The following is a 57671-nucleotide window of genomic DNA, read 5'->3' as shown; positions in this document are numbered from 1 at the left end:
GCCATATCAGCCAAAACACTTTGCATAATTAAGACCTCAAATAAGGTCTTAATTCTGGTCAATTACTGTGATCAGAGCAACCTAGGTTGAGCACCGCCTATCAGTTTTCTAGATCCCCCGCCCCTTCCTCAACAGCACATCCAGCTGATCCACCACCTCCGCCCAATCCGCGTCATCGAGTATCTCTTCACGCAGAAGATCCGCCTGGCTCGGGCTCCAGAAAAATGCATCCGCAAGGTGCAACTCCGGTTTGAGTGGTGAATGGGTGGCGATGAATTTATCGATGCTTTCGGCATCGTCTGGCAGGCCGAGTTGCTTGAACAGGGAGGGAAGGTTGTGGGTTGGGCTTTCCATGTCTAGCTCCTGTGAACTGATTAAGGGACCGCTGCGCGGTCATCGCGAGCAAGCTCGCTCCCACACGGTTCTGAGTCGATCACAAAACCTGTGGGAGCGGGCTTGCCCGCGAAGATGGCAGCATTGACGAAACAAAACTCAATGACTCAACTCCCGCACCTCGGCATGCGGCACCATTTTCAGAAACTCGGGCATGTCCATGCGCACCAGGTTGACGTGGTTGCCGGCCTCCAGATAGATGTCTTTCTGCCGGGTCAGTAGCGGATCGATCACCACCTCCAACCCATAGGACTCACCCAGCGCCGGTACGGCACCGCGTTCGCAATCATCGAACAGGTGCGCCAGGTTGCTTTCGCGGGAAACCTGCCACTCACCGCTGTTGCGGACTTTGCTCAGGTCAAGGTGACGGCTGGCGGGCAGCACGGCCATCAGGTAATGCCCATGGTGATCGTCGAGGATCACCGATTTGGCCACCCGTTCGGCAGGAATACCTGCGACCCGCGCCGTTTCAAGGCTGCTGGCCGAGTGTGGGTGGCTGACGATGTCATATTCGCATTGAGCCTTTTCCAGGCTTCGCTGCACGGTTCTTGCCATACGCATGATGCACCTCGGTGTCCGCCACGATCGCTTGCGGACGATGATTAAAGCTTGGCTTGCGTAGTAAAAGTCTAGGCCCGTCAGCGCGATCCGGCGGGAAATCTGCCCATCGGATGTCGACGGCAGTTGAGCAAAATTCATACCGGCCAAGGCTCAACTAAACTGTATACAGAGCCACTCCACGACTCTCCCGGAGGGTCAAGTGAACACGCGTTGCTGTGCAGTTGCGTTGCTGTTGGCGTTGAGCGGATCGGCCTGCGCCGCCGACACGGTTGTGGTGCTGTTGCCCAACCCCGTCGGGATCTGGTTGATCACCTTCGGCATCGCGTTCCTGATCGCCGAGGCGGCCCTGCCCAATTACGGTGTGATCGGCCTGGGCGGCATCGTGATGTTCGTGATCGGCGCGGTGATCCTGACCAATACCGATGTGCCCGTGCCACTGATGATCGGCCTGGGACTGGTCAGTGCACTGTTACTGGTTTACCTGGTGTTTCATGCCCTGAAGACCCGACCGCGCCACACTGTCAGCGGTGATGCCGGGCTGGTCGGCAGCGAAACGCCGGTCACTTCAGTACAGCTCGGCAACGCCTGTGGCGGCTGGGTTCATCTGCAAGGAGAACAATGGCAAGTGCTCAGCGCAACGCCGCTGCACCCCGGGCAACGGGTGCGGGTGGTGGGGCGCCAGGGCTTGCTGCTGCAAGTGGCCGCGACTGACGCGGCGCCGGGCGGAGAATAGTCATGGGTTTGCAATTGGGTCTTGTCGCGCTGCTATTGTTGATCATCGCACTGGCGGGGTCGACGTTCCGCATCCTGCGCGAATACGAGCGCGGGGTGGTGTTCCAGCTCGGGCGCTTCTGGCAGGTCAAGGGCCCTGGCCTGATCCTGCTGATTCCGGTGGTCCAGCAAATGGTCCGGGTCGATTTGCGCACCGTGGTGCTGGACGTGCCGCCACAAGACGTGATCACCCGCGACAACGTGTCGGTCAAGGTCAACGCGGTGCTGTATTTCCGCGTACTCGATCCGCAGAAGGCAATCATCCAGGTCGAGGATTTCCTGGCTGCTACCAGCCAATTGGCGCAAACCACGCTGCGGGCAGTGCTGGGTAAACACGAACTGGACGAACTGCTGGCAGAACGCGAACGCTTGAACCTGGACATCCAGCAAGTACTCGACGCCCAGACCGACACCTGGGGCATCAAGGTCGCCAACGTCGAGATCAAGCACGTGGACCTCAACGAATCGATGATCCGCGCCATCGCCAGGCAGGCCGAGGCAGAACGGGAACGGCGAGCCAAGGTGATCCACGCCGAGGGTGAATTGCAGGCCTCGGAAAAGCTCATGCAGGCCGCCGAAATGCTCGGCCGACAACCGGGGGCCATGCAGTTGCGCTACATGCAGACCTTGAGTTCGATTGCCGGCGATAAGAGCTCGACCATTGTCTTTCCACTGCCGATCGAGCTGCTCAAGGGCATGGCGGATTTGTCGTCGAAAGCCTGAACGCCGACCGGTTCAGGACCTGGGCAACACTTCGGCTTCGCCAAGCCAGGTCAACAGTCGATCAAGGCAAGCCTCGATCGTTTGTACTCCGGTGTCGAGTACCAGCGCCGCATCAACCGGCGCCTGATACGGTGCGGACACCCCGGTAAACCCCATCAATTCGCCGCGCCTGGCGCGAGCATAGTGACCTTTTGGATCACGTTGCTCGCACACCGCCAGGGTCGCACTGCACCAGACTTCGCGATAATCGTCACCGAGCCGCCGGGCGAACACATCGCGCAGCTCCACCAGGGGCGCGATCATCGCCAGGATCACGATTTGTCCGTTCTCCACCAGCAACGCCGCCAGTTCGCTGGCGCGACGGATGTTTTCCTGACGATCGCTGTCGCTGAAGCCAAGGTCTTGGTTGAGCCCTACCCGCAACCCGTCACCATCGAGCACCACGCTCTGCAGCCCGCGTGCAAACAACTCGGCGTGCAGCGCTTGCGCGAGGGTCGACTTGCCCGCCGCCGGAAGACCGGTCAGCAGGATCGCCGCGCCGCGATGGCCGTTGCGTTGCTCGCGCCGGGCACGGCTGATGCTGGCGGTCGGGGGCTTCACATCAACGCGCTGGGGCATGGGCCACCGGAACCGTGATATCACCCGCCGCCCAAGCCGCTTCGCGGTTGGCCAGGGCCGTGGCGATGGACTGGACTTGCGTCGATTGCACCTGATCCGGCAGCGGATCGAGGCCGGCGCTGGCGAAAATTTGCCCGTAGGCGTTGCGCAGGTCGGCGTAGGACAGGTCACGACGCAGATCGGCCTGCAAGGTGTTGAGTTCGCCCTGGATCAGATCCAGCTCACCGATGCCGTCCGCCTGGTGACGATTGCGCAACTGACCGACGATTTGCCCGTCGATGTCCGACAATTGCTGATTGGTCTTGAACTGGCGCAACGCCTCGCGGTAATTGGCATTGGCCACATACAGCTGCGCCAGCACCGCAATCGACATCGCCTGACGGCGCGCGGTGGCGACTTCTTCACCAGCCTTGGCCACGTTGATCGCCGCGGGAGCCGAGATCACGTTAAACAGGTTCCAGGTGACTTTGACGCCGTAATCGGCCCAGCCTTGCTCCACCAGGAACGAGTTGCTGTCGTAATGTCCGCCGGCGGAGAACTCCAGGCCCGGCAGCAGGCGCAACATGGCTTTGCGGGTCTCGGCAGCGCTGATGCGGGCCTGATAATCCTGTTCGCGCAGTTCCGGGCGGCTGGTCAGGGCTTCCTGTTCGAGAGTGGCCAGATCGATCTTGAGCTCGGGAATCTCATAACCGTTATCGGTCGCCAGGGTCAGCTCGGTGCCCATCGGCAGGTTGATCAGGGTCGCCAGTTCGGTCTTCGCCAGAGACAAGGCACGGCGCTGCTCCTCCAGTTGGCGTGTCGCTTCGATCAGCGAACGCTGATAACCGAGGGCCTGCACCGGATCGCCAATGCGTTGCTGGCTCATGCTCTGGCTGTCGTTGCGCGCGGTTTCAACCCGCGCCATCAGGCTGTCGATCTGCGTGAGCAGGCGTTCGGCGGCCATCGCCCGCCAATACGCCGAGCGCACGTCCTGGACGATGGTGTTGATCACCTTGCGCCGACGTTCCTGAACGATCAGGCGCTGGTCGCCCTGCTGCTTGGCGCTGATGTAACTGACACCAAAATCGAGCACGTTCCAGACCATCGTCAGGTCCGCTACATCACGGTCGCGGTCCTGGGAGGTCGAAGGTTCCAGGGACTGTGTACCGGTGCGCACACTCTGGCTGCTGGAGGCGTTGACGTTGTTGCGGCCCACGTATCCGGCGTCCAGCGCCATGCGCGGCAGCATGTCGAAACTGGCGAGGTCGAGCTGACGCTTGGCCAGGGCCTCCTCCATGATTTTCAACCGGCCTTCAAGGTTGTACTTCACCGCACGGGCCATGGCCTGGTGCAGGGTCAACGGGCCGGCAAGGGGCTCCTGCCCCTTGTACATGCTTTGCAGGTCACTTTTGGCCCGCTGCTCACTGACACTGCGTTCGATCGGCTCACTGGTGACTGCGCATCCGCTGATCGCCAGTGCCAGCAGACTGACTCCAAACAACTTATGACTTCTATTCATCCTTGCATCGCCCCTGGGTGCCGCATCAAAAGTGAAAGTTCTCATCAGGCCTGCATTTCGCCGATGCCGGCCAGTTTCAAAGCGGCGGCCAGGTTGGCGACCTGCTGCTGCTCGTTGTCCTTGAGTTGTTGCAATTGCTGGCCCAGGGTCGGTGCGCCAAATACCCCGCGCAGCCCTTGGGAAACATCGCCGGACTTGATCGACTGACTGCCGAAGGCGTTCAACGAATCGCGCTCGCTGCTGCTGTCCTGATTGAACAGGCTCGACAGCGTGCTGGTGCTGAACACACCACCGTCACCGCCACCGAAACCGAGGAAACCATGTCCCGAGCCATCGCCACCGCCGTCAGTGCTGCTGAAAACCTGCGCGATGAAACTCGGGGTCAATGCGCCGTGGTTCATGAAAATATCGCCCAACGGCCGGATACCGTTGCCGATCACCCGTTGTTCGAACAATGGCTGGAAGGTCAATGGTGAAGTGAGGTTGCCCGTCGGAGGCGTGAAAATGCTCGGTTGCAGCGGCACGTTGGGCACATCGGGCAGCGTCACCGGGGTGCTGCTTTGGAACTCGGGGTCTACCGTTACGACGACAACCGATGAGGTCGGCACCGTGTTGATGACAAAATTGTCGGACTGGCTCACGCCGCTGCCACTGTTGCCGGCCATGTCGCTGATACCGGCGCGGTTGATGCTGATCGCGTTGCTGGCGATATTGACGTTGGCGGTCGGTGTCAGCATTGCGGTCCAGGTCTTGCCGCCGTCGCTGCTGCTCAGGTCGGACAAGGTGCCGTTGGCAATACTGATGTCGGACAAATCAAAACCGCTGACCGCTTCGCTGAAGGTGATGGTCACCTGCGAGGTCTGGCCCACGCCCAGGTTCGGATTGGCGATCACCACGGTGGCGGTTGGCAGTTCGCTGTCGAGGGTGTAATTGTTCGACACCGCCACCGTGTTGCCAGTGTTGCCCACCAGATCCGTGACGTTGCGGGTGTCCAGGGCGATGAAGTTGCTTGGGTCGGTGACATTGGCCGTCGGCGTGAACGTCGCCGTCCAGGTCTTGCCGCCATCGCTGCTGCCGAGGTTGCTCAGGTCGCCATTGGTCACGCTCAAGTCGGACAGGTCGAAGTTGCTGACGGCCTCGCTGAAGGTGAAGGTCACCGTAGTGGTCTGGCCGATACCGAGGTTCGGGTTGGCAACCACGATACTCACCGTCGGCCGGGTCGCATCGAGCGCGTAGTTGTTGGAGATGGCGATACTGGCGCCGAAGTTGCCGACATTGTCCTGCACGCGACCGGTGTCGAGCACGATCAGGTTGGTTGCGTCGCTGACATTGGCGGTCGGCGTCAGGGTCGCGGTCCAGGTCACGCCGCCATCGCTGCTGCTCAGGTTCGACAACACGCCGTTGGCAACGCTGATGTCCGATACGTCGAAACCGCTCACCGCTTCACTGAAAGTGATGGTCACGGTGGTGGTTTCACCGATGCCGAGTTGCGTGTCGGCTACCACTATGGTCGCCGTCGGCAGCACGGTATCAATGGTGAAGCTGGCCGAGTTGCTGATGCCGGTTCCGGCATTGCCCGCGAGGTCGGACACCCCGGCGTTGCTCAAGCTGATCAGGTTGGTCGTGTCCTTCACGTTGGCGGTTGGCGTGAAGGTCGCGGTCCAGGTCACACCGCCGTCGCTGCTGCTCACGGCGCTCAATGTACCGTTGGGGATGGACAGGTCCGCGTTGGTGAAGCCGCTCACTGTCTCGGAGAACGTGATGGTTACCAAGGTCGATTCACCGGCCGCCAGCGTACCGTCGGCGACCACGATGGTCGCGGTCGGGCCTTGGGTGTCAATGGTGTAGGTATTGGAGTTGACCGTACCGCTGCCGGCATTGCCGGCCACATCCTGCACACCCGCCATGTTCAGCGCGATGGTGTTGCTGGTGTCGGTGAGATCGGCCGTCGGGGTAAGGGTGGCGGTCCAGGTGATCCCGCCGTCGCTGGAACTGACATTGCTCAGGATGCCGTTTGCGATGGTCAAGTCACTGTTGTCGAAACCGCTCACCGCTTCGCTGAAGGTGATGGTCACCAATGAGGTTTCACCGGTACTCAGCGCCGTGTCGGCAACCACGATGGTCGCGGTGGGCAGTGCGGTGTCGATGGCAAAATTGTTCGAGTCGGTGGTGCCCGACCCCGCGTTGCCCGAACCATTGGCCACGCCGCTATTGTCGAGCGTGATCAGGTTGCTGGCATCGGTAACGTCCGAGGTTGGTGTAAAGGTCGCCGTCCAGGTGATGCCGCCGTCGATGCTGCTGACGTTGCTCAATGTACCGTTGGTGAGGATCAGGTCGGCGTTGCTGAAACCGTTGACGGCCTCGCTGAAGGTGATGGTCACCAGGCTCGTTTCGCCGGCCTTGAGCGCCGTATCGGCGATCACGATGCTGGCGGTTGGCACGCTGGTTTGCACCAGGTAATTCGCCGAGTTGGTCACCCCGTTCCCGGCGTTGCCTGCCGCGTCGGTGACACCGGTGTTGTCCAGGGTGATGAGGTTGCTGGTATCGGTAATGCTGGCGGTCGGCGTGAACGTCGCGGTCCAGGTAACGCCACCGTCGCTGCTGCTCAACCCGCTCAGGGTGCCGTTGGCGACGCTCAGATCTGAACTGTCCAGACCACTGACTGCTTCGTTGAAGCTGATGGTCACCAGGGTCGTTTCGCCGGGACGCAGGTCGGTGTCGGCCATGACAATGGTCGCGGTCGGGCGTTGGCTGTCGATCGCGTAGTTGTTCGAGTCCGTGGTCCCGCTGCCGGCGTTGCCCGCCGCATCCTGAACACCGCTGTTATCGAGCCGAATGAGGTTGCTGGTGTCGGCGATACCCGTCAACGGTGTCAGGGTAGCCGTCCAGGTAATGCCTCCGTCGCTGCTGCTCACCGCACTCAAGGTGCCATTGTCGATGGTCAGGTCGGCATTGGTGAAACCGCTCACCGCCTCGGAGAAGGTGATGGTCACCAGCGTGGTTTCGCCGACACTCAGGGCATTGTCAGCGACCACTATGGTGGCGGTCGGGCGCTGGGTGTCGATGGCGTAGTTGTTGGAGTCGGTGGTGCCGCTGCCCGCATTGCCCGAGGCGTTCTGCACGCCGCTGTTGTCCAGGATGATCAGGTTGGCGGCGTCGGTGATGTTGGCGGTCGGCGTGAAGGTTGCCGTCCAGGTGACGCCGCCATCGCTGCTGCTCACCGCGCTCAGGGCGCCGTTGGCGATGGTCAGGTCGGCGTTGCTGAAACCGCTCACTGCTTCGCTGAAGGTGATGGTCACCAGCGAGGACTCGCCGACGTTCAGGGCATTGTCGGCAACCACGATGGTGGCGGTCGGTAACACGGTGTCGATGGTGAAGTTGGCGGAGTTGCTCGTACCGCTGCCGGCGTTGCCTGCGAGGTCCGCGACTGCGCTGTTGTCCAGGATGATCAGGTTGGTCGTGTCGTTGACCGCGACGTTCGGCGTGAACGTCGCCGTCCAGGTGATGCCGCCGTCGCTGCTGCTGACCGCACTCAACGTACCATTGGGAACACTCAGATCGGCGTTGGTGAAACCGCTCACTGCCTCACTGAAGGTGATAGTCACCTGGGTCGTTTCACCGGCAATCAGGGTTGAATCGGCCATGACAATGGTCGCGGTCGGGCGTTGGCTGTCGACCGCGTAATTGTTCGAGTCCGTGGTTCCGCTGCCGACGTTGCCCGCCCCGTCGATCACACCGCTATTGTCCAGGGTGATCAGGTTGCTGGTGTCGGTGACGCCAACCGTCGGAGTAAATGTCGCGGTATATGTGATGTTATCGCTGGTGCTGAGATTGCTCAGAGTACCGTTGCTCACCGTCAGGTCGGCCAGGGAAAAGCCGGTTACCGCCTCGGAGAAGGTGATAGTCACCACCGAGGTTTCGCCCACCGCCAGCGCCGTGTCCGCGACCACGATGGTCGCCGTCGGGCGCACGGTGTCGATGGCGTAGTTGTTGGAATCGGTGGTGCCGCTGCCCGCGTTGCCCGAGATGTTCTGTACGCCGCTGTTGTCCAGGGTGATCAGGTTGTTTGCGTTGGTGATGTCGGCGGTCGGCGTGAAGGTTGCCGTCCAGGTGATGCCGCCATCACTGCTGCTCACTGCGCTCAGGGTGCCGTTGGCGATACTCAGGTCGGCGTTGCTGAAACCGCTCACGGCCTCGGAGAAGGTGATGGTCACCAGCGTGGTTTCGCCGACACTCAGGGCGCTATCGGCGACTACGATGGTGGCGGTCGGCAACACGGTGTCGATGGTGAAGTTGGCGGAATTGGTCGTACCGGTGCCAGCGTTGCCCGCCAGGTCGCTGACCCCGGCATTGTCCAGGGTGATCAGGTTGGTCGTGTCGTTGACATCGACGGTTGGCGTGAACGTCGCCGTCCAGGTGATGCCGCCGTCGCTGCTGCTCACCGCACTCAACGTGCCGTTGGGAACACTCAGATCCACGCTGCTGAAACCGCTCACCGCCTCGGAGAAGGTGATGGTCACCAGCGAGGTTTCACCCGCGCTCAGCGTCGTATCGGCCAGCACGATCGTGGCGGTCGGGCGCAGCGTGTCGATGGCATAGTTGTTGGAGTCGGTGGTGCCGCTGCCAGCGTTGCCCGCCAGATCGCTGACCCCGGTGTTGTTCAGGGTGATCAGGTTGGTGGTGTCGTTGATGCTCGAGGACGGCGTGAAGGTTGCCGTCCAGGTGATACCGCCGTCACTGCTGCTGACGTTGCTCAATGTGCCGTTGGCGACGGTCAGGTCTGCGTTGGTGAAACCGCTCACCGCTTCACTGAAGGTGATCGTCACCAGGGAGGTTTCACCGATGGCCAGCATATCGTCGACCACGACGATGTTCGCCGTCGGGCGCACGGTGTCGATGGCGTAGTTGTTGGAATCGGTGGTGCCGCTGCCCGCGTTGCCCGAGCCGTTTTGCACACCGCTGTTATCCAGAGTGATGACGTTGCTGGTGTCGGTGATGGCATTGGTCGGGGTGAATGTCGCGGTCCAGGTGATACCGCCATCGCTGCTGCTGACGATACTCAAGGTGCCATTGGCGATGCTCAGGTCGGCATTGGAGAAACCGCTGACGGCTTCGCTGAACGTGATGGTCACCAACGACGTTTCACCGAGTAGCAGCTCGGTGTCGGCCACCGCGATGGTGGCGGTCGGCAGCACGGTATCAATCGTGTAGTTGCCGGAGTTGGTGGTGCCGCTGCCTGTATTGCCGGCCACATCGGTCACGCCGGTATTGGCCAGGGTGATGACATTGCTCGAATCATTCACGCCGACGGTTGGGGTGAAGGTCGCGGTCCAGGTGATGCCGCCATCACTGCTGCTGACCGCGCTCAAAGTGCCGTTGGCGATGATCAGGTCGGCGTTGGTGAAACCGCTTACTGCTTCGGAGAAAGTAATGGTCACCAGCGAGGTTTCACCCGCGCTCAGCGTCGTATCGGCCAGCACGATCGTGGCGGTCGGGCGAACCGTGTCGATGGCATAGTTGTTGGAGTCGGTGGTGCCGCTGCCGGCGTTGCCCGCCAGGTCGCTGACCCCGGTGTTGTCCAGGGTGATCAGGTTGGTCGTGTCGCTGATGCTCGCCGAAGGCGTGAAGGTTGCGGTCCAGGTGATGCCGCCGTCGCTGCTGCTGACCGCGGTCAGCGTGCCGTTTGTGATCGTCAGGTCCGCGTTGGTGAAACCGCTGACCGCTTCACTGAAGGTGATCGTCACCAGCGAGGTTTCGCCGATTCTCAGCGCCGTGTCCGCGACCACAATGGTGGCCGTCGGGCGCACGGTATCGATGGCGTAGTTGTTGGAGTCGGTGGTACCGCTGCCCACGTTACCGCTGGCGGCAGCCTGCACACCGGTATTGTCCAATGTGATCAGGTTGGTCGTATCGKTGATGCTGGCAGTCGGAGTGAAGGTGGCGGTCCAGGTGATACCGCCGTCGCTGCTGCTCACCGAGGTCAACGTGCCGTTGGCGATGGTCAGGTCGGCGTTGGTGAAACCGCTCACGGCCTGGTTGAAGGTGATGGTCACCAGCGACGTTTCACCAATTCTCAGCGCGGTGTCNCCGTTGGCGATGGTCAGGTCGGCGTTGGTGAAACCGCTCACGGCCTGGTTGAAGGTGATGGTCACCAGCGACGTTTCACCAATTCTCAGCGCGGTGTCCGCCACCACAATCGTCGCGGTCGGCGGGGCAGTATCGATGGCGTAGTTGCCCGAGGAACTGATCCCGCTGCCGGTGTTGCCCGCGAGATCGGCCACGCCGGTGTTGGCCAGGCTGATGACGTTGGTCGCGCTGATGATGCCTGCTGTCGGGGTAAACGTTGCGGTCCAGGTAATCCCGCCGTCGCTGCTGCTGACGGCGCTCAAGGTGCCGTTGGCGACGCTCAGGTCGGCGTTGGTAAAACCGGTCACGGCCTCGGAGAAGGTGATGGTCACCAGTGACGTTTCGCCCGCCGCCAGCGCCGTATCGGCCAGCACGATCGTGGCGGTCGGGCGCAGCGTGTCGATGGCATAGTTGTTGGAGTCGGTGGTGCCGCTGCCGGCGTTGCCCGCCAGATCGCTGACCCCGNCCGTTGGCGATGGTCAGGTCGGCGTTGGTGAAACCGCTCACGGCCTGGTTGAAGGTGATGGTCACCAGCGACGTTTCACCAATTCTCAGCGCGGTGTCSGMCACCACAATCGTCGCGGTCGGCGGGGCAGTATCGATGGCGTAGTTGCCCGAGGAACTGATCCCGCTGCCGGTATTGCCCGCGAGATCGGCCACGCCGGTATTAGCCAGGCTGATGACGTTGGTCGCGCTGATGATCCCTGCGGTCGGGGTAAACGTGGCGGTCCAGGTGATGCCGCCGTCGCTGCTGCTCACCGAGGTCAACGTGCCATTGGCGACGCTCAGGTCGGCGTTGGTGAAACCGGTCACGGCCTCGGAGAAGGTGATGGTCACCAGTGACGTTTCGCCCGCCGCCAGCGCCGTATCGGCCAGCACGATCGTGGCGGTCGGGCGCAGNAAACCGGTCACGGCCTCGGAGAAGGTGATGGTCACCAGTGACGTTTCGCCCGCCGCCAGCGCCGTATCGGCCAGCACGATCGTGGCGGTCGGGCGCAGCGTGTCGATGGCATAGTTGTTGGAGTCGGTGGTGCCGCTGCCGGCGTTGCCCGCCAGATCAGCCACGCCGGTATTGTCCAGGGTGATCAGGTTGGTCGTGTCGCTGATGCTTGCCGAAGGCGTGAAGGTTGCGGTCCAGGTGATCCCGCCGTCGCTGCTGCTGACTGCGGTCAGCGTGCCGTTTGTGATGGTCAGATCCGCGTTGGTGAAACCGCTGACCGCTTCACTGAAGGTGATCGTCACCAGCGAGGTTTCGCCGATTCTCAGCGCCGTGTCCGCGACCACAATGGTCGCCGTCGGCCGCACGGTATCGATGGCGTAGTTGTTGGAGTCGGTAGTGCCGCTGCCGGCGTTGCCCGCCAGATCAGCCACGCCGGTGTTGTCCAGGGTGATCAGGTTGGTCGTATCCGTGATGCTCGCCGACGGCGTGAAGGTCGCCGTCCAGGTGATGCCGCCGTCGCTGCTGCTCACCGAGGTCAAGGTGCCGTTGGTAATGGTCAGGTCGGCGTTGGTGAAACCGCTCACCGCCTCGGAGAAGGTGATGGTCACCAGTGAAGTTTCGCCGATTCTCAACGCAGTGTCCGCCACCACGATGGTCGCGGTTGGTCGGAGTGTATCGATGACATAGTTGTTGGAGTCGGTGGTGCCGCTGCCGGCGTTACCCGCCAGATCGCTGACCCCGGTGTTGTTCAGGGTGATCAGGTTGGTGGTGTCATTGATGCTCGCGTTCGGGGTGAACGTGGCGGTCCAGGTGATGCCGCCGTCGCTGCTGCTCACCGAAGTCAAGGTGCCGTTGGCAATCGTCAGGTCGGCGTTGGTGAAACCGCTGACCGCTTCGGAGAAGGTGATCGTTACCAGAGAGGTTTCGCCGATTCTCAGCGCCGTGTCCGTCACCACGATGGTGGCCGTTGGACGCACGGTATCGATGGCGTAATTGTTCGAATCGGTAGTGCCGCTGCCGGCGTTGCCCGCCAGGTCGCTGACCCCGGTGTTGTCCAGAGTGATCACATTCGTGGTGTCAGTGATGCTGGCGGTCGGAGTGAAAGTCGCTGTCCAGGTGATGCCGCCATTGCTGCTGCTCACTGCGGTCAAGGTGCCGTTGGCAATCGTCAGGTCGGCGTTGGTGAAACCGCTGACCGCTTCGTTGAAGGTGATGGTCACCAGCGAGGTTTCGCCGATTCTCAGCGCCGTATCCGCGACCACAATGGTCGCCGTCGGCCGCACGGTATCGATGGCGTAGTTATTGGAGTTGGTGACACCAACGCCGGCGGTGCCCAGACCGTTGATCACCCCGGTGTTGTCCAGGGTAATGACGTTGCTCGTATCGGAAAGACTGGCGGTCGGCGTGAACGTTGCCGTCCAGGTGATGCCGCCATCGCCGCTGCTTACGGCCGTCAACGTGCCGTTGGCGATGGTCAGGTCCGCATTGGTGAAACCGGTCACGACCTCGGAGAAGGTGATCGTCACCAAGGACGTTTCGCCGATGCTCAGTGTGGTGTCAGCGACCACAATGGTCGCGGTCGGCGGCGGCGAATACGCGGTGTTGAGTACACCTCCGTCGTTGTAGATGGTCGCAACGGAGGTCGGCGAGGTGCCGGTTGTCCCCCCGCCCTGCGCGGTACCGCCTGCACCACTGGCCGCGGCATTACCGGCCAGGGCCGCGAAGTTGGCTGCCGTGATCAACAATGTGCCTTTGTTCCAGATCGCACCGACGCCCCGGCCGCCCACACCGCCATTGCTGGCATTGCTGCCCTGGCCACCGCCACCGCCACCGCCGCCACCGGCGCCAATGTTGTTGCTAATGGTCGACGTGCCAATGATGGTGATGGTGCCGCTGCTGGCGTTGTAGATCCCGCCCACCGCGTTGCCGCCAGCGCCACCCACCTTGTCCCAACCGGCCCCGCCGCCGCCACCGCCAATGGAAATCGTGCCATTGGTGGCCGTCGCACCGTTACCGCCGTTGCTGTAATAGGAAACGCCCACCCCACCAGCACCGCCAGTGGTGGTACCGCCGCGACCGCCCATGTGGGTCGCGTCATAACCGCCGCCGTAACCACCGGCGCCACCGCCGCCCGCACCACCACCCAACGTGCCGGTACCCGGCCCTGCCGAACCGCCATGCCCGCCACCCTGGCCGCCCAAACCGCCGCCGCCACCACCGCCACCGCCGTAAAAGGCGCCCGTGACACCACCACCACCGCCGCCACCGGAAGCGCCGTTGGAAGTCACGGTTACGTTTTTCAGGGTAAGAATACCGGCGTTGAAAATGCCACCGGCCATCGCGCCCGAGGCACCGTAGCCACCGTTGCCGCCCGTGCCCGACACCAGGCCCCTGGTGATCACCAGGCCATCGAGTGTCACGGTACTGCCAGATGCCACTTCAATCACTCGGGTCCTGTACTGACCATCGAGAATCACGTCAGCCGCGCCATCGTTGTTCAAGTCGCCATCAACGGTGATGTTCTTGTTGATCAGCAGTTCGGACGTCAGCTGCACCGTCATGCTGCTGTTAAAGGTGACTAGGTCACCGTTCTGCGCCGAGGCGATGGCGGCACGCAGCGAGCCGACGCCCGTATTGGCGTTGTTGGTGGCGGTCCAGGTGGCCAGGCCCCATTGGTAATCACTCATGGCTTGTGTCGACAGCACGTTGGCGCTTTCGATGTTGCCGGTGACGATTTCCAGATCCCAGTCGCCGCCCACACCGGTGCGGTTGCTCGAAGCCGCTACATCGCGGCCGGTCATTTGCGCCAGCGAATCGACAAAGCTCAGGCCACGCTCGCCTTCGGCGGTGTAGCAGCCGTAGATCAGGATGTCGCCGCCAGCGTTGATGTCCTTGCCGATTTGCGCCAGCACCGCGCTGCGGGCGGCGACGTTGTCGGCCGACAGATAGCTGTCGCCCAGCCACAGGTCGCCGGCGTTGCCGTGGGCGATGATCTGCACCGAGCTGACGCCCTGATGCTGATCGAGGTAGTCGGCGATCTGTTGCAGTCCATCCTTGCCCGCGTCCAGCTTCACGACCTGGGTCCCGGGGGCGACGCCCTGGAGCAGGCTGTCGGCTTCTTTCACCCGGGAGTCAACGAACACCACGCTCTGCCCCGGCACCGCAATGGGGCTGGCGGCCGGTGTGGCATCGGCCTGGCCGTGGGTGTCCTTGCTGGCCGTCGGGTGATCGGCGGTCGGTGCCTTGGCGGCATCTGCTGTGGAATGGCTATCGGCCTGGGCCGCGGTATCGGCCACCGTGGCGGCGACAGCGCCGTCGAACAGCATGCGCGGTTCAAGGGACATGATCATGGGCGCCGCTGGCGGCCGTTGGCCTTCGGTTGTCCGTGACTTTGCCTTTGCCCCGTCAAAAATGGTCCACCACATGCTGCTCACCCGAATTCGAACGAATATACGTAAGGCATCAATGAAAAACGCCGCGATCAAATGTTCGCAGCGTCTGACTTCATACGAATGACATTGGCGGCGCTGGCAGAGCCATCGAGCCAAAAGGACAAGTCTGAGTATTGCTTGAACAGATCCGGCGGCAGGATGGTGCGCCGGGCCTGGACGGCAACCTTGGGCCTGACCTTGTGCAGGCCGTTCACCCCGAGGGCTTGATCGAATTCCGGGGCGTCGTATGCCAGGTTTTCGAAGTCGTGCTCGAACCAGGGTTCGTCGACAAAGTCGTAGACCAGCCGCAGCACCCGCTCCGGAGCCTGGGTCAACAAGTCATAGTCGATGATCAGCAAGGAGTCGGCATGTTCGCCGTAATAGGCTTCCTTGAGCGCCGCCCAGGCAAATCCCACCAGCCGATTGCGCTGGGCCAGGGTTTCGCAACGGCTATAGACGGTGTTGCGCTCGACGGCATCGCCGAAGAGCTTGGTGTTTTCATAGGGATTGGCGCGGTAAAGCCGCTCGATGCTGTCCATGATCCAGGCAACATTGCGCACACAGGCAATCACCTTGGCCCTGGGAAACAGATCGTTGATGGCCGGCAGCCGGGCGCTCCAAAGACGGTTGGTGTCGAACACCACCGATTTGTCGGCCTTGTCGGCGTAGAAGGAGTCAAACAGGCCGCGCAACAGGCGGCGGCGCATGTCGGTGTCGATCACCGCGCCGAACTCGCTGCCAGCGCTGCACTGCTCCAGAACACCGGAAAACAGGGAACCCACCGGGCTGGTCATTCCGGCATGGAAACGCGGGTTCTGCAACAGGATTGCAGAAAGCAGGGTCGAGCCCGAGCGCGGCAAACCGGAAATGAAATGAAAATGGTGCAAGTCCCTTCACCGTTTTGATAGTCCTTTGTAGGACAAAGCGTAGTCGATCGATAACGCCTCGACTAGTGGTGTTTTGATATCAATTTGAAGCTAAACCGACCTGATACCGAGCTTTGCGCAACCAGTGAAGGACTTTAACGACGACAACCCTGGGGAAGCGTCCATCGGACAAAACAACCTCGCCACGACACCCACGATCTACGTCTACGCTGTGACGTGGCGTGACCGAGCCACGCAAAGAAAAGGAGTCGACACCCCCAGGTGCCTGGCAGCCGCGTGGCGCGCCAACCACCAACCTGAAGGATGAGGATTCATGGAAGTATTTATCGGCACTATCCAGCCTTTCGCCTTTGATTTCGCCCCCCAGAACTGGGCCCTTTGCAATGGCCAGACGTTGAGCATTGCGCAATGGAGTGCATTGTTCTCGCTGATTGGCGTGAACTACGGCGGCGACGGCCAGACCACCTTCATGCTACCCAACCTGCAAGGCCGCTTACCCATGGCCCAGGGCACCGGTACCAATCTCAGCCCGCGCACCATTGGCGAGATTTCCGGTACCGAAAACGTCACCGCGACCATCGGCAATATGCCCAACCACACCCACCTGTTGTCCGGACTGACCGCCACCACTACCCTGCAACTGGCCAATCCCTCGAGCAATCCCGTAAACGCGCCAACGGCAACCAACTCCTTCATCGGCGCTTCGAGCGGCGGACCAGGGACGGCGAATATCTACTCCGATCAACAAGGAGCGTCGGCGGTGGCACTCAAGGGCGTGAGCACCACCGTCACCGGAGAGATTGCCTCCACGGGCGGAGCCCAGCCCATGAGCGTGATGAACCCGTTCCTGGTCATCAACTTCAGCATCGCCCTGCAAGGGTATTTTCCATCGCGCGGCTGAAGATTCGCCGGGGGCCGCACGCCCCCCGGCACTGTTCATTTTTCGGAGCCTGATCATGTTGCAAGCGGTTCAAAGCCATCATTTCCAGGCCCTGCTGGGCCAGACCGTCGCCCTACGCCTGCCCGACGGCAGTGAATTGCCGATGCAGATCGAACACCTTGAAGACTCACCCGGCGCCCGCATGCGCAACAGTGAGCGCATGCCATTCAGTGTCGAGCTCAACAGCCTGGTCCCGACCGATTTTGTGGACGGTCTATGCATGCTGCAATTGCCGGAATTGGGCGAAGTGGAAAACATTTTCGTTTCCCGGGTGCCTTCGATGGGACGTGATCCGCAGCGAGGCTACTTCTACATCGCCTTCAACTGACCCTTTCTGGCTCGCAGTGCCTTCAGCCTTGCGGATACCACACCAGCCGTTGTGCCGCGACGTTGTATTCCTGCACTGCAAAGCCCAGCGCCAGGTAATGCGCAAGCGCATGGGGATTGCTGGCCCAGACCACCGTCGCCACCGGGCAACGAATCTGTTGGGCGGCTTTCTGCACCCCCTGCAATACCGCCCGCCCATACCCCTGCCCCCGCGCCGCCGGGATGAAGGCCAGATACAGCACGCGAATCTCGTTCGGCCCGAAATCAGTGCTCAATGCGCCGATCGCAGTACCAAGCTTCTCAACCACGTAATGCATGGCATTGGGGAAGTTTTCACCCAGTCCTTGCTCCTGTACCTGGAACTGCTGGGCCACAACCTGCTCGACCACCTCCACACTGTCGTCGATCCATTGCAGGTCCGGTCGGGCCGATTGATACAGGCGCTGCAAAAAAGGCCCATCACTGGCTAGCGAAGGCCGTACCACCAAACCTTCGGCTGCCACAGCACTGCTGTTCGCCATCGTCGCTCTCCTTAAAAACCGCTTTCCCTGACCCCCAGCGCCGCCACGCGTCGCCAGGCGCCCCCCAATAAAGACTCGCCACCGCCCTGCAACACGACCACGCCACGCAACGGCTGCACCGGCGTCGGCGCCGGTTCGAGGGTCATCAACCGCGCGCCGTATTGCGCCTGTACCGGCTCGGCCCGTTGATGCTGATCGCGACGCACGGCAATCGGTCCGTGGTGATCGGAAGTCAGTGCCTCCTGATCGACAAACGCCACCCCGTTGGTGTCGATTTCGCTCAATTGCACCGCAATCGCCGGGTGCATCGGATCATCGGCGATAAACCGTCCGGTAGCGCCCGGTACCACGCGCCAGAGCTCTGCCTCGGCCAGATAGCCGCGCAAGCGCACGCCGTCCTCGACCACCCTGGCCAGCGGCTCCCGGGTCGACAGCCAGCGCCCCACCGTCCATTGCGACAGCAGGTCACGCACGGTGCCGGCATGGGGGGCACGCAATAGCAACCGCTCGCGCTGAGCCGCCAGCCCTCGGTATTCGGCGACCGCTTCGGCCAGGCGCTGCTCGACGATGGCGGCATCAGAAGCCGTTTCGCTGCGGCCGGCCTGTCGGCGCATTTGCAACTGCTGAATCTCGATTTCCCGGCGCGCAATAGCCTGGCGCGAATCGAGATCCGGGGACTCCAGCTCGATCAGGACTTCGCCCTGCGCCACCGACTGTCCGTCATGCACCTTCACGGCTTTGATCCGTGCCGCCACTGGCGCGTGCAAGGTGCTGACCCGGCCCGCTTCCAGCATGGCCGGCACCTCGACGGCACTGCGCCAAGGCAGGATAAGCACCGATAACAGTCCGAGCAGCACCAGGCTGCTGAGCAGCACCCGCGGTCCATGCGCCTGCTCGCGGCGGCTCCACCACTGGCGCCACTCACTCATGATGGGCACAAAGATGAACCAGACCAGCTCCACCAGCATCAGGAAAATCCCCAACACCTTGAAAAACAGGTGATAGACCGCCAGAGCGATCCCAAAAAACAATGCCGCGCGCCATAACCACGAGCCATACCCCCAGATCAGCAAACGCCGTTGCATTGTCGGCGACCAAGGCTCCGGCGCCGCTGCGCCGTAGCCGAATAAAAACTCGCGCAGACGCCACCGGCACAGGGCAAACGCCCGACCTTGCAGGTTATCGACCTGCCAGAAATCGCTGAGCAAAAAATAACCGTCAAAGCGCATGAACGGGTTGAGATTGACCACCAATGTGGTGATCCACGTGGCACTGGCGAGCATGAACGCCGCGGTGCGGGCGGGACCGTCGGGCAGCAACGACCACGCCAGCAAGGCAATGCACGCCAACAGCAACTCCGCCAGCACGCCGCCCGCGCCAATCAGCAACCGGGCCTTGCGATCATTGACCCGCCAGGCATCGCTGACATCGGTATAGAACATCGGCAGCAGCACCATGAACGCCACGCCCATGCTCTGCACCCGACAACCGGCGCGCTTGGCCATGAACGCATGACCGAATTCGTGGCAGAGCTTGGCGAAGAACAGGGACACGCCAAAAGCCAATGCACCGCCAAGGCTGAACAAATGCGGAAACGTCGCGATAAATCGCTGCCAGTCCCGCGACACCAGAAACACCCCTAACCCCAGCACAGCGGGTAATCCATAGCGCAGCGCTTGCGGGCCAAAGCGCTCCAGCCAGGGCCAGGCGCGATTGAGAAAACGCTCGGGGCGCCACAGCGGAATACGAAAAAACAGGTACTGATGCAGCAACACTTGCCACAGGCTCCGGCGCTGGGCATCCGCTTTAACGCTGTAACTGGCACGCTGCTGGGGATCGAGGGCGGTAATCAGATCGTGACTGCGCAAAAAAACCAGCAACTGCTCCAGATCCGCAGCGTCCAGCGCCAGTCCCGGTTCGCGATTGGCCGCTTGCAGGACCTGCTCGGGCTCACCCAGCGACCAGTGGCGCAACAAGCGCATCGCCGTCGTACCGAGCTTGAAGTAACGCCCCCGCACCGGGTCGGCCAGCGTCCAGCTGGGCGCACCGTCCAGCGCCGGCGCTGCCGGGGACAATTGCAGGTCGGCACGCAGACCGGGCAGGTTCACTTACAAGCCCACGCTCTGACGTAAACCGGCCAACGGTCGACGCAGCAGGTACAACGCCAGCGGCGCCCTGTCACCGAAGATTTTTGCCGTGCCGCGCAAACCGATGCGCGGAGGCGGCGCGTCGAAATTCGCATCCAGCCGATAAGCCAATTGCCCGCCCGCCGTGGGTTGCGCTTCATAAGCCGAACGTTCGAGCCTGGCCAGATGCCGTTGCAGCGGATCACTGTCGAGGAACAGGGCGACTTCAGCGCCGGGCTCCAGGGATATCGCGTCCCCCACCGCCAGCTCGATACGCAATTGCGCCTGGGTCGGATCGGCGATTTCCATCAGTCGCTCGCCGGTCTGCACCGGCTTGCCAGTCCAGCGTTCGGCATCGGCAAACACCGCAATGCCATCGCGCTCGGCGCGCACTTCGCTGCGCTTGAGCAGTTCACGGGCGTAATCTCGCTCGGCGCGTTTCTGCTCAACCCGGGCAGCCAGCAAATCCAGTTTCGAACTGGACTCGGCATCGGCGAACGAACGCTGGGAGTTGGCCTTGAGCTCCGCCTCGGCAACCCCGAGGGCACGTTCGGCGACATCAGCCTGGGCCTTGAGCGTGGTGCTTTCGAAGCGCAGCAGCAGATCGCCGGCCTTCACCGTCTGATTGGGTTTGACCAGGAACTCGGCAATCACACCGTCCAGTGGTGCGGCCACGACCCGCCCCCCCAGCGGCACCACTTCGGCCGGTGCCAATACGGACTGGCGCACCGGGATGAACAGCCCGAGCAATAGCAACGCGACCAGCAGCGCCTGGCGTTTGCGGGTCCAGCGCAGACGCCATGGCTTGCGCGGTTGCAATGCCTGCCAGGCGTGGCTGTAGGTATCGCCCAATTGCGCCAGCAGGACTTGTTCGGCAGGGTTCCACGCAACATCCCGGGCCAGCCACAACCCGCCGAACACCTCGCCCTGGCGATCGATCAGCGGCAGCCAGAACACCTGCGCAGCCGACAGGCTTTGCCATTCATCCTGCAGCGACTCGCTGAGGACATCGGCGGCAACGACCCGCGCCTGCTGCAACTGTTCGCCCTTGAACAACTGCGCCACTGCCTGCTCGACGAACGCTACAAAGGGTGAGTTCGGCTCCACCGTACTGACACCGGTCACGGCCTGCACCTTGCCGGCGATCAACAGTGCCGCATGGCGAAAACCAAACAGTGCCTGGCCATCATTGACCAGGCTGTAGGCCAATTGGGCGGGCGTTTGGGCTGCGCGGGTCTGGCGCTCAAGATCAAGGAAACGTGCGAATACCTGTTCGGCACCGCCGCTCACCGGCGCGTTCACCTGGACTCCGCGAAATGCGCCGTGCCGCTCATGCCGGCCAGCAGCCCGCTGGCGTCGGGCACGCTGGCCACCAGCAGCAGGGTCTGGCTGCCTTCATCGATTCGTGCGCCCAGGCGCTTGACTGTCGCGTCCAATGGCTTGCCGGTTTCATCGGGGACAAAGCTGAAGGTCTGGCCGGGCTTGAGTCGGGCCATCCAGCGCGAGGGCACCAGCAGGTGGATTTCCAGGGTGCGATTGTCGACCACGTCCAGCAATGGTGCACCGGCAGGTACGCTTTCATAGCGCTGTACCTTGCGCTCGACGACCTGGCCATCGAACGGCGCCAGCACGCTGCAGCGCTTGACCTGCACTTGATACACCTGGGACTGCGCCTGGGTTTCGCTGACTTTGGCCTCGGCACGTGCCACTTCGAAACGCCCGACCGAGTTCAGCGCGGCCAGTTGCCGGTTGTGCGCCAGCTCTTCACCCGCGCCACGGCTGGCCGCTTGAGCGGCATTGAGCTGCGCCTGATAGGCCGAGCAATCGAACCGCGCCAGGGTATCGCCCTTCTTGAACGATTCCCCCTCGCTGAACGGCAACTCGACAATCCGCCCAGGCACCTCACTGGCCAGTACGGCCTGATCCCGGGCCCGCAATACACCGCGAGCCTCGGTGCTGGTCGCAGCACTGGCGCCTGCATCCATTTGCGCAAGCGGATCGTCTGCCCCAGGCGTTTGCGCCTGGACAACGCTTGCGACGAAGACCAACCCCAACACACAGAAAATCCGCATGACCGTACTCCCTTTCGGATCAATCGAGTCTACGGCAGCGGTGACTAGCGTCAAGCAGATGGCCATCATTCCCTGCGTATTAACGCTGCGCGGTCTCGGTCAACGGATACACCGACTCCCACCCCCCACCCAAAGCCTTGTACAACCCGACGGCCGCCAGCGACACGCCGGTCGAACTCTCGACCCACTGCTCCTGAGTCGCCAACAACGCCCCTTGCACAGTGAGTACGGTGACGAAATCCACCACACCCTCAACGTACTGCTGTTGCGCGGTGTCCAGAGCAATGCGGTTCTGGCGCACGGCTTCGGCCAGGCTGTCGCGGCGCAACTGGCTGGCGTTGTAGGCGGTCAACTGGTCATCGATTTCATGCCAGGCGCGCAATACGGTTTGCTGATAGGCGATAGCGGCTTCCTGTTGTTGTGCTTCGCGTAACTCGAGTACGCCACGCAAGCGGCCTCCGTCGAACAACGGCAAGCTGAACTGCGGGCCGATCCCGAACGAACGCGAACCCCAGGAGCCGAAGTCGCTCAGTTGCATGGCCTGGGAACCGATGTTCCCCGACAGGGTGATTCGCGGATAGAAATCGCCCTTGGCCACGCCAATGCTGGCTGTGGCGGCATGCAGCCGCGCTTCGGCCTGGCGAATGTCCGGCCGACGAGCAGCCAGTTGCGATGGCAGGCCAATGGCGACCTGACGCGGAGTCTGTGGCACCGGTGCGTCTGTGGATAACTCCGTCGCCAATGCCTGGGGCGGTTCGCCCATCAACAGACTCAAGGCGTTGATCAGTTGCCACTGGCACTGCTCCAGTGCGGGCAGGCGCGATTCGATGGCCGCCACCTGCGCGGCAGCTTCGGCGACATCCAGATCCGTCGCGACGCCGTCGGCCAGGCGCAACTGCGAGAGCTTCAGACTATGGCGGGCAACGTCGAGATTCTGTTCGGTGACGAGCCGGGTGTTCTGCACACCGCGCAGTTGAATGTAGTCCTGGGCGGTTTCGGCCAGCACCGACAGCAGCACGCCGCGTCGGTCGTTCTCGGCGACTTCCAGGTTGGCGTCGGCCGCTTCGGTTTCCCGCCGCACGCGCCCCCAGAAATCCAGCTCCCAGGAGGCGGAAAAGCCGGCATCCCACAGGTTGAAGGCGGATTGGCCGTTGTGTCCTGACGGGTCGTTCAGGCCTTCTCCACTGTTGCGGTTGCGTCCGTAACGACCGCTGGCCGCCGTGCTGGGGTAGCGCTCGGCGGTGATGACCTGACGCACTGCGCGACTTTGCTGCAAGCGGCTGCTGGCCAGCTTCAGGTCGAGGTTGTCGGTCAGGGCGCGTTGGCTCAGGGCCGAAAGTTTGGGGTCGTGGAACACCTCCCACCAGCGCTCGGTCATCGTTTCGGCGATGGCCTGGCTGGCGGCTGCCCTTGATGGTTTTGACCATTCGGCGATTGGCTGTGCCGCAGGCTTGTGGAAGTCCGGGCCGACGGTGCAGGCTGACAGGCTCAGCACAAGCAAGACAGAAAAAATCAGGCGAGACTGATGACCTCTTCGCGAGCAAGTCGGATCGCCGCATATCTTCATCGCTGAACAACCTCTTTCGCCTTGGCGGTGGCCGTATCAATACTCGCCTCCACCGACATCCCCACCCGCAAGCGCTCGGCCAGCGACTGTCCCGGCTCCAGCACGATCTTCACCGGTATCCGCTGCACCACCTTGGTGAAGTTGCCGGTGGCGTTGTCCGGTTTGACCGCGGCAAACGTCACCCCCGTGGCCGGTGCAATGCTTTCGACACGACCGTTCAATGCCGCACCGCCCAGACTGTCGACGCGCACTTGCACAACCTGCCCCGGCTGCACATCCGTCAGTTGGGTTTCCTGGAAATTGGCCATCACGTATGCCTGCGCCAGCGGCACCACCGCGAGGATTTTGCTGCCCGGCGTGACGTAGGCGCCGACCCGCACCGCGCGTTCGCCGACCATGCCGTCCTGAGGCGCGACGATCCTCGTATAGGACAACTCGTAGCTGGCCATTTCCAGCTTCGCTTGCGTCCGTTTCAGCCCCCCTTCGGCCCCATCGCGCTGGGCCGTGAGGATCTCCACCTGCTTGCGTTCCGCCGCCAGTACTGCCGTAGCGTTGGCCAGCCGTGCGGAGGCCTGGTCGATGCGTGTTTTTGCCTGTTGTGCGTTTTGCACCGTGCCGGCGCCCACCCCGGCGAGGTGGTTGTAGCGGCTCAGTTCGTGCTCGGCAAAGGCCACTTCCGCCTTGGCCGAAACCACCGAGGATTGCGCCTGGGCAATCACTGACGCCTGGCGCTCGAGGGTCGCCCGGGCGTTTTGCAGTTGCGCCCTGGCCACCAGCGTTTCGGCATCGGCGGCCTCGGCGGCGGCGCGTAGATCCCGGTCGTCGATCAGTGCCAGCAACTGCCCGGCCTTGACCTGCTGGTTGTCCTCCACCAGCACTTGCTTGATAAACCCGGCAACCCGCGGCACCACCAGGGTGAAATCCGCTGAGACGTAAGCATCGTTGGTGTTCTGCCGGGTACGCTTGCCGAACAGGCCGGGCATCGCCAGGTACAGCAACACGCCGACGGCCAACGCGGCGGCCACGGCCACCGCGACTTTCTGTTTTGCTTGAGTGTTCATAAAAGCCTTCTGTATCAGTGGAGCATTCAGGTCGGTGCGCGCGGTGGAAAGATCCGCGTCGGCAGCCAGAAAATCAGCAGGATCAAGGTCACGGCGAGCCCGGCCATGCACAGGTAAAGATCAGAGGAAGTGAGCACCACGGCTTGCTCATGCAGACGATGAGCGAGACTTGCGCTGTCGTGCTCGGCCAGCGGCGAATTGCCGAGGCGATCGACCAGCATGGTCGAGTGAAAATGCAGGCGTGCCGTGGTCAACGCCTCGATCACCCCGGTGGCGATGACCGCCGACAGGCCTTTGACGGTGTTGAACCAGGCCGATGCGAACGGCCCTTCCATCGGGTTGATGCTGCCGGTGGACAGCATCAGCAGCGGCAACACTGCCATGGGCTGACCGAAAATCTGCAGCCATTGCAGCACATAGAAATCGTCGCGAATCCACGCGGACGTCAGTTGCGAGCCGCCGACGCACGACAGCGCCAGCATGCTCAGGCCGATGCCCAACACCCAGCGGCAATCGACCCAGCGAAAGTTGCACAGCGCCGCCACCAACGGCAGCGCAATCAATTGCGGCAGCGCCGCCAGCAGCATGATCGGCGCGGTCTGCACCGGGCGATAACCCTGGACTTGCGCCAGGTAGCTGGACGGAATAATGATCACCGCCTGCAACACCACCAGTACGCCCGCCAGGGTCAGCAGGGCGAAAGACAGGTTACGGATACCGAGCATCTGCATCTTGAAAAACGGAATCGGCTGCGACCACTCGCCGGTCAAAAACAGCACCAGCAACAACAGCCCGCCGCCGAGCAATCCGCAGATCAGGCTGGACTCGAACCAGTCCAGGCGGTTGCCCTGCAGGATGCCGATCACCAGCATGCAGATGGCGGGAAAACCCAGCAGCACACCGCGCCAGTTGAAGGACTTGAAGCGCTCCAGGCGCAGCGGATCCCGGGGCAAGCCGTACGCCACCGCGGCCATGGCAATCAGGCACGGCGCGATTATCTGCCAGAAGGTCCATTGCCAGCCGACATATTCGGTCCACAACCCGGCCAACGGCGTGCCCAGGCCCGGGCCGAACGTCGCCGTCAGGGCATAACCGGCCAGGCCATACAACTTCACGTTGGCGGGCAGAAATCGCAGGGCCACGGTCATCAGCATGGGTGGCAATGCACCGCCCGCCAGGCCTTGCAGGGTGCGCAGCAACAACAGGCTTTCGTAATTCGGGGCGAAGGGGCACAACACACCCAGCAGGGTGAACAGGCTGATGGCGCACAGGGTGAAACGCCGCAACGAGAACGTCACCGCACACCACGGCGCGAAGGCCATGGCCGCTACGGAAGTCGCGGTGTAACAGGCCACCAGCCAGGTGCCTTCGTCGTAGCCGATGGCCAGCGCACCACGGATGTCGGCCAGGGCGACTTTGGTCACCATCTCGTTCAGGCCCGACACCAGCACCGCCAGCAACACGCCCACCAGGCCGATGATGATCCGCGGGCCGAAGACGGGTGGAGCGGCTGCCATGCTGGCCGCAGCAACAGGTGCCGTGACCGTAAGGGAAGTCATGTACTGCAAGCTCCGGCGTGGAAAGACCGAAGCATTCTAGGAAGCGTAATGCCTGACGAAAATCAACTTATCGGCAGGTTATAAGTGCGCCTTACGCAACAATACAAAACCCCTTGTGGGAGCGGGCTTGCTCGCGAAGGCGTTGGGTCAGTCGGTATCAATGTTGAATGACAAATCGCATTCGCGAGCAAGCCCGCTCCCACAGGGGGAAATTGCGCTCGACCTCAGTCCGGCTGCGCAGCCAGCCACGTCTCATCGCAACACGCCTTGAGCGTCTCACGCAACCAGCGATGGGCCGGATCCTTGTCGAAACGCGGGTGCCAGGCCTGGGTCAGCATCAAGGTCGGCAACGGGATCGGCAAGTCGAACGAGCGCAGCTTCAGGCCGAGCCGTCGCACACTCAGCAAGGCTTCCTTGGGCACCGGCAGAATCAGGTCGGAATCGGGCAAGGCAAACATTGCCGCATGAAAGCTCGGCGCGATCACCGCCACCCGCCGCTCCAGCCCCAGGGCATTGAGCGCGGTATCGATCGGCCCCCGGGCAATGCCGCGCCGGGACATGCTGATATGCGAGAAGCCCGCATAACGCTCTGCCGTGATCTCATCGTCCAGCAGCGGATGATCCTCGCGCACCAGACCAACGAAGTGGGTGGAAAACAGGTTCTGAATCTTCACTTCCGGGGTCAACGGCCGGGTGTTGCTGACGCTCAGATCGATCCGCCCTTCGCGCAACGCCTCATCATCGCCATCGCCTTCCGGGACGAAACGCAGTTCGCAGTGCGGCGCCTGCCGATCAAGGGTGTCGAACAACTTGCCGCCGTAGACACCGACAAAGAAGTCGTTGGCCCGAATACTGAACCGCCGCCGCAGCGAGCTCAGCTCCACCGCATCGGCCGAACGAAACAGCAACCCGGCCTGCTCCACCACACTGCGCACCTGCTCGCGCAACTCCAGCGCCTTGGGGGTCGGCACCAGGCCACGACCGGCGCGCACCAGGATCGGATCGCCAATGGCTTCACGGATGCGCGTCAACGTCCGGCTCATGGCCGCCGGGCTCAGATTCATCCGCCGCGCCGCGCCGACCACACTGCCCTCGTCGAGCAAGGCGTCGAGGGCGACCAACAGGTTCATGTCTGGGAGTTGCATGGTGAGCACTCATGGCTGATCTTGGTTGAGTCAAATGCAATGCTAGCAAACATCCTCCGAATGATGCTTTGACTGTACCGGCCTCTTCGCGAGCAGGCTCGCTCCTACAAGGGATCCAAGGTGGTCGCAAAATTTGTGTACGACAAAGAACCAATGTGGGAGCGAGCCTGCTCGCGAAGACGGCCGTGCAGTCACCACATCCATCTGCACCGCCCCAGGTGCGCGACTCGAGCCACTATCAGTTCTGATAGTTATCTAGTTGGGTTCAAGCGAGTAAAACATTAAGCCATATCCCACTTCCGCGAAGCTCCCCGATATGAGTCAGGCCAAACCTGTTGATCAGCAGCCCCCCAGCCAGCAACGCCCGGTCTTGCTGGCAGTAGATCTCAAAAACTCGGTATTGATCGAAGTCGATGCGGGCAATCTTAATCTCATTGCGTACTCGCCCTATGGCCAGCAATCGTCACAACTTGGGGTCATGACGCGGCTAGGGTTTAACGGCGAATTACGTGAGGTCAAACCTGAATGGTATTTGTTGGGTAATGGTTACCGTGCTTACAACCCGCAGTTGATGCGCTTTCAGAGCCCGGACAGTTTGAGTCCATTTGAAAAGGGTGGGTTGAATGCGTACATGTATTGCGGCGGGGAGCCGGTGATGAATTCTGATCCGACGGGGAAATCGATATGGGCGTTCTCCAGAGCTTTGCAGCGGCTCACCGAACGGGTGACCAATGTTGCTACGCAAACTGTCAAGACGACGGCCTATGCGACAAAAAACGCAATAAATAGCACCACTAGCCTTATTGGTAGCAGCGCTTCAAAGATGTCCGCCGCACTAGGAAACGCCAAAAAGTCCGTCATTGCTGCCACGGTAGGGAGTGAGCCATTTCCTGTTCCACCAAGTCGTGTAGTTTCACCTCCGATATCGCAGAGCACTGCTTCACGCTCGTTTGGATACTCACATCGACCCAATCAGGCCAGGCAACAAATAAATTCTGCTCAAGAAAAACCTGCCGTCTCTACTTTTCGTGGTCGAACAAAAGCGGAAAAACCTCAAATCCAATCCTCTAACTACGACCATGTACAAACGAATTTTGACGCAAGGCAGCACACTTCTCTGCTGAACAAGGGGACCGGGGAAGTTGTCGCAATCATTCGTACAACTTAGAAGCACGTGACTCTCATGAAGACTCCCAAAATGACTCAGCGCAAAACCGTTGATTCAAACAACCAAACCTGGCAACGCACCGTGCTGCTGGCAACCGACCGCAGCCAAACGACATATTGCTTGTCCATGCGGTGTTTGCGATAGAGCGTCGCAAACACCGTAGAATCTATTCCAACATTCAGATTTAACACGGCGAAGTTTCTACTTCACCGCACCATCCCCCACCGCCTAACCGTCACCCGCTCCAACGAATCAAACACCAGGTTCTCCACCAGCAACCCAATCAGAATCACCACCGCCAACCCGGCAAACACCTTGTCGGTGTACAGCTCATTGCGATTCTGAAAGATGTACCAGCCCAACCCGCCCTTGCCGCTGGTCGCACCAAACACCAGCTCGGCAGCAATCAACGTCCGCCAGGCAAACGCCCAGCCGATTTTCAGCCCGGCGAGAATTGACGGCAGTGCCGCCGGAATCAGGATGAACAGCACGAAACGCATGCCCTTGAGGCCGTAGTTGCGCCCGGCCATGCGCAGGGTTTCCGAGACGCCGAGGAAGCCGGCGTAGGTGTTCAGCGCCAGTGCCCAGAGCACCGAATGCACCAGCACGAAAATCAGGCTGTTCTGGCCCAACCCAAACCACAACAGCGCCAGTGGCAGCAGGGCGATGGCCGGCAAGGGGTTGAACATCGAGGTCAGGGTGCTAAGCAGATCGCGACCGAATTGCGTCGACACCGCCAGTGTCGTCAGGGCAAACGCCAGGACGATGCCGATCAGGTAACCCTTGAGCAACACCACCAGGGAAATCCATACCTTACCCAGCAATTCACCGCTGAGCAGGCCGTCGTACAAGGCGTATGCGGTTTGCACAAAACCCGGCAGCAGCAGGTCGTTGTTCTGATACCGCGCAACAGCTTCCCAAAGCACGGCGAGCAAAATCAGGATCAGGGTTTTGCGCAACCAACCTTGTTGCCACAGTCGTTGGCCCAGGGGTAATTCCCGCTCCAGCGGCACGCTGGTCAGCGGCTGCAAAACCGTTTCGAACTCTTCACGCGGGGATGATAAATGGCTCATCGGGCCCTCCTCTCAACTGGCTCAATAAGCGATGCGGATGTCGGCGAAATCCAGTTCATGCTCGGCTTGCGGTGATTGGCCTTCGTCGAACAGCAGCCGGTGAATACGTCGCGCCGATTCCTGAAACGCTACACCGCCGAGGCTGTGCAAATCGTATTGGTGGCTGTGGACTTGCGCCCTCACCCGGCCCGGATGGGGCGACAGCAACAGAATGCGATTGCCCACCACCAGCGCCTCTTCGATAGAGTGCGTGACGAACAGCAGCGTGAAGCGCACTTCCTCCCAGAGCAGCAGCAATTCTTCCTGCATCTTGCGCCGGGTCAGGGCGTCAAGAGCGGCGAAGGGTTCGTCCATCAACAGGATTTTCGGCTGCATCGCCAGCGCACGGGCGATGGCGACCCTGGCCTTCATCCCGCCTGACAAGGTGTGCGGATAGGCATCGGCAAACGCCGCCAGGCCGACCTTTTCCAGATAGTGCAGCGCTCGCTCTTCGGCCTCCCTGCGCTTGAGGGTTTTCGAGGCCAGCAGTGGAAACATCACGTTCTGCTTCACGGTTTTCCACGGCGGCAGTTGGTCGAACTCCTGGAACACCACGATCCGGTCAGGTCCCGGCGCATCGACGCGCTGGCCTTGCAGACGGATCTCGCCTTCCACTGGCTGGATGAAGCCGGCGGCGGCCTTGAGCAACGTCGACTTGCCACAACCGGATGGCCCGAGCAGGACAAAGCGGTCCGCCGGATCGATCTCGAAACTGACTTGATGGGTCGCCCGCACTACCCGCTGCGGGGTGCGGTATTCGAGGCTGACGTTATCGACCGATAGCAGCGCCTGGGCTGCCGCGATCGGTTTGCTGACCGTGTGGCCTTGCAAAGGGGCATTCATGTCGGTCAGCTCCCTTGCAGCGGCTTGGCGTCCTGGAAGAAGTAGTCCTTCCATGAATCCGGTTTGTTTTTGATCGCGCCGACGCGGTAGAGGAACTCGGCCAACGGGTAAGTGTTCTTCGGCGTGACGCTGAATTCGAACTGCGGGTTGTCGATGATTTTCAGCAACGCGGCGCGGTCGATTTTGGCCTTGGTAACGCGGATATAGGTGTCGGCTGCCGCGCCCTTGTCGTTCTGGGCAAACGTGGCCGCTTCGGTCAGCGCATCAATGAATGCCTTGTAGGTTTTCGGATTCTCATTGCGGAATTTCTCGGTGGCGAACAGCACCGTCGGCGAGTTCGGACCGAGCAGGTCATAGGTGTTCAGCACCACGTGCACGTTGGGATTGGCCAGTTCCTGATCCTGGAACGGCGGGTTGGAAAAGTGCCCGCTCAGCTCGGTGCCGCCGGCTACCAGCGCTGCCGTGGCATCAGGATGTGGAACGGCGATGGTGTACTTGTCGAGGCGATTGAACTCCTTGTCGCCCCACTGTCTGGCCGCCGCGTATTGCAGGAAGCGCGACTGCACCGACACACCCACCGCCGGCACCGCGATACGGTCCTTCTCGGTGAAGTCGGCGATGGTTTTGACTTTCGGATTATTGCTCACCAGGTAGTACGGAAAGTTACCCAGGGAAGCCACGGCTTTTACGTTCTGCTTGCCGTGGGTGCGATCCCAGATGGTCAGCAGCGGGCCGACACCGGCGCCGGCAATGTCGATCGAGCCCGACAGCAACGCATCGTTGACCGCCGCGCCGCCGGAGAGCTGGGTCCAGTCGACCTTGATATCAATACCTTCCTGCTTGCCATACTTCTCGATCAGGTTCTGATCGCGCACCACATTGAGCAGCAAGTAAACGATGCCGAACTGTTCGGCAATGCGGATTTCACCTTCGGCGTGGGCCACGGTCGGCGCCACCAGGCTGCCGGCGACCAGGCTGAACCCCAGGCCGATGGCCGCGGCCAGCGGTGCGAATGGAAGACGTTTGGACATAATCAGATCTCCGGCAAATCAGAAAGGCGCGTCGCCCTGGATGGTGGTGCGATACAGCTTGCGGCGCAGATGGCTGGGGCATCCGGCGGCGAGGTGGATCAGCGAACGGTTGTCCCAGAACACCAGGTCATGGGGCTGCCATTGATGGCGGTAGATGTTTTGCGGCAGCACGCTGTGGGCGTAGAGCTCGGTCAGCAGTTGCTGGCTCTCGTCTTCCGGCAGGCCAACGATACGGGTGGTGAACCCTTCGCTGACGAACAACGCCTTGCGGCCGTTTTCCGGGTGGGTTCGCACCACCGGATGCACCACTTCGGCGACCTGAGCGAGTTGCTCCGGGGTCAGGGTCGGACGCCAGTTGCCTTCGAACTTGGTCTCGCTGTAACGCGCCGTGTAGGAGTGCGCCGCCGAGCGACCCTCCACGGCTTTGCGCAACGCGAGCGGCAGGCTGTCCCAGGCTTTGTGCATATCGGCGAACAATGTGTCGCCACCTTCCGACGGCAGCTCCTGGGCATGCAGCATCGAGCCCAGGCTCGGCAGCTCCTTGTAGGAGAGATCGGAATGCCAGAACTTGCCGGCGTCGCCGAGACCGATGTTCTGGCCGTTTTCGACAATGTTGGACACGATGAGGATTTCCGGATGCCCCGCCAGCAGGAACTGCTTGAGCACATGGATCTGCAACACGCCAAAACGGCGACTGAAATCGATGTGTTGTTCAGGGGTGATGCGCTGGTCGCGGAACACCACCACGTGATGGTCCAGGTGCGCACGGTGAATGCGTGCGAAATCCTGATCATTGATCGGGCGGGACAGGTCGAGACCGATGATCTCGGCGCCCACCGCTCCGCTGAACGGGCGGACTTCAAAGAATTGCGGCGCGATGTTTGGCGAAGCTGAAGCTGCAGACATAAATCACTCCCACGCACGGCACGCTCAAAGGCGCGCGCGTCGATCAGAAACTCACGGAGGTCCCGTGTTGGTTCGTGTCGTGCGGCGCGCCGATTGGTCGGCAGGTACGCAGGAGATTAACTTTATAGATATAAGAATTGAAATTTAAATACCGTTAACGAATAACTATATGGCGATTGCTAAGGGAATGGAGGAATCGCGGTGTGACGTTATTTGTCACTTTCTGACAGGGTTGTGGTGTTTGGGCGGACGCTATCGCGAGCAAGCTCGCTCCCACAGGGGTCAGTGGAAACACAAAAATTGCGTTTCAACACAGATCGACTGTGGGAGCGAGCTTGCTCCGGGCGGCGTTCCGACGATGAGGTCATTAGCCTTGATGAAGATTACCGCTCGTGCAGGGCCTCGGCCCGTGCGCGAATGATCGGCTTGAGCAGGTAGCTGAGGACGGTCTTCTTGCCGGTGATGATGTCCACCGAAGCCACCATCCCCGGAATGATCAGCAACGGCTTTTCATCGGTGCCCAAGTGGCTGCGGTCGGTGCGCAGCTTGATGATGTAGTAAGTAGTCTTCTTGTCTTCATCGGTGATGGTGTCGGCGCCGATCTGCTCCAGCTTGGCCTTCAACCCGCCGTAGATGGTGTAGTCATAGGCGGTGAATTTCACCGTCGCTTCCTGCCCAGGATGCAGGAACGCGATGTCCTGCGGGCGGATCTTCGCCTCGACCAGCAAGGTGTCGTCCAGTGGCACGATTTCCACCAGGTCGCTGCCCGGCTGGATAACCCCGCCGATGGTATTGACCAGCAGCTTGTTGACGATGCCCCGCACTGGCGAAGTGACCAGCGTCCGGCTGACCCGATCCTCCAGGGCCTTACCGGTGGCCTGGGCCTTGTTCAGGTCGGTGCGCGCTTCGTTGAGTTGGGTCAGGGCTTCGCTACGGAACTTGCCACGGGTTTCATCGACCTTGCGCTGCACTTCCTTGATTGCCGACTCGGCACGCGGAATGGCCAGGGTGGTGGCGTCGAGCTGACCACGGGTCTCCGCTTCGGCACGCCTGAGGCGCAGAACTTCCACCGGCGATACCGCGCCCTGGGCCACCAACGGCTCGGACATGCTGATTTCCTGACGCTGGAAGCCCAATTGCTGGCGATACTGGGCCTGCTTGGACGTGAATTCGCGCAGCTCTTGCTGGCGCTGGATCAACTGTTCCTGCAAGCCGCCAATCTCGTCGTGCAACTGTTGGCGGCGGCTTATATAGAGCGATTCTTCACTCTTGGCCTGACCCGGCACGGCCTTGAGCACATCCTCGGGGAAGTTCAGCGGGCGATCCTCGACCTCGGCGCTCAGGCGTTCTACCCGCAGCAGCATCGACAACCGATCAGCCTCGGTTTCACCGACGTTCGAAGCAAATCGCGTGTCGTCCAGGCGAATCAGCGGTGCGCCGGCTTCAACGATCTGGCCTTCCTTGACGAACAGCTCGGCAACGATACCGCCTTCAAGGTTCTGGATTTTCTGGATCTTCGACGATGGGATCGCCTTGCCGTCGCCCTTGGTCACCTCGTCGATTACCGCGAAGTTGGCCCAGAGCATCAGGAACACAAAGAACGCAATGATCGCCCAGATCGTCAGTCGCACCACCCGTGGCGCATCCTCGATCAACGCCTTGTTGACCTCAGGTAGCGGCTGGCCCTGAAGTGAAGCAGTGCCTTTGAAGTAGCGACGGATCGAATCCTTACCCGACTTAAGCAACACTGATCTGCCCCTTCTTCAATGCTTCCATCACCGCGGCTTTCGGGCCGTCGGCGAGTATCTGCCCGCGGTCGACCACGATCAGCCGATCCACCAGCGACAACAGCGATGCCCGGTGCGTCACCAGCACCATGGTCTTGTTTTCGATCACCGCCGCCAGGCGCTGTTTGAGGCGCTCTTCGCCGGTGTTGTCCATGGCGCTGGTCGGCTCGTCGAGCAGCAGGATCGGCGGGTTGAGCAACAATGCACGGGCCAGGGCGACGTTTTGTCGTTGACCACCGGACAGGTTCTGCCCGCGCTCACCGACTTGCAGCTCATAGCCCTGCGGATGCAGGCGCGCATATTCGTGGACGCCGGCCAGCTCTGCGGCTTGCAGCACCAGTTCGTCCTCGACATACCGCGCGCCGGAAACCAGGTTGTCGCGCAAGGTGCCGGCGAGCAATTGAATGTCCTGTGGCACGTAGCCGATGTTGTAGCGCAGCTCGCTGACGTCGATCTGGCGGATATCCACTCCATCGACCAACAGCGCTCCGTCATCTGGTTGGTACAACCCCACCAGCAATTTCGCCAACGAGCTCTTGCCCGAGCCGCTTCGGCCAATGATGCCGACCTTCTCGCCGGGACTGATCGACAGGTTGATGTTCTTCAGCGCCAGGTTCTGCTGTTGCGGGTAGGTGAAGTTGAGTTGGCGGCACTCAATGCCGCCCTGCAGCACCTTGCGGCTGAGCGGACGTTCTTCGAAATTGCGCTCCTGTGGCAGCTCCATCATCTGGTCGACCGAGGTCATGGTCACCCGCGCCTGCTGATAACGAGTCAGCAGCCCGGACAGCGACGCCAGCGGGCTGAGTGCACGGCCACTGAGCATGTAGCAGGCAATCAGGCCGCCCATGCTCAGGTGACCGTCGATGATCTGGTACACGCCGAAGACGATCATGATCACCCCGGCCAGCTGCTGGATCAGCAAGGTGATGTTCATCGCCAGGCCGGAGAGCATTTTCACCCGCAACTCAAGACGACTGAGGGTGCCGATGGTCTGTTCCCACTGATACTGGCGTTCGCTTTCGGCGTTGTTGACCTTCACCGCATCCAGGCCGGCCAGGGTTTCGATCAGGCTAGACTGACGCTCGGCCCCCAGCGCCATGGTCCGCTCCATGGTCGCCACCAGGGGTTTCTGCAAGGCATAGCCGATGGCCAGGGCGATCGGGAATGCCAGTACCGGTATCCACACCAAGTGCCCGCCGAGGATCGCGATAACGATAAAGATCAGAATCGTGAACGGCAGGTCGATCAGGCTGGTGAGGGTCAGCGAGGCGAGGAAGTCCCGCAGGCTCTGGAACTCATGGATGTTCTGGGCAAAGCTGCCGACCCGCGCCGGCCGGTATTTCATGGCCATGCCGACGATGCGCTCGAACAGCGTGGCCGAGATGATCAGGTCGGTTTTCTTGCCGGCCAGATCCAGGCACAGGCTGCGCAGGCTTTTCAGGATCAGGTCGAAGAGGTAGGCGCCCGTGATGCCGAGTGCCAGCACCCAGAGCGTCGCTTCGGCCTGGTTCGGCACGACGCGGTCGTAGACGTTCATCACGAACAACGGCGCGGCCATGGCAATGATGTTGATCAGAAAACTGGCGGCGATGGCGTCCGCGTACAACCAGCGCGAACGCTTGAGGGTATCGCGGAACCACGAGCGCGCACGCGGAATCAGCGTGCCGTGATTGACGTCGAACTTGTGCTGCGGCTGGGCGAAAAAGACCTTGCCGATATAGTCGTCGGCCAGCAGTTCACGGCTGACCAGAGACTCACCGCCATCGCTTTCGCTGAGCAGCACCCGCACCTGATCTTCGCCTTGCCAGCCGAGCAGGACGGCACTGCGACCGTCCTTGAGCAGCAACAATGCCGGCATGGCAATCGCCGGAACATCCTCCAGCTTGCGTTGCAGCACCCGGCCTTGCAGCCCCGCGCGAGCGGCCGCACGAGGCAGCAACTCAACAGTCAAGCGCTGCTCGAACAGCGGCAGGCCGGTGGTCAGCATTGCCGCGCTGGCAGGTTTCTGGTGCAGCATGCAAAGAGCGAGCAGACCATCCAGTAACGGATCGTCATGCAACGCGCGCGGATCATGAATGAGTTGAACCCGACTGACTTCTGATTCCACGCTCGGCACTCTTGGCTAACAATTGAACAACGAAGGTCCTGCTCAATTCATACCGGGCAATTGGACCTTGGGCTTCACGTCGTTCTGCACAACGGATGCCAATGGTGCGACCACTCCCTGGCTCTTGAGCAACTCGCCCATGGTCGCCTTGATTCGGTACTGAGTAAATAACTGAATGTTCTTGATCTCCGCCAGACGGCGAGAGGAGGAAAACAGTTCGTTCTCACTGTCGAGCAAATCGAGCAGGGTACGCTCGCCGAGGCTGAACTGACGCTGGTAAGCGATACGCACGGCAGTGCTGTGATCGACGTATTGCTGGGCGATCGGCACCTGCGCGTTGGCATTGTTCAGGGCGTTCCAGGCCAGGCCCAGCTCTTCGTTCAATTGGCGCAGGGCGTTGTTGCGGATGTCCAGCGCCTGGTTGGACAGGTAGGACTTGGATTCCAGATCGGCCTTGTTGCTGCCGCCGGCATACAGGTTGAAGCGCATGCGCAACATGGCTTGCCATTCGTTGTTGTGGCCGTTCTGACCATCAATGTCGTTGTCCGCGGAGCGACCCAACTCAGCATCGAAGCGCGGGTAGAAAGTCGACTTGGCCGTGTCGTATTGCTTCTCGGCAGCGGCGATATCGGATTCGGCCGAGCGCAGGATCGGGCTGTTTTCCAGCATCTGTGCACGGGCTTCATTCAGGTTTGCCGGCATCAGCGCCATGAAACTCGCCGGGCGCTCCAGTTGATCCGGCATCTGGCCGACAGCGGAGAGGTAGTTGGTTTCGGCGTCAGCCAGGTTGGTCTGCTCGGTGATCAGGTTGTTGCGCGCCTGGGCCATCCGCGCCTCGGCCTGATCGAGGTCGGCGCCGCTGCCGACGCCACGCTGGGTGCGCAACTGGATCTGGTCGTAAATGCGTTGGTGGCTCTTGAGGTTTTCCTCGGCCAGGCGCACGAATTCGCGGCGAGTCAGTACGTCGAGATAGACCTGGGCCACGGTCAGCCCGGTACGCTCGGAGGTACTCAGCAGCGAGTAGGCGCGGGAGTTGACGGTGGCTTGTTGACGCCCGACTTCGCTGGACGTCGCAAAACCGTCAAAGACCATTTGGGTCAGTCGCAAACTTGACTCACTGCGATTCAGGGTTTCGAAGTGATTGTTGCTGCCATCTCGCGTCGTCACGCTATCGGTGCCTTCACGACCATAACCGCCCAGCAGGTCGACCCGTGGCAAGTACCCACCCTTCGCAGCTTTCAACTGATAGTCCGCTGCCAATCGGCTGTTGACGCCCGCCTGGACCTCCGGATGGACATCCAGCGCTTGTTGCATGGCTTCTGGTAAGGATTGCGCCTGGATGAATGACGCGGAAAGGACGAAAGGTAGAGCCATGAACAAAGGCGAACGCATTGTAGGAATTTCCCAGGACTTCTTGTCTTGAATCACAGCAAAAGAACGCGCTGTGTCGGAAGATGGCAAGCGAAATGACCGTATGTCGGAAAGTTCAAAAGCGGAACTGGATCACATACCGAGGACAGGTCACAGCTTAAATATCAATGTGACATTACTGGGACGATTGTTTAGGATGGGATCCAGAAGGTCAATAGTTTGGCATAAAGTTAATAGCGAAAAAATATAGCCAAATTATTGACGAGTTGATGCGTCAAACTTGTGCATCTATTTTGCAATGTACGTCCAGTCTGGTCGGCGCAGATGCCATCAGGTCTATGGAAGTCAACTGAACGTGACGCCCCGGAGAGTCTTCAATGAGCAGTGTTGTTGCCATCGTCAAAAGCATTGTCGGTCAGGTTTTCGTGGTGTCCCCCGAGGGCATCCGCCGCGTTCTCGTTGAAGGCGACAAGCTGTTTGCCGGCGATCAGATCGACACTGGCCTTTCCGGTGCCGTGTCCCTGGAGCTGGCCGATGGCCGCACCCTGGATCTGGGCCGTGACACCCAGTGGAGCGCTGACGCCCCGGACTCAGGCACTGATCTGGCAGCCGCCACCGCGCAGGCGGCGCCGTCCGTTGAAGAGCTGCAACAAGCCATTATCGCCGGTGCCGACCCGACCAAAGACCTTGAAGCCACCGCTGCGGGTCCGACGGCGTCGGGTTCTGGTGGTGCCGCCGGTGGCGGTCACAGCTTCGTGATGCTCGATGCTACGGCTGGCCGCGTCGACCCGACCATTGGCTTCCCGACCGCGGGTATCAACTCTGCCGGGCAAACGACCCTGGAAATCCCGGGTGGCCAGACCACCAATGCCAACGTCAACGCCAATTTCAATACCAACACCGATACCGATACCCCGAGTGAATCAGTCCTCAGCCTCAGTGCCACGCCGACCATCACCGAGGCCGGTGGCGTGCTGGTGTACACCGCGACCCTGACCCAGGCACCGCTGAGCGACCTGACCGTTACCTTGTCCAACGGCGCCGTGATCGTGATTCCCGCAGGCTCGACCACCGGCACCGTCAACGTGCCATTGGCTGCGAACGACACTGTCTATAATGACGCGACCCAGATCGAAGTAACTGTCACCGGCACCAGCGGCGGCAACGGCATCACAGTAACGACGCCGACTACCCCGGCCGTGACCCAGGTCACCGATACCGTCGACGCCACCACAGTCACCCTGACGGCCGGCAATACCGTCACCGAAGGCGGTCAGATYACCTACACCGCCACCCTGAGCAATCCGGCCGGCACGCCGATGACCGTAACCTTGAGCAACGGCTCGGTCATCACCATCGAAGCGGGCCAGACCAGCGGCACCACCATCACTGGTACCACCGGCGGCAACTTCGAAAACCTGGTGCCCAACACYACCCCGGCCGTGACCACCATCACCGATTCCGTGGACAMCACCGGGCTGACCCTCACGGCTACCGGCAACATCACCGAAGGYGGCCAGATCACCTACACCGCCACCCTGAGCAATCCGGCCGGCACGCCGATGAGCGTGACCTTGAGCAACGGCTCGGTCATCACCATCGAAGCGGGCCAGACCAGCGGCAGCGTCAACGTGCCGACGGCGGCCAACGACGTTTATGTCAACGGCAGCACCGTCAGCACCACCATCACTGGTACCACCGGYGGCAACTTCGAAAACCTGGTGCTCAACAACACTCCAGCAGTCACCACGGTTTCCGATGTGAATGACACGGTCACCGTTACCATCGAAAGCGCTGGTCCGGTGCTGGAGAACCAGGCACCGACTTTCACCATCAAACTCGACCAGAAGCTGGATCACGACCTGACGGTGACACTCAGCAACGGCCAGACGGTGGTCATCGCCGCAGGCGCAACTCAAGTTGGCTATGCATTGCCGGCGCAAGGTGATGACGTCTACAAGGATGGCGGCAGCGCCTCGCTGGGTATCGCTGATGCTAGCGTTGCCGGTAAGACGTTTGAGAATCTGGTCATTAGTGGTCCAGCATCGGTTGCTATCAACGACACCGTCAGCGAAGTCATCGCCACTTTGACCGCGGACAAGTCCACCGTGGCTGAAGGCGGCCAAGTCACCTACACCGTGACCCTGACCAACTCGGCCGGTCTGCCGCTGAACAATCACGGTGAACTCACTTTCACCCTCTCCGACGGTACGAAGGTAACTGTTCCAGCGAACGGGACCTCCGGCTCTGCAACCATCACTGCTGCCGATGACGTATTCAGCGGCGGCCAGGCACCGATCGTCAACAAGCTCGAGAGCGTTACTGGCGCAGACAACTTCGAAAAACTGACCCTGAGTCAGACCGAGGTCGCAACCACGGTCACCGATGAGCCATCAGGCCAGGGCGACAAGGTCACCGTCAGCATCGAAGGCAATGGCGGTGTGCAGGAAAACCTCGCGCCGACCTTCACCGTCAAGGTTGACCAGAAACTCGATCACGACCTCAAGATCACCCTGAGCAATGGCGACACCGTCACCATTGAAGCCGGCAAGCTGTCGGCCATTTACACCGCGCCAGTGCAAGGTGACGACGTCTACAAGGACGGCCAGACCCTCACCGTTGGCATCAGTGATGCGACCGTTGATGGCAAGTCGTTTGAGAACCTCGTCATTGGTGGCGAAGCCAAGGTCGAAATTACTGACACCGTCAGCGAAGTGATCGCCACCCTGACCGCCGACAAGTCCACCGTGGCTGAAGGCGGTTCGGTGACTTACACCGTGACCCTGACCAACTCGGCCGGTCTGCCGATCAATAACCACGGCCCGTTGGAGTTCACCCTCTCCGACGGTACGAAGGTAACTGTTCCAGCGAACGGGACCTCCGGCTCTGCANCGGCCGGTCTGCCGATCAATAACCACGGCCCGTTGGAGTTCACCCTCTCCGACGGTACGAAGGTAACTGTTCCAGCGAACGGGACCTCCGGCTCTGCAACCATCGCCGCTGCCGACGACGTCTTCACCGGCGGCCAGGCGCCGATCGTCAACAAACTGGAATCGGTCAGCGGTGCTGACAACTTCGAAAAACTGACCCTGAGTCAGACCGAGGTCGCAACCACCGTCACCGATGAGCCATCAGGCCAGGGCGACAAGGTCACCGTCAGCATCGAAGGCAATGGCGGCGTACAGGAAAACCTCGCGCCGACCTTCACCGTCAAGGTCGGCGACAAGGTCACCGTCAGCATCGAAGGCAATGGCGGCGTACAGGAAAACCTCGCGCCGACCTTCACCGTCAAGGTCGACCAGAAACTCGATCACGACCTCAAGGTCACCCTGAGCAACGGCGACACCGTCACCATTGAAGCGGGCAAATTGTCGGCCATCTACACCGCACCGGTGCAGGGTGACGACGTCTACAACGACCCAAGTAACCTGAGCCTGACCGTCGGTTCGGCCAGTGTCGACGGCCAGACCTTCGAAAACCTGGTGATCGACGGTACCGCGACCAATGTGGCCATCACTGACACCGTCAGCGAAGTGATTGCGACCCTGACTGCGGACAAATCCACCGTTGCTGAAGGCGGCCAGGTCACCTACACCGTAACCCTGACCAACGCGGCCGGTCTGCCGATCAATAACCACGGCCCGTTGGAGTTCACCCTCTCCGACGGTACGAAGGTAACTGTTCCAGCGAACGGGACCTCCGGCTCTGCAACGTTGATGGCGATGTTGTTGTTTGAGCTGTTGCCATCGCCTCAACAAACTGGAATCGGTCAGCGGTGCTGACAACTTCGAAAAACTGACCCTGAGTCAGACCGAGGTCGCAACCACCGTCACCGATGAGCCATCAGGCCAAGGCGACAAGGTCACCGTCAGCATCGAAGGCAATGGCGGCGTGCAGGAGAACCTCGCCCCGACCTTCACCGTCAAGGTCGACCAGAAACTCGATCACGACCTCAARGTCACCTTGAGCAAYGGCGACACCGTCACCATTGAAGCGGGCAAGCTGTCGGCCATCTACACCGCGCCGGTGCAGGGCGACGACGTCTACAACGACCCGAGTAACCTGAGCCTGACCGTCGGYTCGGCCAGCGTCGACGGCAAGGCCTTCGAAAACCTGGTGATCGACGGTACCGCGGCCAATGTGGCCATCACTGACACCGTCAGCGAAGTGATYGCSACCCTGACYGCGGAYAAATCCACCGTWGCYGAAGGYGGYCARSTCACCTACWCCGTGACCCTGACCAACGCAGCCGGTCTGCCGYTGAACAATCACGGTGAACTCACATTCACCCTGACCGACGGCACCAAGATCACCGTCCCGGCCAATACCGCGACTGGCACGGCGACCATCGCCGCTGCCGACGACGTGTTCACCGGCGGCCAAGCGCCGATCGTTAACAAACTGGAATCGGTTACCGGCGCGGATAACTTCGAAAAACTGACCCTGAGTCAGACCGAGGTCGCAACCACGGTCACCGACGAACCCGGTTCGGGCACCCCGACCGACAATCAGGGCGACAAGGTCACGGTGAGCATCGCCAGCAACGGCGATGTACAGGAAAACCTCGCGCCGACCTTCACCGTCAAGGTCGACCAGAAACTCGATCACGACCTCAAAGTCACCTTGAGCAACGGCGACACCGTCACCATTGAAGCGGGCAANGTACAGGAAAACCTCGCGCCGACCTTCACCGTCAAGGTCGACCAGAAACTCGATCACGACCTCAAAGTCACCTTGAGCAACGGCGACACCGTCACCATTGAAGCGGGCAAATTGTCGGCCATCTACACCGCACCGGTGCAGGGTGACGACGTCTACAACGACCCGAGTAACCTGAGCCTGACCGTCGGTTCGGCCAGCGTCGACGGCAAGGCCTTCGAAAACCTGGTGATCGACGGCACCGCGGCCAACGTGGCCATCACCGACACCGTCAGCGAAGTCATTGCCACTTTGACCGCCGACAAGTCCACCGTCGCTGAAGGCGGCCAGGTCACCTACACCGTGACCCTGACCAACGCGGCGGGTCTGCCAATTAATAACCATGGCCCGTTGGAATTCACCCTCTCCGATGGCACCAAGATCACCGTCCCGGCCAATACCGCGACCGGTGTCCCGGCCAATACCGCGACCGGTTCCGCCACCATCATTGCCAAGGATGACGTCTACACCGGCGGCCAGCCGTCCATCGTAAACAAACTGGAATCGGTCAGCGGCGCTGACAATTTCGAGAAGTTGACCCTGGGCAAGGACCAGTTCACCACTGCCGTCACCGACGAAGCAGGTTCGGGTACGCCAAATACGCCAGCCAACACCGGTGACGTCACCACCATCAGCATCTCGGGTGATACATCTGTCGTCGAGGGTCAGGCCGCACATTACACCCTTGCGCTGACCAACCCGGCTCACGGTGAAGTGACCGTAACCCTGACCTACTCCGGTACCGCAGCCAATGGTGTGGACTTCACCGGTGTGACGACAGTCAAGATCCCGGCGAATGCCAGCAGCGTGCCGTTCGACATTTCGACCATCGATGACCGGATCACCGAAAGCACCGAAAACTTCGTGGTCAAGATCGACTCGGCCACCGGAGGCAACTTCGAGAACCTGGAGATCAGCACGTCCAACGACAGCGTCGGCACTTCGATCATCGACAACGACGCACCGCCAGCACTGGACCTCGATGCCAACAACTCCAGCGGCGCCACCGGAGCCGATTACAAGGTGACGTTCACCGAAAACACTGCCGGCCCTGGCGTGTCGATTGGCGATACCGACCTGAGCATCACCGACCCGGACAGCACCCTGCTGACCGGCGCGACCATCGTGCTGACCAACCGTCAGGACGGCGATGCCCTGAACCTGGGCAACAGCGTCAACGGCATTACCATCAATGCCAACAGCACCAACGGCACCGTCACCCTGACCCTGTCAGGTAACGCGACGCTGGCCGACTACATGCAGCAGATCAAAAACATCACCTTCACCAACAACAGTGAAGATCCGAGCACCGTGCCGCGCATCATCACTGTGACGGTGACCGATGGCAACAACTACTCCAACACCGCGACCACCACGGTCAACGTGGTGGCGGTCAATGACGCACCGGTCGCAGCACCGGTCAACGTCACCGGCACCGAAGACACGCCGCTGATCCTCGGCTGGTCGACCTTCGGCGTCAGCGACATCGACAGTCCGGCCACCAACCTGGGCGTGAAAATCACCCAGCTGCCGGGCGAGGGCAAACTGCAGTACCTGGACGGTTCGACCTGGAAAGATGTCGCCGCCAACCAGACGTTCAGCAAGACTGATATCGACGCGGGCAAACTTCGCTTCATGCCGGATGCCAACGAGTCGGGCGTGGACGGTTACGGCCCTGGCACTGGTGACCAAAAGGCTGACTACGCGCAACTCCAGTTCCAGCCAACCGACGGCCAGACGCTGGGCAACACCGGCACGATCAAGATCGACATCACTCCAGTGGCGGATGCCCCGACCCTGAGCGTTGCCGACAACAGCGTAAGGTCCACCGGGTTGATCAAGGAAGTCTGGACCGGTCTGTCGGGCCTGGGCACCAGCGGCAATGGCGCGGACTCAACCACGCTGAAAAACGTGATCGACGCCGCTGGCACGGCGAACTCCAAAGGCACCGTGACCAACGTGCAGTCCGACGGTAGCGTAACCGCCGGTACGGCGTCGAAAACTTCCGGCCTGATCTACCTCGAAGCCGGCAAGACCTACACTTTCAGCGGTATTGGCGATGACAGCCTGCTGGTGACCATCGGCGGCAAGAACGTCGCTGCGATCACCTGGGGTGCGGGCGGCAACCTCAACGGTTCGTACACCCCGACCACCAGCGGCTACTACACCCTGGACATCTACCACCACAACCAGAGTGGCCCGGGCAGCTATGACGTCAACCTGTCGGTCAATGGCAGCACGCCGATCGACCTGAGCAGTGCCGGCGTACCGATTTACACCGGCGTCCCGGACCTGGTGAATGCCGGCGTGACCGTGTCCGACTTGCACGGCACCAATGGCGAAGGCTACTACGACGGTTACAAACTCAATACCGGCGCCGAAGGCACCAGTGTGAAACTGTCCGCCATCACCACCGCGCTGACCGACACCGACGGCTCGGAAAGCCTGAGCCTGAAGATCAGCGGCATGCCGGTCGGCTCGGTGCTCACCGACGGCGCGGGACATACCTTCACGGTCACCGCGTCCAATGGCGAGGCCAATGTGACAGGCTGGAACCTCGGCTCTCTGACCGTCACCGCGCCACCGTACTACAACGGCCAGTTCAACCTGACCGTGACCTCGACTTCCACCGAGGCCCTGGGTGGTTCGGCCAGCAGCACTTCGCAGATCCCCGTGACCGTGTACCCGGCGGCCTACAACGCTGTCACCGCCACCGCGGCCAATGACACCGTCACCGGCACCGACGGCAATGACATCATCGTCGCCGACATCGGCGGCCTGACCGTGGTGCCAGGCACCAACTACAACATCGCGTTCATGGTCGACAGCTCCGGCAGTATGAGTTCGTCGTCGATCAGCTCGGCCAAGGACTCGCTGACGTCGGTGTTCAACACCCTCAAGCAAAGCCTGGGCAGCAACTCGGGTACGGTGAACATCTTCCTGGTGGACTTCGACACCCAGGTCAACAAGTCGGTGTCGGTGAACCTCAATGACTCGAATGCGCTGACTCAGTTGAAGGCGACTCTGGACTCGATGTCGTCCGGCGGCGGCACCAACTACGAGGACGTATTCAAAACCACGGCCAACTGGTTCCAGAGTGCGGACGCCGTGGCCAACACCGGGGCGAAGAACCTCACGTATTTCATTACTGACGGCAAGCCGACTTACTACCAGAGCGGCGAGTCGACCAACCCGACCCTGTATGGCAGCACAACGCTCGATAGCCTGGTCACCACCAGTAACTGTCAGTTGGGTAAAGCGATCAGCCTGTTCCCCGACAGCACGCACCAGATCGACATTTCCGCCTCGGGCCAAGTGACGGTCTGGACCAAGAGCAGCAACGGCAATAACGGAAATGGCAACGGCAACGGCAACGGAAGTAGCTGGTCATCCAAGGACTTCGGCTATCTGCATGCCCAGGGTGACGGCACCTACGAGTTCTCGGGGCGTGACGGCGACGGCAGCAGCACTGACTGGGACACCACCAGCAACTCCACCGGCAGCTTTGCACTGCTAAGCAACCTGTCGAATGTCGAGGCTATTGGCCTCAACAACGGCGTGAGCCTCAACGACCTGAAGCCGTATGACTCGAATCAATTGCCACAAACCAACATCGATCCGAAGGATCTGGCCAACTCGATCATCGGCCACACCGAAGCGACGATGCCGGGTCACGACACCGTCAGCGGTGGCGAAGGCAACGACATCCTGTTCGGCTCGGGCGGCAACGACAACCTCGACGGTGGCAAGGGCAATGACATCCTGCTCGGCGGCACCGGTAACGACACGTTGATGGGCGGACAGGGCAGCGACATCCTGATCGGTGGTTCCGGCGGTGATACCTTCGTCTGGAAAGCGGGCGATACCGGCAACGACGTGATCAAGGACTTCAAGGCCAGCGAAGGCGACCGGATCGACCTGCGTGATCTGTTGCAGGGCGAAACCGGCAGCACCATCGACAACTTCCTGAAGATCAGCACCGTCGATGGCGTGTCGTCGTTGCAAGTCAGCTCGGCCGGCCAGTTCAACTCGGGCAACGCCGCAGCCGCCACGCCGGACGTGACGATCAAGCTGGAAGGCAACAATTGGTCGAGCGCTAACCTGCACAACCTGATTGCCGGTAGCGACCCGACCATCAAAATCGATCACAACAACAGCTGATGCACGGAAACGGCCGCCCCCTATGGGGCGGTCGTCACGATTGCGTCCACTGCCCGGTGACGATTTCGTCGCGGCGCCACATACTGGCGTGCAGTTGACCTATGCTGCTGACAGCACGACGCTGGTTCCATTCCGAGGGATGCTCAATGTTTTACGTGCAACGCGATGCGCAGGGCCTGTTGATACGCGTGGAACCCGCCGCCTACGCCGAGGCCACGGAAACGCTGGCGGCCGACAATCATGAGATTCAGGCCTGGTTTGCCAACGCGGCTGTGGAGAACAGCCTCAAACAGCTCAAGCAAAGTGACCTGGAAATGATCCGGGTACTCGACGACTTGATTCAGGTGCTGACCCAGAAAGGCGTGATCCGCGTCACCGACCTGCCGACGGCGGCCCAGGCCAAGCTCATGGACCGAAACCAGGCCCGTGAAGCCTTGGGTGGCTTGAGCCAATTGATCGATGATGAAGAGACCGGGCTGATCTGACGCGCCCCTGCGATCATTCCCACGCACGGCGTGGGAGCGATCACATCAACCCCAGGGCTTGGGCTCGCCGAACAACTGGCCCTGTACACCGTATAACCCCATCTCGCGAATCACCGACAACTCGCCTTCAGTCTCGACCCGCTCGGCAATCAGCGGCAGATCAATGCTGTGCGCCGCTCGCTGGATCGCTTCGATGAACAGGCGTTTGTCGCTCTCCTCGTCAATCGACCGAATGTAGCTGCCATCGATTTTCAGGTAAGCCAGCCCCAACCGAGCCAGGTTGCCGATCATGCTGAAGCGGCCACCAAAACGTTGCAGGCTCAGGGAGAACCCGAGTTCGCGCAGGCGCCGGGTCAGTTGCTCCAGCACCGCCTGGTCAGGCAGTTGCTCTTCGCCAATTTCCAGGGTCAGGCGCGGGCCGAGGTTGGAGTGCGCGCGCAGTATCTCGAAGATTTTGTTTTGCGCCTGCGGGTCGGCCAGGGTAGCCGACGACAGGTTCAGCGCCAGCGACTCCTCATGCCCGCTCATTTGCTCCAGCACCCGCTCGAGCATCAGCCGATCCAGACGTGCAGTCCAGCCGAAGCGCTCCAGCCAGGGCAGAAAACGCCCGGCGGGGATGGTCTGGCCGTGTTCGTCGAGCAGTCGCGACAACACTTTGTAGTGCAGCACCAGTTGCGTGTCCTGGGCGGCCACTACCGGTTGGAAATACAGCTCGAAACGCCGCTGTGTCAGCGCCTGGTCGAGCATCCGGTGCCAGGCGTGGTGATCGTCGCCGACACTGGCCGCGAGACTGTGCTCGATACAGGCCCAGTTCTGCTCGCCCTGGCCTTCGGCCTGCGCCAGCGCCTGGTCGCCAAGGCTGAGAACGGTTTGCGGCGAGTCGCCATGAGCAAAAGGCGCCAGGCCGATAGACGCCACGGCAGCCACATCGGTGGCGCCGGTCGCGTGAAGACTGGCCAGGGCACTGTCGAGGTTCTGTGCCAATTGCAGCGCTTCCGCGCGCACCAGCCCCGGTGCCAGTACGGCAAATTCGCCGCCACGGATACGGGTGACCAGGTTCTGGGTTTCCGGGTATTTGGCGCACTCACGAGACAGTTGCTCACCGACGGCCTTAAGCACTTCATCGGTGCGCTGGCCACCGAGTCGCTGGTTGAGACCGGCCAGATCCTTGACCCGCAAAAGCAGCAGATAACCGGAACTGGCCTGCTCCGGGTTGCTTACCCGCGCATTCAGTTGCATCTCGAAATATCGCCGATTGGCCAACCCGGTCAACGAGTCCTGATAGGACTCGACCCGCAGTTTTTCACTGCGTTCGGCCTGCTCCTGGAACAGCGCCTTGAGCTTTTCGACCATCTGGTTCATGGCCTGCACTACCCGGCGAAGTTCTGGGGTACGCGGCAGTTCCGGCAGGCTGAGGAATTCCCGCCGGGCGATGGCGTGGGATTGCTTGACCATGTAATCCAGCGGTCTCAATTGCTGACGCAGCAACAGCGCGCCGAGTACCGCACTGACCGCGCCACACAGCAGCAACCAGCCCAGGCTACCCAAAGCACTTTGCCACAACTTGGCCAGCGCGAACATCGGGTGGCTGACCACCTCGACCCGGGCAGCCTGTTCCCAGCCACGGCTGACGATCGCATCACCACCGGCGGGTTCAAGGCCGATCAGTTTGACGAACCAGTCCGGAACATTGTTGACCGCCGGAATACCCGTACGCTCGACCAGGGTCTGGTCGGTCTTCAGATCGACCACGCGGATACTCGCGTAGTAACCGCTGTCGAAAATCGAGCTGACCAGCAACTCAACCATCGCCGGGTCGTCGATGTTCGGTGTCAGGGACAGCGCCAGCGCCGTCGCGGCGTCCTGGGCATGGGAGCGCAACTGGTTGACGTACTGAGTACGCGAGCTCTCCAGACTGACCATGAAACTGCCGGTGAAGGCGACCACCAGGAACAGACAGATAGCAATCAACAGCTGTTTGAACAAAGACATCTGAGCACGTGCTCCTAGTTAGTCGTCTCGACCGGGAATCCTTCGGCCTGCATTTTTTTCAACACATCCTGCCAACGCGAAAGGCGTTTGGTATCGCCGACCTTTTTATTGCCCTTGGCACCCGGCAACCACATCCCTTCGGCATTGAAAGAGTAGACCGGCAGCAAATCCTTCCGTTGGCCTGCCGGCTTGATTGCATCAATCAGGCTGTCGAGTACCAGGGGCTCGGCTTCCGGGCTCGCGTAGTAAGTCAGTACCATGTGCGCACGGTTCTGGGTCAGCGCCTTGACATAGGTGATACGCAGCTTTTCACTGGCTACACCGAGGTGCCGCAGGCTGAAGTACTTGGCGATAGCGTAGTCTTCACAGTCGCCCGCGCCTTTCCAGAGGGCTTGGATCGGGGTTTCCCAGTAGTCGACTTCATGCCACAGATCGATGTCTTCGACGTATCGCAGCTGCTGGTTGAAGAAGTGATTGACTACATTGAGTTGTTCCAGCTCGCCGATCTGCTTCTGGCTAGTCAATAAGTATTGCCAATCATTAATGCGTTGCTGACCTTCTCCCAAAGGTCCGTACAATGCCTGCGCCCGCCGGCTGATCAGGGAAAAATCCCAATCGGCGCTCAAGCTGCCCAGCATTACGCCAGTCAGCAGCAATGCGCTGCACAGCCAGCGTAAAACCCGGGGGATCGTTAAACTTGCCGCCAATGCGAGGCATCCTGGATAGGCAGGAGGGAATCGTTCGAATGGTGAAGGTTAGCCCGGAAAAAGACAATGGCACGGTGAGATCACTGGCGGCGCGCTAAACTGCAAGAAAGGCACTCGAGAGCCTGTTTGACAAGCAGTCAGTCAGTTACTAGTGTCATTTGGATCCAAAAATATTCCATCAATCAGGGTGCGTTTAGTGACACAAAAGCCCAACCCTCTCAGCCGTATCAAGGTCAACGGGCCGATTCCCGCACACATGGCACGCTCGGTGATCGAAGAAACCCTGCGCGCGGCCATACTCGACGGGCGCATTCCTTGCGGTGCGGCCCTGCGCCAGCAAGACCTCGCCGACCTGTTCGGCGTCAGCCGCATGCCCGTACGCGAAGCCTTGCGCCAACTCGAAGCACAGTCGTTGCTCAACGTGGTTGCCCACAAGGGTGCCGTGGTCGCGCCGCTGGTCCAGGGCGATGCCGTGGAAACCTACGCGCTGCGCATCCTGCTGGAATCCGAAGCCCTGCGTCTCTCGGTGCCACTGCTTCGGGAAGAAGATCTCGAAGAGGCTGCCCGCTACATCGACGAACTGGAAACGGAAAGCGACTACACCGAAATCGGTCGGCTCAATCGCTTGTTCCACATGACGCTTTACAGCCAGGCGCCGAATCGCCGGCTGTTGAAACTGGTCGAAGACGGCCTGAACGAAGAAGAGCGGTTCCTGCGCTTCAACCTGGAAGCCATGGGCCTGGGCAAACTGTCCCAGGATGACCACAAGGCACTGTTGCAGGCTGCTGCAGAGCGGGACGTCGAACGCTCCGTGAAGCTGCTCGAACATCACCTGAACCGAGGGGTCGAGGTCATTACGCGCTACCTCAACAGCCCTGAAGTCCAGGCCAGGAACAGGTCGAAGTAACCCTCGGCGGCAAGCCCCGGGGAGCGTACCGAAGGGTTCACCCCGCTTGCCGCGCATCCCTCCAAATGCTCCGCGAATAATTTGATTACAAATCCCCTTCCCCCATACCACGCCGCCCTTGCAGCGCCATACCGCGCCGCAACGCCTCGCCGCCTTGAAACCCGACCATTGCAACATTTGCGTGATGCCTCAGTAATGGCGGCCACCTCGATTTACGCCCACTCTGGATAACCAGGACAAAAAACGGGTGACGCTCCGTTCGAATGGAGCAACCCCTGCCCCCAGAAGCGAAGGAAGGAGCCTCATCACGGGAACGGAAGGATCGGCATCGCTCGCGACCCGCTTCCACCCCCTCAGACATTCCCAACGACGCCCGTAAAAAGTTACTTCGAGTGAGGCATTCACTCTTTATTCAATTCTGACTCATATAAGCCGGAAGGAGTAACTACGCCAAAATAAAACCAACCTAAATAGTTTTATTGGAACTTGTCATTCTCGAAAAAGTTGAATATTGAAATAACAACAAAACAACTTGATCAACACTTTATATGTGTATTAGTTTTTCTTCGTCGCCAGCCACAAACGGCTGCAACGCCTAACCCACTTGGCATCCATGGCACTGAAAAAGATCAATTAGTTTGAGGTACCCGTTCGCCAGGAAAAAACTTCCAACGAACTTCAGTGCTTGATGACTTCTCACCAAGGATCATTTACAGGCTCATCCATGAAACCAACTAAAGAACGTCTGTTTCAAAAAAAATCAGAACTTGGCAAACACCCGATCTTCTCTGAAATACATTCGCTGCCGGTCCTGCGACGCTTCATGGAAACCCACGTGTTTGCCGTATGGGACTTCATGTCGCTGACCAAGCGCCTGCAACAGGAGCTGACCTGCGTGCGACTGCCCTGGCTTCCACCGCAGGATCCCCAGGCCGCGCGGTTGATCAACGAGATCGTACTGGGTGAGGAGTCGGATGATCGCCCGGCTCTGGGTCACTACAGCCACTTCGAGTTGTACCTGGATGCAATGCGCGAGGTCGGCGCCTGCACCGTTGCCATCGAGCGTTTCGTGGCCCTGCAGCAAGAAGGCGTGAACTACGACATGGCCTTGCAGAGCGTCAAGATCGATCCGGCGGCCGCCAATTTCGTCCGTCATACGCTTCACACCGCACTGCATGCGCCGGGTCATAGTGTGGCCGCAGCGTTTCTGCACGGTCGCGAGAGCGTTATCCCGCAGATGTTCCAGCGCATCCTCGACGATTGGGGCATCGGCATCGAGCAAGCGCCGACTTTCCGGTACTACCTCGAACGGCACATTGAGGTCGATTCCGAGGACCACGGCCCGGCAGCGGAAAAGCTCCTGTCACGACTGGTCGATAGCGACCCGCAACGGCAGGAAGACGTGTATGCGAGCGCCATCGCTGCCGTGGAAAGTCGTATCGCCCTGTGGGACGGGTTGCGCCTGAGCATGAACGAATACGTCGTGGAGGTGAACGCATGAACGCCGCCGACTACCAATCCTTCGCCGACGCCTGGGAGAGCCGCGCGACCATCCGCACCCGCCCGCGCCGCGTGCTGGAGAACGACGACAAACTGATCTACCCCTTGAGCCGCCAACCGTTGGCGTTAAGCGAAACCTTTCTGCGCGAATGCCCGGAACAGCGCGACTTCGCCCTGGTACAGACCCTCTACAAGTTCATCAGCGATGTGGTGATTTTCGAAACCGAGATCGTCGACAGAACCGCCCGCAGCATTGCCAAGAATCGTTTTGCGGTCGAGTTTCCGTTCGCCTGCCGCTACGACGCCATGACTGTGGTGGTGGACGAGGATTACCACGCGCTGGTGGCGATGGATTTCATGCAACAGACCATCGCCATGACCGGCATCCCCCCCATTGAATTGCCGGATGAAATCGAGCTGAGCCGGGCGATACCGGTGGCCGTGGCACTCGCTCCGGAGCACCTGCGCAGCGCCGTAGAACTGATCTGTGTGGCCATCGCCGAAAACACGGTGACCGGTGATGTCGCCGCGTTCGCCAAGGACGACACGGTCAAGCAATCGATCAAGGGCCTGATGGCCGATCACTTGCTCGATGAGGGGCGCCATTCCGGTTTTTGGGCGCGGCTGGTACGCATCTACTGGCATGCCGCAAGTGCAGAAGACCGCCAGTGCATCGCGCAGATCCTGCCGGTGTTCATTGCTCATTACCTGACCAACGACATCCAGAAATCCTTCGACTTCCGCTTGATCGACGCACTGCAGATCAACGACGCGACGCGTCACGCCCTCAAGAACGAAGTGTCTGCACTGGCCTTCCCGATCAATCGCCATCACCCGCTGGTGGCCAACATTGTGCGGTTTTTCCACAGCAGTTCGCTGCTCGATTCGCTGTGCGTACAAACCGCCCTCAGCGCCTACCTGGTTTGACGAGGAGCCCATCATGAGACGTCTCGACATCTTGCTCACCGGAAAAAGCCAGGCCCTGACCGACCTGGCATTGGAACTCGAACAACACGGTCACTCACTGACGCGGATATCCGCACTCGACGAAATGCCGGGGCCTGCGGATCTACTGATCGACGATGGCACGTCGCTTGAGTTCACCTGTCAGGCGCCACGCCTGACATTGCAGTTGGGCCTTCGCCTGCCGCAGGCGTCCGGCCTGCCATCGCTGGACGTACTGTGCTGGCATGGTTCAACACTGCTGAGCCGCGCACCCATCGCCGATGAACCGTCGGGTAACGGCCAGGCGTTGCGTATGCAGGCCATGACAGCACTGGTTGACCATGTGGCGCTGCTGGTCAGCCGCTACTCGCGCGATGCCGACTATTTTCGGTTCGTCGAACCCGCCGTATCTGCCCGCTTCGAGCGCATCGAAAGCCTGCGGTTCCTGGAAAGCCTCACGTTCGTGCATCGGCTCAATGCCACCGCTGACCCAAGACTGCAGCAACTCGCGTTAACGCCGATGATCGAAAGCCTGGAACAGCAATGCATCCAGAGCGCCGACCATCCGGCCTTGAGCATCGACGGCGACACCCTCGACTATCGCCAGTTGCACGCCCACAGCCGCGCCATCGAGCAACGTCTGCGACCGCTTCTGGAGCAGCATCAAGGCCCGGTCGTCATCGGGATCTGCTTACCTAAATGCAGCGCGCTGTATGCGGGAATCCTGGCGATCCTGGGCAGCGGCGCGGTGTACTTGCCGCTGGAGCCGGGCCATCCGTTGCAACGTCAGCAGTACATCCTGTCGAATGCCGGCGCGGTGTTGTTGCTGCATGACGGTGAGCATCCCCTGGCGTACGAGATGCCAGGGCTGGACATCAGCAGAATCGACGCCCATGACGCAGACCTCACTCAACCCTTGATGCGCCAACGCCCCGACCTCGATGCGCCTTGCATGGCGCTCTACACCTCGGGTACCACCGGTCATCCGAAGGGCGTGTTGCTCAGCCAGGCCAACCTTGCGCACTTCACCCACTGGTACGCCGACTATGTGCAGCTGACCCGCCAGAGCCGGGTATTGCAGTTTTCTTCGTTGGGATTCGACTCATCGCTGATCGACATCTTCCCCACCCTGTTGCAAGGCGCCGAGATGATCGTGCCCGGCGATGACCAACGCCGCGATCCGCTGCAACTGGTGGAGCTGATTCGTCATCGGCAACTGAGCCACGCCTTTTTACCGCCGGCCTTGTTGAGCATCCTCCCGCTGGAACAATTGCAGTGCCTGGATCATGTGATGACCGGCGGCGATGTCTGCGAGCCGTGGGTCATCGAACAACTGAGCCGCCAGGGCAAGCTCTACAACCTCTACGGGCCCACCGAAGCCACGGTGCTGATTACCGCGCGCAAACTCCAGGCAGGCGACAGCAACCGTTCTCTGGGCGCTCCAATCGCCAACAGCCAGGTGTTGATTCTCGATGACGACTTTCACCCCGTGGCCGAACAGACCGTTGGTGAGTTGTACATCGCCGGCCCGGGTGTGTGCCTGGGTTACCTGAACAACCCGCAGCAAACCGCTGAACGCTATCTGCACTTGAACTTGCCTGATGGCCGGAGGTTGCGTGTCTATCGCACCGGAGACATGGCAAAGTGGACGGCTGAAGGGATCGAGCTGTGCGGTCGGCGTGATCATCAGGTGAAGATTCGCGGCTTCCGGGTCGAGCCGCAAGAGATTGAGCGCTGCCTGCGCGACAGCCAGTTGTACCGCCAGGTTGCCGTGGTCATCGATAGCCAGCGACGGATACTGGCTTTCGTTGCCCAGCCCCGGGACGACCAGCCCGATAGCGTTCGCCAGTTGAAGGCCCACGCGACACAACTCCTGCCGGACTACATGCGCCCCCTTGCATGGACCGAGCTGACAGCCATGCCCTATGCAAGTAATGGCAAGGTTGACCGCAAGGCGCTTCTGGAGCTGGCGCTCAACGTCACCGAGCACTCTCCACGACGTCTGCCCGCCAGCGCCGATGAGGCCCTGCTGTTGGATATCTGGGCCGAGTTGCTGGAGCTCCCGGCGAGCGATATTTCCACCGACGAAAGCTTCTTCAATCTGGGCGGGCACTCGATCCTGCTGTCGCGCATGCTCCTGCGATTGCGCGAGGAGTTCGGGCGCAGCATCTCGATAAACCGTTTCATCGAACTCCCCACTCTCGAGAAACTGGCGACTTTGGTGCGGGGTTCCGGCAGCGAAGAAGTGCTGAGCGAACAGGCCATGCGCGATGCCTTCCGCGAGCTGGATGTTCAGCCGCTGCCCGTCAGCCGCATGGGCGATGTGCACAAGGTGATCGTCACCGGTGCCAACAGTTTTGTCGGTGTACACATCGTCGATGCGTTGCTGGCCTGGGGTGCCAGCGAAGTCGCTTGCCTGGTTCGCGATGGCAACGGGCAATCGGCGGACGAGCGCTTTGCCCAGGCGTTGCGGGAGAACCGTCTGGAGCATCTGGATATGAACCGGGTGCGGGTTTACGCGGCAGACATCACGCGGCCGGAACTCGGTTTGGCGGCTGAGGTTTACCAGCGACTGGATCAGGAGTTTGGCGCACTGGTGCACAACGCGGCGAACGTCAATCACGTCCTCGATTACGAGTCGCTGGCCCGTGACAACGTCGAGCCGATTTTCGAATGTTTGCGCCTGTGCGAAGGACGCAGCAAAAAAATCTTCAACTTCGTCTCGACGCTCTCGGCCTCCAGCACGATATCCGCCGACGGCCGAGTGCTTGAGTTGCCGGCTGCACCCACACCACCGATCTACATCAAGAACGGCTACAACCTGTCCAAATGGGTCGGCGAGCGGATCCTCGAACGGGCGCGGGAGCTTGGGGTGCGGGTCAATCTCTACCGCCCCGGCAACATCAGTTTCAACAGCCTCACGGGCGTGTGCCAGCCGCACAAGAATCGCCTGATGCTGATGCTCAAGGGCTCGATCCAGCTGGGGCAGGTGCCGGAGTTCGCCTTGAACTTCGACTTGATGCCGGTGGACTTTCTCGCCCGATTCATCGCTTTCCACGCCAGTCGTTATCAGCCGGAGCAAGCGGTATTCAACCTGCACAACCCCGAGCCCTTGAGCTGGGACAACTACGTGGCGTCCTTCCGCGAAGCAGGGCGCGAATTCGCGATGGTCAGCGTTGCCGACTGGCAGCAGCAACTGGGTCGGGTCGACAGCGACAACGCGTTGTACGGCGTGCTGGGGTTCTACCTCAACGGCTTCGAGGAGGACATCGGCGACATCTCGATGATCGGTCACGACAACGCCCAGGCCGGTGTTCGGCTGATGGGCACGCACTACCCGCAAAAGTCCCCGGCGCTGCTGCGTCGCGGCTGCGACTACCTCAAAGAAATCAATTTCATCTGACTCAACCCAACGGAGCAAGACCATGAGCACTCTGCAACCCGACACGCTGATCAAAAACCCTCAAGGCTGCCACGTGGCGTCCTCGGTGGACGTACCTGCCGATGCCACTCAGGTATGGGCCGTAGTCGGCAATTTTGCCGGCTTCGATCGCTTCATCCCGGCGCTGTCGCACATTGAGATGACCGGTGATGGTGTGTCATCGCTGCGCAAAAAGCTTTTCAAGGATGGCAACCTGGTAGTCGAGCAACTCAACTCCCGGGACGACCAGGCACGGCACATGACCTGGACCACTATCTACAACACCCTGGGTGTGGCCAATCTGTGGGCAGCGATGAGCGTTGAACCACTGGGTGCGGGCCAGTCCCGAGCCACCTGGACCATCATCGCCGAACCTGCCCAAGGTGGCGCCGAGGCGATACCGGGCTTCAAGGCTTTCGTACAGGGTTTTGCCGATGATGCGATGAACAATGTGCTGAAGCTGTTTGCTTAAGACGAAAAAGCCCGTTGTGGAGAGACTCCACAACGAGCTTTTCAGTACCCCTGAAACGACAAAACCCCTGTCTGCGTTAGCAGACAGGGGTTTCGGAATTCAATCTTGACGATGACCTACTCTCACATGGGGAAACCCCACACTACCATCGGCGATGCATCGTTTCACTGCTGAGTTCGGGATGGGATCAGGTGGTTCCAACGCTCTATGGTCGTCAAGAAATTCNACCTACTCTCACATGGGGAAACCCCACACTACCATCGGCGATGCATCGTTTCACTGCTGAGTTCGGGATGGGATCAGGTGGTTCCAACGCTCTATGGTCGTCAAGAAATTCTGTGACCAGCCCGTTAGAACTTTAACGTGCCGGTGAAAACTGGTGACTTCTACTAAAAACAAAACCCCTACCTGCGTACGCAGATAGGGGTTTCGGAATTTAATCTTGACGATGACCTACTCTCACATGGGGAAACCCCACACTACCATCGGCGATGCATCGTTTCACTGCTGAGTTCGGGATGGGATCAGGTGGTTCCAACGCTCTATGGTCGTCAAGAAATTCGGGTACTGAGTCGTGGCCGGATGGCCTCGCTTCAGCAAATTGGGTATGTGATAGTTTGGTGTTTTGTGAGTATCTCGAACTTTCGGTTCGTTTCGTCTTCACACACCGCAATCTGATGCTCTTTCGAGTAGTCAAATTGCTTGGGTGTTATATGGTCAAGCCTCACGGGCAATTAGTATTGGTTAGCTCAACGCCTCACAGCGCTTACACACCCAACCTATCAACGTCGT

The 57671-nt window shown here is 60.8% G+C and carries 37 protein-coding genes, 4 rRNA genes and 5 pseudogenes (1 of these 46 running past the window's edge); 15 read left to right on the top strand and 31 right to left on the bottom strand.

What is annotated here, in order from left to right; translation table 11 throughout:
- The 3 genes from ASD95_RS28410 to ASD95_RS06475 all read right to left on the bottom strand — a co-directional run.
- Nucleotides 1–26, bottom strand: partial view of a type II toxin-antitoxin system prevent-host-death family antitoxin gene (locus ASD95_RS28410; protein WP_046040690.1) — the beginning only. It extends 220 nt beyond the left edge of the window; 26 of the gene's 246 nt are visible here — the first part of the coding sequence; the start codon lies at nt 24–26; its stop codon lies off the left edge, out of view.
- An 82-nt stretch (nt 27–108) separates the two neighbouring features.
- Nucleotides 109–354, bottom strand: a complete 246-nt coding sequence (locus ASD95_RS06480) for a DUF2789 domain-containing protein (protein WP_056726987.1) — start codon at nt 352–354, stop codon at nt 109–111.
- Between the two features lie 138 nt (nt 355–492).
- On the bottom strand, nt 493–954 hold the full coding sequence (locus ASD95_RS06475) for an aminoacyl-tRNA deacylase (protein WP_056726988.1): 462 nt from the start codon (nt 952–954) through the stop codon (nt 493–495).
- Between the two features lie 199 nt (nt 955–1153).
- On the opposite strand from ASD95_RS06475, the gene ASD95_RS06470 reads away from it, so the two are divergent.
- Both ASD95_RS06470 and ASD95_RS06465 read left to right on the top strand, forming a co-directional pair.
- Nucleotides 1154–1687, top strand: coding sequence for an NfeD family protein (locus ASD95_RS06470; protein WP_056726989.1), 534 nt, complete (start codon nt 1154–1156; stop codon nt 1685–1687).
- Between the two features lie 2 nt (nt 1688–1689).
- Nucleotides 1690–2448 carry a slipin family protein gene (locus ASD95_RS06465; protein ID WP_056726990.1) on the top strand — a complete coding sequence of 253 codons (759 nt, stop codon included), beginning with the start codon at nt 1690–1692 and terminating at the stop codon, nt 2446–2448.
- Nucleotides 2449–2460: 12 nt separating this feature from the next.
- Here ASD95_RS06465 and cysC read toward each other — a convergent pair whose 3' ends face one another.
- From cysC to ASD95_RS06440, 7 genes and pseudogenes are all read right to left on the bottom strand, one after another.
- Nucleotides 2461–3066, bottom strand: coding sequence for an adenylyl-sulfate kinase (cysC, locus tag ASD95_RS06460; RefSeq protein ID WP_056726991.1), 606 nt, complete (start codon nt 3064–3066; stop codon nt 2461–2463).
- Complete coding sequence (locus tag ASD95_RS06455) at nt 3050–4564, bottom strand: TolC family protein (RefSeq protein ID WP_056726992.1); 1515 nt, start codon at nt 4562–4564, stop codon at nt 3050–3052. The genes cysC and ASD95_RS06455 overlap by 17 nt, the downstream gene beginning before the upstream one ends.
- A 44-nt stretch (nt 4565–4608) precedes the next feature.
- Nucleotides 4609–10650 (bottom strand): annotated as a pseudogene (locus ASD95_RS29070) (Ig-like domain-containing protein); the annotation flags it as partial.
- A 1-nt stretch (nt 10651) separates the two neighbouring features.
- Nucleotides 10652–11155: pseudogene (locus ASD95_RS29620) on the bottom strand (Ig-like domain-containing protein); the annotation flags it as partial.
- Between the two features lies 1 nt (nt 11156).
- A pseudogene (locus tag ASD95_RS29615) lies at nt 11157–11590 on the bottom strand (Ig-like domain-containing protein); the annotation flags it as partial.
- Between the two features lies 1 nt (nt 11591).
- On the bottom strand, nt 11592–14980 hold a 3389-nt coding region (locus ASD95_RS29065; protein WP_442965831.1), incomplete at its 3' end, for an Ig-like domain-containing protein.
- A gap of 131 nt (nt 14981–15111) precedes the next feature.
- Nucleotides 15112–15948 carry a sulfotransferase family protein gene (locus tag ASD95_RS06440; RefSeq protein ID WP_056726993.1) on the bottom strand — a complete coding sequence of 279 codons (837 nt, stop codon included), beginning with the start codon at nt 15946–15948 and terminating at the stop codon, nt 15112–15114.
- A gap of 313 nt (nt 15949–16261) precedes the next feature.
- On the opposite strand from ASD95_RS06440, the gene ASD95_RS06435 reads away from it, so the two are divergent.
- Together ASD95_RS06435 and ASD95_RS06430 are read left to right on the top strand one after the other, a co-directional pair.
- A complete protein-coding gene (locus tag ASD95_RS06435; RefSeq protein WP_056726994.1) occupies nt 16262–16849 on the top strand; it encodes a phage tail protein in 588 nt (195 codons plus the stop codon).
- Nucleotides 16850–16904: 55 nt separating this feature from the next.
- The gene (locus ASD95_RS06430; protein ID WP_056726995.1) at nt 16905–17216 is read left to right on the top strand and encodes a DUF6916 family protein; all 312 of its coding nucleotides are present in this window, start codon (nt 16905–16907) and stop codon (nt 17214–17216) included.
- Nucleotides 17217–17238: 22 nt separating this feature from the next.
- Here ASD95_RS06430 and ASD95_RS06425 read toward each other — a convergent pair whose 3' ends face one another.
- The 8 genes from ASD95_RS06425 to ASD95_RS06390 form a co-directional block, all read right to left on the bottom strand.
- Entirely contained in the window at nt 17239–17736 is a 498-nt protein-coding gene (locus tag ASD95_RS06425; RefSeq protein WP_056726996.1) for a GNAT family N-acetyltransferase, read from the bottom strand.
- Nucleotides 17737–17747: 11 nt separating this feature from the next.
- Nucleotides 17748–19844 (bottom strand): HlyD family efflux transporter periplasmic adaptor subunit, encoded by a 2097-nt coding sequence (locus tag ASD95_RS06420; protein WP_056726997.1) that lies wholly within the window; start codon nt 19842–19844, stop codon nt 17748–17750.
- Entirely contained in the window at nt 19845–21164 is a 1320-nt protein-coding gene (locus tag ASD95_RS06415) for an efflux RND transporter periplasmic adaptor subunit (protein WP_056726998.1), read from the bottom strand. It lies immediately after the preceding gene.
- Entirely contained in the window at nt 21161–21934 is a 774-nt protein-coding gene (locus ASD95_RS06410; protein ID WP_056726999.1) for an efflux RND transporter periplasmic adaptor subunit, read from the bottom strand. The genes ASD95_RS06415 and ASD95_RS06410 overlap by 4 nt, the downstream gene beginning before the upstream one ends.
- A 79-nt stretch (nt 21935–22013) precedes the next feature.
- Complete coding sequence (locus tag ASD95_RS06405; RefSeq protein WP_056727000.1) at nt 22014–23501, bottom strand: efflux transporter outer membrane subunit; 1488 nt, start codon at nt 23499–23501, stop codon at nt 22014–22016.
- On the bottom strand, nt 23498–24562 hold the full coding sequence (locus ASD95_RS06400; RefSeq protein ID WP_056727001.1) for an HlyD family secretion protein: 1065 nt from the start codon (nt 24560–24562) through the stop codon (nt 23498–23500). Before ASD95_RS06400 ends, ASD95_RS06405 begins: the two co-directional genes overlap by 4 nt.
- A gap of 26 nt (nt 24563–24588) precedes the next feature.
- On the bottom strand, nt 24589–26121 hold the full coding sequence (locus ASD95_RS06395; protein ID WP_056727002.1) for an MFS transporter: 1533 nt from the start codon (nt 26119–26121) through the stop codon (nt 24589–24591).
- A 224-nt stretch (nt 26122–26345) separates the two neighbouring features.
- Nucleotides 26346–27266, bottom strand: a complete 921-nt coding sequence (locus ASD95_RS06390) for a LysR family transcriptional regulator (protein ID WP_056727003.1) — start codon at nt 27264–27266, stop codon at nt 26346–26348.
- A gap of 316 nt (nt 27267–27582) precedes the next feature.
- On the opposite strand from ASD95_RS06390, the gene ASD95_RS28400 reads away from it, so the two are divergent.
- Nucleotides 27583–28434, top strand: a complete 852-nt coding sequence (locus tag ASD95_RS28400) for an RHS repeat-associated core domain-containing protein (RefSeq protein WP_082563009.1) — start codon at nt 27583–27585, stop codon at nt 28432–28434.
- Nucleotides 28435–28640: 206 nt separating this feature from the next.
- Here the strand turns inward: ASD95_RS28400 and ASD95_RS06380 are convergent, their stop codons facing one another.
- The 7 genes from ASD95_RS06380 to ASD95_RS06350 all read right to left on the bottom strand — a co-directional run bounded on the left by ASD95_RS06380 (nt 28641) and on the right by ASD95_RS06350 (nt 37612).
- Nucleotides 28641–29507, bottom strand: coding sequence for an ABC transporter permease (locus ASD95_RS06380; RefSeq protein WP_056727005.1), 867 nt, complete (start codon nt 29505–29507; stop codon nt 28641–28643).
- 21 nt (nt 29508–29528) lie between these two features.
- The gene (locus ASD95_RS06375) at nt 29529–30389 is read right to left on the bottom strand and encodes an ABC transporter ATP-binding protein (protein ID WP_056727006.1); all 861 of its coding nucleotides are present in this window, start codon (nt 30387–30389) and stop codon (nt 29529–29531) included.
- Nucleotides 30390–30394: 5 nt separating this feature from the next.
- Nucleotides 30395–31420, bottom strand: coding sequence for an ABC transporter substrate-binding protein (locus ASD95_RS06370; RefSeq protein WP_056727007.1), 1026 nt, complete (start codon nt 31418–31420; stop codon nt 30395–30397).
- Between the two features lie 18 nt (nt 31421–31438).
- Entirely contained in the window at nt 31439–32326 is an 888-nt protein-coding gene (locus tag ASD95_RS06365; protein ID WP_056727008.1) for a TauD/TfdA dioxygenase family protein, read from the bottom strand.
- Nucleotides 32327–32709: 383 nt separating this feature from the next.
- Nucleotides 32710–34074, bottom strand: coding sequence for an HlyD family type I secretion periplasmic adaptor subunit (locus ASD95_RS06360; protein WP_056727009.1), 1365 nt, complete (start codon nt 34072–34074; stop codon nt 32710–32712).
- Nucleotides 34064–36220 (bottom strand): type I secretion system permease/ATPase, encoded by a 2157-nt coding sequence (locus tag ASD95_RS06355; protein WP_056727010.1) that lies wholly within the window; start codon nt 36218–36220, stop codon nt 34064–34066. The genes ASD95_RS06360 and ASD95_RS06355 overlap by 11 nt, the downstream gene beginning before the upstream one ends.
- A gap of 42 nt (nt 36221–36262) precedes the next feature.
- A complete protein-coding gene (locus tag ASD95_RS06350; protein WP_056727011.1) occupies nt 36263–37612 on the bottom strand; it encodes a TolC family outer membrane protein in 1350 nt (449 codons plus the stop codon).
- 356 nt (nt 37613–37968) lie between these two features.
- On the opposite strand from ASD95_RS06350, the pseudogene ASD95_RS06345 reads away from it, so the two are divergent.
- The 5 genes and pseudogenes from ASD95_RS06345 to ASD95_RS06335 form a co-directional block, all read left to right on the top strand.
- Nucleotides 37969–40482: pseudogene (locus ASD95_RS06345) on the top strand (retention module-containing protein); the annotation flags it as partial.
- A gap of 33 nt (nt 40483–40515) precedes the next feature.
- Complete coding sequence (locus tag ASD95_RS30125; RefSeq protein ID WP_330219620.1) at nt 40516–41373, top strand: immunoglobulin-like domain-containing protein; 858 nt, start codon at nt 40516–40518, stop codon at nt 41371–41373.
- A gap of 109 nt (nt 41374–41482) precedes the next feature.
- Nucleotides 41483–42252 (top strand): annotated as a pseudogene (locus ASD95_RS30120) (immunoglobulin-like domain-containing protein); the annotation flags it as partial.
- A 1-nt stretch (nt 42253) separates the two neighbouring features.
- Nucleotides 42254–46450: beta strand repeat-containing protein (locus tag ASD95_RS30115; RefSeq protein WP_236709718.1), on the top strand; the 4197-nt coding region annotated here is incomplete at its 5' end.
- 146 nt (nt 46451–46596) lie between these two features.
- Nucleotides 46597–46935 (top strand): hypothetical protein, encoded by a 339-nt coding sequence (locus ASD95_RS06335; RefSeq protein ID WP_056727017.1) that lies wholly within the window; start codon nt 46597–46599, stop codon nt 46933–46935.
- Between the two features lie 45 nt (nt 46936–46980).
- Here the strand turns inward: ASD95_RS06335 and lapD are convergent, their stop codons facing one another.
- Together lapD and lapG are read right to left on the bottom strand one after the other, a co-directional pair.
- Nucleotides 46981–48927 carry a cyclic di-GMP receptor LapD gene (lapD, locus tag ASD95_RS06330; RefSeq protein ID WP_056727018.1) on the bottom strand — a complete coding sequence of 649 codons (1947 nt, stop codon included), beginning with the start codon at nt 48925–48927 and terminating at the stop codon, nt 46981–46983.
- Nucleotides 48928–48941: 14 nt separating this feature from the next.
- The gene (gene lapG, locus ASD95_RS06325; RefSeq protein ID WP_056727019.1) at nt 48942–49634 is read right to left on the bottom strand and encodes a cysteine protease LapG; all 693 of its coding nucleotides are present in this window, start codon (nt 49632–49634) and stop codon (nt 48942–48944) included.
- A 196-nt stretch (nt 49635–49830) separates the two neighbouring features.
- Between lapG and ASD95_RS06320 the strand changes: the two genes are divergently transcribed.
- The 5 genes from ASD95_RS06320 to ASD95_RS06300 all read left to right on the top strand — a co-directional run bounded on the left by ASD95_RS06320 (nt 49831) and on the right by ASD95_RS06300 (nt 56879).
- Complete coding sequence (locus ASD95_RS06320) at nt 49831–50541, top strand: GntR family transcriptional regulator (protein WP_056727020.1); 711 nt, start codon at nt 49831–49833, stop codon at nt 50539–50541.
- Between the two features lie 724 nt (nt 50542–51265).
- Nucleotides 51266–52042 (top strand): DUF3050 domain-containing protein, encoded by a 777-nt coding sequence (locus tag ASD95_RS06315; RefSeq protein WP_056727021.1) that lies wholly within the window; start codon nt 51266–51268, stop codon nt 52040–52042.
- On the top strand, nt 52039–52968 hold the full coding sequence (locus ASD95_RS06310) for a diiron oxygenase (protein WP_056727022.1): 930 nt from the start codon (nt 52039–52041) through the stop codon (nt 52966–52968). Before ASD95_RS06315 ends, ASD95_RS06310 begins: the two co-directional genes overlap by 4 nt.
- A gap of 13 nt (nt 52969–52981) precedes the next feature.
- On the top strand, nt 52982–56389 hold the full coding sequence (locus ASD95_RS06305; protein WP_056727023.1) for a non-ribosomal peptide synthetase: 3408 nt from the start codon (nt 52982–52984) through the stop codon (nt 56387–56389).
- A gap of 22 nt (nt 56390–56411) precedes the next feature.
- Nucleotides 56412–56879, top strand: a complete 468-nt coding sequence (locus ASD95_RS06300) for an SRPBCC family protein (RefSeq protein ID WP_056727024.1) — start codon at nt 56412–56414, stop codon at nt 56877–56879.
- Nucleotides 56880–56982: 103 nt separating this feature from the next.
- On the opposite strand, the gene rrf (ASD95_RS06295) is transcribed toward ASD95_RS06300, so the two are convergent.
- The 4 genes from rrf (ASD95_RS06295) to ASD95_RS06280 form a co-directional block, all read right to left on the bottom strand.
- A 5S ribosomal RNA gene (rrf, locus tag ASD95_RS06295) occupies nt 56983–57098 on the bottom strand.
- A gap of 5 nt (nt 57099–57103) precedes the next feature.
- Nucleotides 57104–57202 (bottom strand): 5S ribosomal RNA (gene rrf / locus ASD95_RS06290).
- Nucleotides 57203–57319: 117 nt separating this feature from the next.
- A 5S ribosomal RNA gene (rrf, locus tag ASD95_RS06285) occupies nt 57320–57435 on the bottom strand.
- Nucleotides 57436–57592: 157 nt separating this feature from the next.
- A 23S ribosomal RNA gene (locus ASD95_RS06280) occupies nt 57593–57671 on the bottom strand; the annotation flags it as partial.

This window comes from Pseudomonas sp. Root71, from assembly GCF_001429045.1.
In the GTDB taxonomy this organism is placed as follows: Bacteria; Pseudomonadota; Gammaproteobacteria; order Pseudomonadales; family Pseudomonadaceae; genus Aquipseudomonas; species Aquipseudomonas monachiensis.
The sequence above is the reverse complement of the archived record's forward strand: the minus strand, read 5'-3'. Positions and strand labels throughout refer to the sequence as shown.

What these genes read in the sequence shown, in the direction of transcription:
- ASD95_RS06390 (WP_056727003.1), bottom strand. Translation starts at nt 27,266, where the DNA reads ATGCAACTCCCAGACATGAACCTGTTGGTCGCCCTCGACGCCTTGCTC.
- ASD95_RS28400 (WP_082563009.1), top strand. Translation starts at nt 27,583, where the DNA reads ATGAGTCAGGCCAAACCTGTTGATCAGCAGCCCCCCAGCCAGCAACGC.
- ASD95_RS06480 (WP_056726987.1), bottom strand. Translation starts at nt 354, where the DNA reads ATGGAAAGCCCAACCCACAACCTTCCCTCCCTGTTCAAGCAACTCGGC.
- ASD95_RS06365 (WP_056727008.1), bottom strand. Translation starts at nt 32,326, where the DNA reads ATGTCTGCAGCTTCAGCTTCGCCAAACATCGCGCCGCAATTCTTTGAA.
- ASD95_RS06430 (WP_056726995.1), top strand. Translation starts at nt 16,905, where the DNA reads ATGTTGCAAGCGGTTCAAAGCCATCATTTCCAGGCCCTGCTGGGCCAG.
- ASD95_RS06300 (WP_056727024.1), top strand. Translation starts at nt 56,412, where the DNA reads ATGAGCACTCTGCAACCCGACACGCTGATCAAAAACCCTCAAGGCTGC.
- ASD95_RS06310 (WP_056727022.1), top strand. Translation starts at nt 52,039, where the DNA reads ATGAACGCCGCCGACTACCAATCCTTCGCCGACGCCTGGGAGAGCCGC.
- ASD95_RS06400 (WP_056727001.1), bottom strand. Translation starts at nt 24,562, where the DNA reads ATGAACACTCAAGCAAAACAGAAAGTCGCGGTGGCCGTGGCCGCCGCG.
- ASD95_RS06370 (WP_056727007.1), bottom strand. Translation starts at nt 31,420, where the DNA reads ATGTCCAAACGTCTTCCATTCGCACCGCTGGCCGCGGCCATCGGCCTG.
- ASD95_RS06315 (WP_056727021.1), top strand. Translation starts at nt 51,266, where the DNA reads ATGAAACCAACTAAAGAACGTCTGTTTCAAAAAAAATCAGAACTTGGC.
- ASD95_RS06395 (WP_056727002.1), bottom strand. Translation starts at nt 26,121, where the DNA reads ATGACTTCCCTTACGGTCACGGCACCTGTTGCTGCGGCCAGCATGGCA.
- ASD95_RS06350 (WP_056727011.1), bottom strand. Translation starts at nt 37,612, where the DNA reads ATGCGTTCGCCTTTGTTCATGGCTCTACCTTTCGTCCTTTCCGCGTCA.
- ASD95_RS06435 (WP_056726994.1), top strand. Translation starts at nt 16,262, where the DNA reads ATGGAAGTATTTATCGGCACTATCCAGCCTTTCGCCTTTGATTTCGCC.
- ASD95_RS06405 (WP_056727000.1), bottom strand. Translation starts at nt 23,501, where the DNA reads ATGAAGATATGCGGCGATCCGACTTGCTCGCGAAGAGGTCATCAGTCT.
- ASD95_RS06425 (WP_056726996.1), bottom strand. Translation starts at nt 17,736, where the DNA reads ATGGCGAACAGCAGTGCTGTGGCAGCCGAAGGTTTGGTGGTACGGCCT.
- ASD95_RS06335 (WP_056727017.1), top strand. Translation starts at nt 46,597, where the DNA reads ATGTTTTACGTGCAACGCGATGCGCAGGGCCTGTTGATACGCGTGGAA.
- ASD95_RS06375 (WP_056727006.1), bottom strand. Translation starts at nt 30,389, where the DNA reads ATGAATGCCCCTTTGCAAGGCCACACGGTCAGCAAACCGATCGCGGCA.
- ASD95_RS06305 (WP_056727023.1), top strand. Translation starts at nt 52,982, where the DNA reads ATGAGACGTCTCGACATCTTGCTCACCGGAAAAAGCCAGGCCCTGACC.
- ASD95_RS06455 (WP_056726992.1), bottom strand. Translation starts at nt 4,564, where the DNA reads ATGAATAGAAGTCATAAGTTGTTTGGAGTCAGTCTGCTGGCACTGGCG.
- ASD95_RS06410 (WP_056726999.1), bottom strand. Translation starts at nt 21,934, where the DNA reads ATGCGGATTTTCTGTGTGTTGGGGTTGGTCTTCGTCGCAAGCGTTGTC.
- cysC (WP_056726991.1), bottom strand. Translation starts at nt 3,066, where the DNA reads ATGCCCCAGCGCGTTGATGTGAAGCCCCCGACCGCCAGCATCAGCCGT.
- ASD95_RS06475 (WP_056726988.1), bottom strand. Translation starts at nt 954, where the DNA reads ATGCGTATGGCAAGAACCGTGCAGCGAAGCCTGGAAAAGGCTCAATGC.
- lapD (WP_056727018.1), bottom strand. Translation starts at nt 48,927, where the DNA reads ATGTCTTTGTTCAAACAGCTGTTGATTGCTATCTGTCTGTTCCTGGTG.
- ASD95_RS06465 (WP_056726990.1), top strand. Translation starts at nt 1,690, where the DNA reads ATGGGTTTGCAATTGGGTCTTGTCGCGCTGCTATTGTTGATCATCGCA.
- ASD95_RS06380 (WP_056727005.1), bottom strand. Translation starts at nt 29,507, where the DNA reads ATGAGCCATTTATCATCCCCGCGTGAAGAGTTCGAAACGGTTTTGCAG.